The sequence below is a fragment of the Paraburkholderia sp. TE9906 genome (genome assembly GCF_056279605.1).
Window position 1 is genome coordinate 1 of the sequence record NZ_JBWCCT010000024.1, and the last position, 46,324, is coordinate 46,324.

The following is a 46,324-nucleotide window of genomic DNA, read 5'->3' on the forward strand; positions in this document are numbered from 1 at the left end:
GGCTTTCCCGCTTCTCTGTGCCCCGGTATCCGAAGCACGAAAGAGCGGAATTCTAGCGAGCCCCAAGGGGACTTGCAAGCGTTATTTTGACAAGCGTATTAACGATGCTTGAAAACCGGCTTGCGCTTCTCCACAAACGCGGCCATCCCCTCTTTCTGGTCTTCGGTGGCGAAGAGCGAATGGAACAGACGGCGCTCGAAATGCACGCCTTCCGCGAGCGTCGTTTCATATGCGCGGTTGACCGACTCCTTCACCATCATCACTGCCGGCAGCGGGAATTCCGCGATGGTCGCAGCCGCGGCTATCGACTCATCAAGCAGGGAGGCGGCCGGAATAACACGCGAAACCAACCCGGCGCGTTCAGCCTCAGCCGCATCCATGAAGCGGGCGGTCAGACAAAGATCCATCGCTTTCGCTTTCGACACGGCGCGTGGCAATCGCTGCGTGCCACCCGCCCCCGGCATGATGCCGAGCTTGATTTCCGGTTGACCAAACTTCGCGGTATCGGCGGCAAAAATGATGTCGCACATCATCGCCAGCTCACAGCCACCGCCAAGAGCAAAGCCTGCCACCGCGGCAATGATCGGCTTACGCACCGAGCGAACCGTTTCCCAGTTGCGGGTAATGTAGTCGCCCTTGTAGACATCCATATAGGTGTAGGTCGACATCATGCCGATGTCGGCGCCGGCGGCAAACGCCTTCTCGCTCCCAGTCAACACAATCGCGCCGATCGCGTCATCGGCGTCGAACTCGCGCAGCACGGCCCCCAACTCGTCCATCAATGCGTCATTCAAAGCGTTCAACGCCTTCGGACGATTCAACGTGATCAGCCCAACCCGCCCCCGCGTCTCAACCAGAATGTTCTCGTAAACCATGCCGCCTCCTAATGGTTAATCACACGCGAAAACGCTTCGCGCGGCTCTCTTAATAATGCTACCATTCACCAACCAACCGGTCGGTCAATTATTAGACAGGCTTTTCCCCAACGCACAGCCAAGCCCCTCTGCCATGACACATCCGCTATTCACCAAGCACGAAGACACGCTGCAAAAGGCTCTCACCGCGATTGAAACGCGCGGCTACTGGAGCCCGTTCGTCGAAATGCCCAGTCCGAAAGTGTACGGGGAAACAGCCAACGCGGACGGCGAAGCCGCTTTCAAAGCGCTGCTCAACACGACGTTCGAACTGGATCAACCGTCGACGGGAGAAACGGTCGGCGCCGAAGTTTCTCCGTTCGGCTTCCCGCTCGGCGTGCGCTATCCGAAAGCGGACCCTGCCGCACTGATCACGGCAGCCGCCGCCGCGCAACGTGACTGGCGCGCGGCCGGCCCGCAAGCGTGGATCGGCGTGAGCCTCGAAATCCTGGCGCGGGTGAATCGCGCCAGCTTCGAAATTGGCTACAGCGTGATGCACACGACCGGCCAGGCGTTCATGATGGCTTTTCAGGCCGGCGGCCCGCATGCACAGGACCGCGCCCTCGAGGCAGTGGTGTACGCATGGGACCAGTTGCGCCGCATCCCCGTCGACGCGCACTGGGAAAAACCGCAAGGCAAGAACCCGCCGCTCGCGATGCACAAGCGCTATACCGTCGTGCCGCGCGGCACCGGCCTTGTACTTGGCTGCTGCACATTTCCGACATGGAACGGCTATCCAGGCCTCTTCGCCGATCTGGCCACCGGTAACACGGTCATCGTCAAGCCGCATCCGGGCGCGATTCTGCCGCTCGCGCTGACCGTGCGAATCGCGCGCGACGTTTTGCGCGAAGCAGGCTTCGATCCGAACGTCGTCACATTGCTGGCCACCGAGCCGAACGACGGCGCACTCGTCCAGGACTTGGCCCTGCGCCCGGAAATCAAGCTCATCGACTTCACGGGAAGCACCCAGAACGGCACGTGGCTCGAGCGCCACGCACATCAGGCACAGGTCTACACCGAGAAAGCGGGCGTCAACCAGATCGTGATCGACTCCGTCGACGACATCAAGGCAGCCGCCCGCAACATCGCATTCTCCCTGGCGCTGTACTCGGGCCAGATGTGCACGGCGCCGCAGAACATCTACGTGCCGCGCAGCGGCATCCGCACCGCCGACGGCTCGCTCAGTTTCGACGACGTCGCTCAAGCCATTGCCGGCGCGGTGCAAAAGCTCGTCGCCGACCCGGCCCGTGCAGTCGAACTGCTCGGCGCGATTCAGAACGAAGGCGTGATTCAGCGCATCGGTGAAGCCTCAAAACTCGGTCGCGTCCTGGTCGAGAGCCTGGCGCTCGAACATCCGGCGTTTGCGGGCGCTCGCGTGCGCACGCCGCTCGTGCTCCAACTGGACGCCGCCAACGACCACGCCCAGTTCACCAAGGAGTGGTTCGGCCCGATCTCGTTCGTTATCGCGACAGACTCGACCGCGCAGTCGCTCGATCTCGCCGGCGCGATCGCCGCCGAGCATGGCGCGCTGACACTGTCGGTTTACAGCACCGACCCGGCCGTGCTCGACGACGCCCATGAGGCCTCGATTCGCGGCGGCGTAGCCCTGTCGATCAATCTGACGGGCGGGGTGTTCGTCAACCAGTCCGCCGCCTTCTCCGACTTCCACGGCACGGGGGCGAACCCCGCAGCCAATGCCGCGCTGGCCGATGCAGCCTTTGTCGCCAATCGCTTCCGCGTCGTTCAAAGCCGGGTTCATGTTGAACCGAAAGCGGCACCGGCGGTAGCTGGCTGAATGGCATAAGAGACAGAGACAGCGGCATAAGAAAAAGCACGGCCTCGTTCCTATGCCGTTTGGCCGAATGGACCGGGTCGTGCGCCCCAACTAACATGAGACATCGGATCGGCATTGCGCGCCGCTCCGTCCAGCGGAAACTCCAATGAACGACGCCTTCATCTGCGATGCGATTCGCACACCCATCGGCCGCTACGGCGGCGCCCTGAAAGACGTCCGTGCCGACGACCTCGGCGCCGTGCCGATCAGGGCATTGATCGAGCGCAATCCCGGCGTCGACTGGCGAGCCCTCGACGACGTGATTTACGGCTGCGCCAATCAGGCCGGTGAAGACAATCGCAACGTCGCTCGCATGTCGGCGTTGCTGGCCGGTCTGCCTACGGACGCGCCGGGCGCCACCATCAACCGCCTGTGCGGCTCCGGCATGGATGCGCTCGGCACCGCCGCGCGCGCGATCAAGGCAGGCGAAGCGCGCCTGATGATTGCCGGCGGCGTCGAAAGCATGACGCGCGCGCCGTTCGTGATGGGCAAAGCAACGAGCGCGTTCTCGCGCCAAGCCGACATTCACGACACGACCATCGGCTGGCGTTTCGTCAATCCGCTGATGAAGCGCCAGTACGGCGTCGACTCGATGCCCGAGACCGCGGAAAACGTCGCCGTCCAATTCGGCGTGAGCCGTGCGGACCAGGACGCGTTCGCGCTCGCGAGCCAGCAAAAAGCAGCCCGCGCGCAACGTGACGGCACGCTGGCCGAGGAAATCGTCGGCGTCGATGTCGCGCAGAAGAAGGGTGACCCCGTGCGTGTCATGCTCGACGAGCATCCGCGGGAAACGTCGCTCGAAAGTCTGGGCAAGCTCAAGGGCGTGGTTCGTCCGGACGGCAGTGTGACGGCCGGCAACGCTTCCGGCGTGAACGACGGCGCCTGCGCACTGTTGCTCGCGAATCAGCAGGCAGCCGATCAGTACGGCCTGCGCCGCCGCGCACGCGTGGCAGGCATGGCAACCGCGGGCGTCGAGCCGCGCATCATGGGTATCGGGCCGGCGCCGGCGACGCAAAAGCTGCTCAGGCAACTCGGCATGACGCTCGAACAATTCGACGTGATCGAGTTGAACGAAGCATTCGCGTCTCAAGGGTTGGCCGTGCTGCGCACGCTCGGTCTGCGCGACGACGATCCGCCCGTCAATCCGAATGGCGGCGCCATTGCACTCGGCCATCCGCTGGGCGCCTCGGGTGCGCGTCTGATCACGACCGCGCTGTATCAACTGGAACGGATCAACGGCCGCTTTGCACTGTGCACGATGTGCATCGGCGTGGGCCAAGGCATTGCGCTGGTCATCGAACGGCTTTAGGAGCAACGCCGCGGTGACCATCGGCTAAAGAGACTTTGAGGAGACACCCAATGTCATATGAAGCGATTCGCCTGGATCTCGACACGTCGAGCCATGTCGCAACCATCACGCTGAACCGCCCTGACAAGCTCAACAGCTTCACGCGCGCCATGCATCGGGAATTGAGCGATGCACTCGATCATGTTGAAAAATCGGGCGCGCGCGCACTCGTGCTCACAGGGGCGGGGCGCGGCTTCTGCGCCGGCCAGGATCTCGCCGACCTCGACTTCACGCCCGGCGCAATGACGGATCTGGGCAATCTGATCGACGAGCATTTCAACCCGCTGATCCGCCGTCTGCAAGCGCTGCCGTTGCCGGTCATCGCCGCGGTCAACGGCACGGCTGCCGGCGCCGGCGCGAATCTCGCGCTGGCCTGCGACCTCGTGCTCGCGGCGCGCTCCGCGAGCTTCATTCAGGCTTTCGTAAAGATCGGCCTCGTGCCGGACTCGGGCGGCACGTGGTTGCTGCCGCAGCGCGTCGGCATGGCGCGCGCGCTGGGGCTTGCGATCACCGGCGACAAACTCAGCGCGGAAAAAGCCGAAAGCTGGGGCATGATCTGGCAGACGCACGACGACGCGGAACTCGCCGCCGCTGCGGCCAAACTCGCGGCTCAGCTCGCGCAGCAACCCACGCGCGCCATCGCCGCAATCAAGCAGGCGATGCGCGCGGGCGCGACGCAAACCCTCGACCAGCAACTCGATCTCGAGCGCGATCTGCAACGTGAGCTCGGTGCATCCCATGATTACGCAGAAGGTGTGCAAGCCTTCGTGGAAAAACGCGCACCACGCTTCGAGGGCCGCTGATATGTCCACCCAAACCACTCACGCCAAGCAGATGACGCCGGATGAACTCGCCCGTGCAACCGCAGCTGCGATGTACGAGAACGATGCTTGCAGCCGTGCGCTCGGGCTCGAAATCCTGGAAGTGCGTCCAGGCTATGCACGCCTGCGCATGGCTGTACGCGACGACTTTCTGAACGGCCACCAGATTTGCCACGGCGGCCTGATCTTCACCCTCGCCGATTCGACGTTCGCGTTCGCCTGCAACACGTACAACATCAACACGGTCGCGGCCGGTTGTTCGATCGAGTTCCTGAAAGCGGTACGCGGCGGCGACGTGCTGACAGCGGAAGCGGTCGAGCAGACACTGAGCGGCCGCACCGGCATCTACGATATTCGCGTCACCAATCGTGCCGACGAAACCGTCGCCATGTTTCGCGGCAAATCGGCACAAATCAAGGGCAACCTGATTCCCACGGGCGATTGAAGGGCCAGCGCGCGGCGAACCCACGGTAAAGCAGCGGCCAACGCCGCAGTGGTGCCGCGGCAAACGTGCGACGCAGCGTCGGTTCATCGACGCTATCCAAAATAGCAGCCAGTCCCCGGTTTTTAGCGCACAAGCGCACCATAGACTCAAGCATTGAGGCAGCAAGGAGACATTCAATGACGACCGCCCTTCCGCTCGATCCGATCGAGACCGCCAGCCGCGACGAACTTGCCGCGCTTCAACTTGAACGGCTCAAATGGTCGCTGAACCATGCGTATGAGAATTCGCCGGTCTATCGCCGCAAATTCGACGAAGCCGGCGTGCACCCGAACGAAGTCAAGACACTCGCGGACCTGGCGCGCTTTCCGTTCACCACCAAGAAAGACCTGCGCGACAGCTACCCGTTCGGGATGTTCGCCGTCCCGCAGGAGCAGATTTCACGCATTCACGCGTCGTCCGGCACGACCGGCAAGCCGACCGTCGTGGGCTACACCGCGCGCGACATCGACACGTGGGCGAATCTCGTCGCGCGTTCGATTCGCGCCGCCGGCGCGAAGCGCGGCGACAAGGTTCACGTGAGCTACGGCTACGGTCTGTTCACCGGCGGCCTCGGCGCGCACTACGGCGCCGAGCGCGCGGGCCTCACCGTGATTCCATTCGGCGGCGGCCAGACCGAGAAGCAGGTGCAACTGATCCAGGACTTCCGCCCGGACATCATCATGGTGACGCCGAGCTACATGCTCTCGATCGCCGACGAACTCGAACGTCAAGGCATCGACCCGGCCACTTGCTCGCTGCGCCTCGGCATCTTCGGCGCGGAGCCGTGGACCAACGACATGCGTCAGGCAATCGAAAAGCGGATGGGCATCGATGCCGTCGACATCTACGGGTTATCCGAGGTGATGGGCCCAGGCGTCGCATCGGAGTGCGTGGAAACGAAGGACGGCCCGACCATCTGGGAAGATCATTTCTATCCCGAGATCATCGATCCCGAAACCGGCGAGGTGTTGCCGGACGGCGAACTCGGCGAACTGGTGTTCACCTCGCTGACCAAGGAAGCGTTGCCGATCATCCGTTACCGCACGCGCGACCTCACGCGTCTGCTGCCAGGCAGCGCTCGCACGATGCGCCGGATGGAAAAGATCACCGGCCGCTCGGACGACATGATGATCGTGCGCGGTGTGAACGTATTCCCGACGCAAATCGAAGAACTGCTGCTCAAGCAGCACGCGCTCGCGCCGCATTATCAGATCGTGCTGACCAAGGAAGGCCCGCTCGACGTGCTGACGTTGAACGTCGAACCCTGCCCGGAAACCGCGCCGGATACGGCAGCGCTGAACACAGCCAAACAGGCGCTCGCCTACGACATCAAGGCGCTGATCGGCGTGAGCGCGGTGGTGAACGTGCTGGCGGTCAACGGCATCGAGCGTTCGGTTGGCAAGGCACGGCGCGTGGTGGACAAACGCAAGCAAGGGCTCTAAGCCGCCCCTACAAAAAAGGCGTCACGTCCGGAATCCCAACCGGGTGTGACGCCTTTTTCAATAATGCAGCGTAGCTCTCCCCCAAGCGGGAATCATGTTGAATGCTCGTACTGCGGCACACGGTGTGCAAAGCGAAAGCACGCGTCAGCGGTTCCGTTATCAGAAAGCCGCAGCTACACCGATCACCCAACACTCACGAATTCGGCAGCAACAACCACATCCGGCCGCCCTGCTTCATCTTGCCGGCCAGATCGCCGGCGTCGTCGCCGAGTCCCCAGAAGTAGTCGGCGCGCACGCCACCCTTGATCGCGGAGCCGGTGTCCTGCGCGAACACGAGGCGGTTCATCGGCGAGTTCGTCAACGGACGCGTGGTCTGCAAGAACACAGGCGTACCCAGTGGAATCGACGTCGGATCGACCGCGATCGACCGCTCCGGCGTCAACGGCACACCGAGCGCGCCAACTGGACCGTCCGCGCCGCCGCTCGGTGCGCTTTCACCGGATGGCATCTCACGGAAGAATACAAAGCGCGGATTCGTGTCGAGTAGCCCATCGACGCGCGTCGGGTTCGCGCGCGCCCATGCCTTGATGCCCTGCATGGTCGCCTGTGCCGGCGTGAGTTCGCCGCGATCCAGCAGCCACCGCCCAATCGACTTGTACGGCTGATTGTTGGTGCCGCCAAAGCCGACGCGCATGACGCTGCCGTCTTCCATCACGATTCGCCCAGACCCTTGTACCTGCAGGAAGAACGCTTCGATCGGATCGTCGACCCAGACGAGTTCATTGCCGTTGAGCACGCCCGAGCGCTCGAGCTGCGCACGCGCCGGCAGCGCCGTGCCCGCACGATACGTGGCGGGCCAGCGATACAGCGCCGTCTGATACACGCCGTGCCGCGTACGCGAGCCACGCAGCAAGGGCTCGTAGTAACCGGTGACGAGCCCGTCGAGCGTGCCGTCGTTATTGGCTAGCTGGAACGGCGTGAAATAAGCCTCGAAAAAAGACCGCGCGCTGGTGACGTCGAGATCGTCGATTTGCGAAGCCGCGGCACAGGCACGCGACCAGTTCGGTTGACGCGCGAGCCTGGCGCAGTTCTGCCGCAACGCGGCCGTCGCACCGATCAGCGAATCGTCCTGCCAGCCCGGCACCTGCCGCCAGGCGACTGCCGTGAGGCGCGTCGCAGCAATCTGTCCGGGTATGATCGCGGCACCCGTGGGCGGCGCAACCGACGGCCGGACCGCCCCGCCGCCGCCGCAGGACGCCAGCAGCACCGCAACCGAAAGCGCGCCGAGCCATGCTCCGGCCGTGCGGACAAAACGCATACAATGTTCGTTCTTGATGGAAACCGCCATGTCTGATCTGTTCGACGAATACCCGATGCTCATCTTCGCGCTGGAAGCGCTCCTCGCGCTTTTCCTGCTCGTCTTCATCGTTGTATGGACATCATCCGGCAGGAAGAAAGCCACGCGCGCCGCCCGAAGCGAACAACCGAAGCAGCAAAAACCTCAGTAACGCTATGCGATAAACCGCGCGCCGAAGCTGAATCAGGGGCTCACCTGCTCGTTCAATCGCGCAGTTGAATGCGCATTTGAATGTTTAATGACCGCGGGCCCGCCCTCCGGTTCAATGCAACGTGCGCGGCATGCGCAGAATAAACTCCGGCACCGGTGCGTCGAAACGCTCACCGTCCTCCGCCACGCAGAAGTAATCGCCACGCATGGTGCCAACCGGCGTCGCGATGACCGCCCAGCTCGTGTATTCGAAATGCTCGCCCGGCTTGAGCAGCGGCTGATGGCCGACCACACCCAGGCCCTTCACTTCCTGCACCGTATTTTCGCTATCGGTGATCACCCAATGACGCGCAATCAACTGCGCGGGGACCTGGCCGGTATTGCGGATAGTCAGCGTGTATGCGAATGCATACTGGCGGCGCTCCGGGTCCGACTCTTCAGGCAGATATTGCACCTGCGCCGAGACGCTGAATTCGTACTGGCTCATCCTGATTCCGGTCTGATGAAACGGGCTGTGAAAAATCTCGGGAAACCCCGAACGCCAATGGTTTGCCGTACATCGGCGAAGCGATATGCATGGATTGGCATTCTGCTTGATGCGCGGCATGCCCGCAACCGGACATATCTTTCGGCCAAGGGCCGCTACGGAGCGTTGTCACTGTCACCGCGGCCGCGGTGAGCCCGCAATCGACCACAAACCGCCCGCGCGCCGCTTCGGGGCCGCTACAAAACGGTAAAATGGCGCTTTCCCGCTTGCACCCGCTCCCGCCATGACGCAATTTCGCATCGCCCCCAGCATTCTGTCCGCCGATTTCGCCCGCCTCGGCGAGGAAGTCCGCAACGTCGTCGCCGCCGGCGCCGACTGGATTCACTTCGACGTGATGGATAACCACTACGTGCCGAACCTGACCATCGGCCCGCTCGTGTGCGAAGCGATCCGCCCGCACGTCGACGTGCCGATCGACGTGCATCTGATGGTGCGCCCGGTCGACCGCATCGTGCCGGACTTCGCGAAGGCCGGCGCGAACCTGATCAGCTTCCATCCGGAAGGCTCGGACCATATCGACCGCACGCTGTCGCTGATCCGCGACCACGGCTGCAAGGCCGGCCTCGTGTTCAACCCGGCCACCTCGCTGAGCTATCTGGACCATGTGATGGACAAGCTCGACCTCGTGCTGATCATGTCGGTGAATCCGGGCTTCGGCGGCCAGTCGTTCATTCCCGAAGCGCTCAATAAGCTGCGCGAAGCCCGCAAGCGTATCGACGCGTACAAGGAACGGACCGGCCGCGAGATCCATCTGGAAGTGGACGGCGGCGTGAAGGTCGACAACATCGCGGAAATCGCGGCGGCCGGCGCGGACACGTTCGTGGCCGGTTCGGCGATCTTCGGCCAGCCCGATCACAAGGTCGTGATCGACAAGATGCGCGCCGCCCTCGCGAATATTCAGCACTAAGGTTCAGCACTCAAGCCCGCACGCCCTATGACCGCTCCGTTCCCCGCCCCGACCTTCAGCAGCCCGCGCCTGCAAGCCGCGATCATCGACCTCGACGGCACGATGATAGACACCGCCGACGACTTCACCGCCGGCCTGAACGGCATGCTCGCGCAACTCGACGCGCTGGAAACCTCACGCGAGGAAGTGGTCGGCTATGTCGGCAAGGGTTCGGAGCATCTGATCCGCAGCGTGCTCGCGCCGCGCTTCGAAGCGGACCATGCGCAGGATCGCTTCGACGAAGCGCTCGCGATCTATCAGGCGGAATACGCGAAGATCAACGGCTTGCACACGCGGCTTTATCCCGATGTCGAAGCCGGGCTGATCGCGATGCGCGATGCCGGCGTGAAGCTGGCGTGCGTCACCAACAAGCCGCACCGGTTCGCCGTCGAGCTGCTGCAACAGTACGGGCTCGCGCAATATTTCAGCGTCGTGCTCGGCGGCGACAGCCTCGCGAAAAAGAAGCCGGACCCGCTGCCGATGCTCACCGCCGCGGCACAACTGGGTGTCGAACCGCAAGCCACGGTGGCCATCGGCGATTCCGAAAACGACGCGCTGGCGGGCCGCGCGGCCGGCATGGCGACGCTCACCGTGCCGTACGGCTACAACCACGGCCAAGCTATACAAACAATAAAATCCGATGGTATAGTTGCCTCGCTGCTCGACGCCGCCAAGGCGATCGCAGCGCACCATTCCACGACTTGAAAAGTCCTTCATCCTCATGTTTCTGAATAAAAAACGGAGTCTGATTAGCATCGACCGGGGAGCCTGGCCCTGGCGTCGCTGGTCGCGCTAACCTCGCCTGAGGTACGCTGAAGCTCGTCTTCGGCAACCGTTTTTTACTTCGCTGCGCTCACGCGTTTTTTCCATCGTCTAGTTTCGCTGCATTGGTTGATTCGGCCTGCGTGTACCCGCAAAGTACAGCTGTGCGCTGAAACCCCTTGCACGCGTCGATGGGAAACTCGCGCCGGTCGGTATCATCGCGTCGCAACGTCGACGCACGCTCCGTCCGGTCGCGCAACGCCCCGCTTTGTCCGACGCACGCTGCCGCCGGACCACCGTACAGGATCGGAACATGACCGAACTCGAATTCCAGTCCCTCGCCAATGAGGGCTTCAACCGCATTCCGCTGATCGCCGAAGCGCTCGCCGACCTCGAAACGCCGCTCTCGCTCTACCTGAAGCTAGCGCAGACCGAGCGCAACGGCGCCAACTCGTTCCTGCTGGAATCGGTGGTGGGCGGCGAGCGTTTCGGCCGCTATTCGTTCATCGGACTGCCGGCGCGCACGCTGCTGCGCACCCGCAACGGCGTATCGGAAGTGGTGCGCGACGGCAAGGTCGTCGAAACGCACGAGGGCGATCCGCTCGAGTTCATCCAGCAATTCCAGGGGCGCTTCAAAGTGGCGCAACGCCCCGGCTTGCCGCGTTTCGCGGGCGGCCTCGCCGGTTATTTCGGCTATGACGCGGTGCGCTACATCGAGAAAAAGCTCGCGCACAGCGCGCCGAAAGACGATCTGAATCTGCCCGATATCCAGCTGCTGCTCACCGAAGAAGTCGCCGTGATCGACAACCTCGCGGGCAAGCTCTATTTGGTGGTGTACGCCGATTCGACGCAGCCGGAGGCCTACACGAAGGCGAAACACCGTCTGCGCGAACTGCGTCAGCGTTTGCGTACGACCGTGCAGCCACCGGTCACCTCGGCCAGCGTGCGCACCGAGACCTACCGCGAATTCGCGAAGGACGACTATCTGGCCGCCGTGCGCAAGGCGAAGGAATACATTGCCGCCGGCGAACTGATGCAGGTGCAGGTCGGCCAGCGTCTGACCAAGCCGTACCGCGACAATCCGCTGTCGCTGTATCGCGCGCTGCGCTCGCTGAATCCGTCGCCGTACATGTACTACTACAACTTCGGCGAGTTTCATGTGGTCGGCGCGTCGCCCGAAATTCTGGTGCGCCAGGAAAAGCGCGGCGAGGACCGCATCGTGACGATTCGCCCGCTCGCCGGCACGCGTCCGCGCGGCAACACGCCGGAACGCGACGCGGAACTCGCGACCGAACTGCTGAACGACCCGAAGGAAATCGCCGAACACGTAATGCTGATCGACCTCGCGCGCAACGACGTGGGCCGCATCGCGCAGATCGGTTCGGTGGTCGTGACCGACAAGATGGTGATCGAAAAGTACTCGCACGTGCAGCACATCGTGAGTTCGGTCGAGGGCAAGCTGAAGCCCGGCACCACCAATTTCGACGTGCTGCGCGCCACCTTCCCGGCCGGCACGCTGTCGGGCGCGCCGAAGGTCCGCGCGATGGAACTGATCGACGAACTGGAGCCCGTGAAGCGCGGCCTGTATGGCGGTGCGGTCGGCTATCTGTCGTTCACCGGTGAGATGGATCTCGCCATCACGATCCGCACCGGCGTGATCGCGAACGGCAATCTGTATGTGCAGGCGGCCGCGGGCGTGGTCGCGGATTCGGTGCCGGAATCCGAATGGCAAGAGACCGAGAACAAGGCGCGCGCCGTGCTGCGTGCTGCCGAACAGGTTCAAGACGGCCTCGATAGCGACTTCTGACCGGAGACACACCATGCTGCTCATGATCGACAACTACGACTCGTTCACCTACAACCTGGTGCAGTACTTCGGCGAACTCGGCGAAGACGTGCGCACCTACCGCAACGACGAAATCACGCTGGACGACATCGCGAAGCTCAACCCCGAGCGCATCTGTCTGTCGCCCGGTCCCAGCAATCCGCAACATGCCGGCATCACTCTCGACGTGCTGCGCAAATTCGCCGGCAAGACGCCGATTCTCGGCGTCTGCCTCGGCCATCAGGCAATCGGCGAGGCGTTCGGCGGCCGCGTGGTGCGCGCGCAGACCATCATGCACGGCAAGGTCAGCACGATCGAAACCGACTGCAAAGGCGTGTTCGCCGATCTGCCGAAGCATTTCGTCGTGACCCGCTACCATTCGCTCGCGATCGAACGCGAATCGCTGCCGGACTGCCTCGAAGTATCGGCATGGACCGAAGACGGCGAGATCATGGGTGTGCGGCACAAGGAACTGGCCGTCGAAGGCGTGCAGTTCCATCCGGAATCGATCCTGTCCGAACACGGCCACGCGCTGCTCGAAAATTTCGTGAAGCAGTCGAAAACCGCCCACCGCACCGCTTGATGAAGAGAGACGAGATCATGTCGATTACGCCCCAGGAAGCGCTGCAACGGACCATCGAGCACCGCGAGATTTTCCACGACGAGATGCTGCATCTGATGCGCCTCATCATGCGTGGCGAACTCTCGCCCGTGATGGCGGCCGCGATCATCACCGGCTTGCGCGTCAAGAAAGAGACCATCGGCGAAATCACCGCCGCCGCCACGGTGATGCGTGAATTCGCCCGCCACGTCGACGTGCAGGACAACTCGAATTTCGTCGATATCGTCGGCACCGGCGGCGACGGCGCGCACACCTTCAACATTTCCACCGCCACCATGTTCGTGTCGGCCGCGGCCGGCGCGAAGGTCGCGAAGCACGGCAATCGCGGCGTGTCGAGCAAGTCAGGCAGCGCGGACGTGCTCGAAGCGCTCGGCGTGAATATCGATCTGCAACCGGATCAGGTGGCGGCGTCGATTGTGGAAACCGGCATGGGCTTCATGTTCGCGCCGAACCATCACCCGGCGATGAAGAACATCGCCGCCGTGCGCCGCGAACTCGGCGTGCGGACCATCTTCAACATTCTCGGCCCGCTGACCAATCCCGCCGGCGCGCCGAACCAGTTGATGGGCGTGTTCCATGCGGACCTCGTCGGCATTCAGGTGCGCGTGATGCAGCGTCTCGGCGCGAAGCACGTGCTGGTCGTGTACGGGATGGACGGCATGGACGAAGTGTCGCTCGGCGCGGCCACGCAAGTCGGCGAGTTGCGCGACGGCGAAGTCCGCGAGTACGAGATTCATCCGGAAGACTTCGGCATGCAGATGGTGTCGAACCGCACGCTGAAAGTGGCCGACGCGAGCGAATCCAAAGCGATGCTGCTCGAGGCGCTCGACAACAAGCCGGGCGTCGCGCGCGAAATCGTCACGCTGAACGCGGGCACGGCGCTGTATTCGGCGAACGTGGCGGCGTCGATCGCGGACGGCATTCAACTGGCGCGCGAAGCGATCGCGAGCGGCAAGGCCCGCGCGAAGGTCGACGAGCTGATTCGCTTCACCCAGCAATTCAAGTAATCACGTAGCGAGATACTTATGAGCGACATCCTCGACCGCATCATCGCGGTCAAACGCGAAGAAGTCCGCGCGGCCGAACAGAGCGCGCCGCTGGAAGAGTTGCGCCTCGAAGCGTCGTCGCGCGATATCCGCGATTTCGTCGGCGCGCTGCGCGCCAAGCACGCGGCGGGTCTGGCCGCGGTCATTTCCGAAGTGAAGAAGGCGAGTCCGTCCAAAGGCGTACTGCGCGAGCACTTCGACCCGGCCGAAATCGCGCGTTCGTATGAGAAGCACGGCGCGGCCTGTCTGTCCGTCCTCACCGACGTGCAGTTCTTCCAGGGCAGCGTCGCGTATCTGCAGCAGGCGCGCGCCGCGTGCCAGTTGCCGGTGCTGCGCAAGGACTTCATCGTCGATCCGTACCAGATCGTCGAAGCGCGCGCGATGGGCGCCGACGCGATCCTGCTGATCGCAGCCGCGCTCGACACCGCGCAGATGCAGGACCTCGAAGCGCTCGCGCATTCGCTGGGCCTCGCGGTACTGGTCGAAGTGCACGACAGCAACGAGCTTAAGGAAGCGTTGACGCTGAAGACACCGCTGATCGGCATCAACAACCGCAACTTGCGCACTTTCGAAACGTCGATCGAGACGACCATCGGCATGCTCGACGCGATTCCGGATGACCGCATCGTGGTCACCGAATCGGGCATTCTGTCGCGCGCCGATGTCGAGCGCCTGCGCGCGATGGACGTGCACACGTTCCTCGTCGGCGAAGCGTTCATGCGCGCGGACGAGCCGGGCGTGGAACTTGCGCGGATGTTTTTCTAGACGCCGCGTCGGTACACGCAAGGAAACGCATCATGGGCATGGAACGCGAAATCAAGCTGGCGCTGCCGGCCGGGCAGGTGCAGGCGGCGCAACAGTGGTTCGTCTCGCGCACCGGTAAAGAGGGCAGCCCGGTCAAACTGGTGAACATTTACTTCGATACGCCGCAGCTTGGGTTGGCGAGTTCGAAGAGCGCGCTGCGTCTGCGTCAAACACCGGATGGCTGGCTGCAAACCTTCAAGACGGTGGGCAACGCGAAGGATGGTTTGCACAGCCGGCACGAATGGGAAATGCCGGTGGCGGGCCCGAAGCTGGAGATCGACGCGCTGCTGCGCGCTTGCGATGAGCCGGCTGCAGCAGATGCGTTACGCCAGGCGGCGTCCACGTTGATCGAACTGTTCCGCACGAATTTCACGCGCACGCTGTGGCACGTCGAACTGGGCGGTGCGGAAATCGAAGCCGCGATCGATCAGGGCGACGTGCTCGCGGAAGTCGACGGCGAGAACCGCCGTGCGCCCATCTCGGAAGTCGAGCTTGAACTGAAGTCCGGCGCAGAAGCTGCGCTGCACGCGCTCGCGGCGGAACTCGGCAAACAGATAAGCGGACTCGCGCCGGACAACGTCAGCAAGGCGCAGCGCGGGTATCAGTTGCGGGCGGGTTGAACTGAGGCGTTGAACGCGCCCCGCGTGGCGCCGCCGCACCTTGAGCCGAAGCCCGTTTGCTGCGACACTCCCCCGCCATGACCTCCGCTTCCCGAACCCGCTCCAATCCGTCGCAGGCTTCCCTGTTCGGCGACGCCGCATCCACATCGGCCAGTGAGATGACCACACCATCGCCGACCGACTTCGCCACACCGACGCTCGAAGCCCAATTCGCCGCCCTGCCCCCGGCATGGCGCATGCATCTGAAGCCCTTCATCGACAGCGACGCATACGCGCCGCTGTGCCGTTTCGTCGACGGTGAGCGCGCGGCCGGCAAAACCGTCTATCCCGCCGACGTGTTCCGCGCGCTGCGCCTGACGAGCCCCGACGAAGTCAAAGTGGTGATCCTCGGCCAGGACCCGTATCACGGCGAGGACCGCGGCACGCCGCAAGCGCACGGGCTCGCGTTTTCCGTCGCGCCGAACGTGCGCACGCCGCCGTCGCTGCGCAATATCTTCAAGGAAATCGCCACGAGTCTCGGCCACGAAACGCCGCGTCACGGCTGCCTCGACACGTGGGCCAAACAAGGCGTGTTGCTGCTGAACACGGTGCTGACCGTCGAACGCGACAGCGCGGCGAGTCACGCGAAACGCGGCTGGGAAAAATGCACCGACACGCTGATCCACGAACTGGCGATGCGCCACGACGGCCTCGTGTTCATGCTGTGGGGCGCGCATGCGCAAGCGAAGCGCGCGCTGCTCGGCGGCAAGTCGCATTACGTGCTGGAGGCGCCGCATCCGTCGCCGCTGTCGGCGCATCGCGGCTTTCTCGGCTGCGGCCACTTCGTGAAGGCCAACGAGTATCTCGTGAAGCATGGCCGCGCACCGATCGACTGGCGTCTGCCCGGCGAAGCGCAAATGCTGGCGTGAGAACCGCGAGCCGCGCCGCAATAAGAAAACGCCACGGACTCACATCCGTGGCGTTTTTCATTTCACCGCTATCCGCAGCTATCCACCGTTATTGACTGCTTCGAAGCAACGGCGTCGAAGCAGCAACAATCTTACGCAGCAGCAATCGCTTCACGCGCGGCAGCCAGCGCGGCGGTGGCCGCGTCAGGGCCCATGTTCAGGCCTTCGGCGTAGATGAAGTTCACGTCGGTCATGCCGAGGAAGCCCAGGAAGCTCGTCAGATACGGCGTCTGGCTGTCGTTCGGCGTGCCCAGGTACTTGCCGCCGCGTGCCGAGACGACATAAACCCTCTTGCCCTTCACGAGACCTTCCGGACCGTTCGCCGTGTACTGGAACGTGATGCCAGCGCGGGCGATGAAGTCGAAGTACGTCTTGAGCTGCGACGAGATGCCGAAGTTGTACATCGGCGCGCCGATCACGATGATGTCGGCGGCTTGCAGTTCGGCGATCAGCGCTTCGCTGCGGGCGGCAATGGCGACTTGCTCGGCCGTGCGCTGTTCAGCCGGCGTGAAGAACGCGCCAAGGACGGCGTCGTCCAGGTGCGGCAGCGGTTCGGCTTGCAGGTTGCGGACGACGACTTGCGCGCCCGGATTCGATTGTTGCAGCTTTGCGGTCAGCTCGTTGACGAGCAGCGTCGAGTTCGCGCCTTGCGAGCGGGCTGCCGAGTTGATTTGCAGGATCGTGGTCATGGTTGACTCCAGTAGGGGCGCGCAATGTTGCGCGAGTGGAGGCATTGTGTTTTTTTACCGACCTGGGAAAAAGCCATCCGGCAGCGAAGGATTGTTGCGCTGGTAGGACAATCCCCCCGCCCTCGCCCGCCAATGAATGCCGCAAAGGCTGACGATCAGCTTGCCAGCCAGCGTTCGCGCGCCTTGCGTGCGGCGGCCCGCTTGTCGGTGACGGCGAGCTTGTAGCGCGCCACCTCCGGGCCGTCCAGCTTGACTTGCGTGGTGCGCAGCTCGTCGCGACGGAACGCATGGATTTCGACCTTCGCACCCGGCTGGTAACGCGCGAGCAACCCGTCAAGATTCGCGCCAGTGACGCGCAGGCCGTCGAGCGCGATCAATACGTCGCCGGCCGAGAGTCCCGCTTTTTGCGCCGCGCTGCCTTCGTGGACCGCCGCCAGCGTGCAATCCGCGCCGCCGCGCAGGCGCACGCCGAGCGAAGGCTTACCGTTATTGTCCAGTTCAGGCGCGAGCGCGACGCCGAATGGCGCGAGCAACGGCCCGAGCGGCAGATCACGCGTGCCGTGCACGGCTTGCGCGAACATTTCGCCCAGGTCCGCCCCAGTCGCTTCCGCGAATATCGCTTCGATCTCGCTTTCGGCGACGCCGACCGGTTTGCCGCGATAGAAGTCGCGGCCAAAGCGCTGCCACAACAGACGCATGACGTCGTCGAGCGATTTGCGGTCACCGGTCTGCGCGCGAATCGTCAGATCGAACGCGAGCGCGACGAGCGAGCCCTTGGTGTAATAGCTGACGATCGCGTTCGGCGCGTTCTCGTCCTGCCGGTAGTACTTGACCCACGCGTCGAACGAGCTTTCGGCAACAGTCTGCTTGAGCCGTCCGCTGCCGCGCTGCACGCCGCCGATTACCTTCCCGAGCATGCCGAAATAGTCGTTCTGCGAAATCAGGCCGCTGCGCACGAGGATCAGGTCGTCGTAGTAAGACGTGAAGCCCTCGAACAGCCACAGCAGCGACGTATAGTTTTCGACGCTCAGGTCATACGGTGCGAACACGGCCGGCTTGATGCGCTTGACGTTCCACGTGTGGAAATATTCGTGGCTGCACAGGCCGAGGTAGGTTCGGTAGCCTTCGCTCATCGCTTCGCGGCCTTCCACGGGCAGATCGCCGCGATTGCAGATCAGCGCCGTGGACGCGCGGTGTTCGAGGCCGCCGTAGCCGTCGGTAACGGCTTGCGTCATGAACACATAGCGGTCGACCGGCGCTTTCTTCGTCTTCGGTTCGAACAATGCGATCTGCGCTTCGCAGATGCGCTTCAGGTCGGCGCTCAGGCGCGCCATATCCAGCCCAACCACGCGACCCGCGATCACGACGTCATGCGGCACGCCATGCGCGTCGAAGGTCGCCAGAGCGAATTCGCCGAGCGTGACCGGATGATCGATCAGCTCGTCATAGTTCTGCGCGCGATACTCGCCAAAACCGTAACGCTTCGTGCCGCGCGCTTCCGGCAGCGCGGTCGCGACCCGCCAGTTGCGGTACGCCGCGCCTTGCGGCTTCTGAATGTCGACCACGCACTGCGCTTCCTCGTGACCGAGCGGCGACAAGAACACGCTCGTGCCGTTGAAAAAGCCCGTCGTGTCGTCGAGATGCGCGGCGCGCACCGACAGGTCCCACGCGTACACCTCGTAGCGCAGCGTCAGCGCGCCTTTGACCGGCGCGGTCTGCCACGTGTGCTTGTCGGTCTTTTCCACCCGCACCTTGCGGCCCGCGTCGTTGGTGGCGCGCAGCGTGACGATGTTGCGCGCGAACTCGCGCACCATGTAGCTGCCCGGAATCCACACCGGCAGCATGAAACGCTGGCCGGCCGGATCGGGATCGGCGACGGTCACGGTGACTTCGAACAGATGGGCGGCGGGTTGCTTCGGAACGATGGTGTAGCGGATCGGCTTCATCGGCGGCGATTAGGAGATGGGGGACGAAAAGTTGATCAACGCGTCGAATGCGTCGATCAAGGCGTCGGATCTAGGCATGAGAATCGACGCGTCGGCATGGCTGCGGCGGGCCGGACGCGAAAGGAGGCGCCCTGCGCGCCTCCGTGCTCCTGCATGTGCCGCGTGGTTCAGTGCACGGCGGACATTTCGCGGTCTAGCCGGTCGGCCGGCACGGCGCCCGGCAGGCGGCGGCCGTCGGCGAGGAACACCGTGGGCGTGCCCTCGACGTTCATCGCGTGGCCGAGCGTCAGGTTCTTGTCGATCGCGGCGGTGTCGCAAGTGCCGGCGGCGGTGGGCGCCTGGTGGTCCTGCATCCAGGCTTCCCACGCTTTCGCGCGATCCGTCGAGCACCAGATCGACTTCGACTTGGCGGTCGAATCCGGCGACAGAACCGGGTACAGGAACGTGTAGATCGTCACGTTGTCGAGCGACTTCAGCGACGTTTCGAGCTGCTTGCAATACGGGCAGTTCGGATCGGAGAACACGGCGATCTTGCGTGCGCCGTTGCCGCGCACGACCTTCACCGCGTTCGCGAACGGCAGGCTCGCGAAATCGATCCGGTTGGTCTCGGACAGACGCGCTTCCGTCAGATTCTTGCGGGTCTTCGCGTCGACCATGTCGCCGAGCATCAGGTAATCGCCGTTCGCGTCGCTATAGACGATCTGGCTGCCGAGGTTCACTTCGTACAACCCGGCGATCGGCGACTTCGTGATGCTCTTGATCGTCACGTCGGCCAGACGCGTTTGCAGCGTGGCTTTGAGCTTGTCGGTCGTCTGGTCGGCCTGCGCCGAGCATCCGATCGTGAAAGCGGCAATCGCGAGCGCGCCCGCCACCATGCGGAAGGTTTTTTTCATGCTGAATTCCTGGGTTTCGATCGCGCGTCGCGCGCGTTGTGTCACGTGCCGGGTCGGACCGGCACGCCGTCAATCCGTTCATGATACCTGTGTTGCCGGCCGTGGCCGCCGGCCCCACGTTTACCCCAGCGCGGCCGACACCAGCCAGCGCTTGATGAACGGCTGCGCGCCGACGAAAGCCATACCGCTATTACGCAGTGCCTTCGCGAACGGACCGGGCACGGAGAAAAGCTTTTGCAAGCCGTCCGTGGCGATCATCAGCGCGCGGATATCTTCGCGGCGGGCGCGCTCGTAGCGGCGCAGCAGCACCATGTCGCCGAGATCGCGGAACGATTCCTTGCCCCCGACCGTCTCGGCGAGCGCCGCTACGTCGCGCAAGCCGAGGTTCATGCCTTGCCCCGCCAGCGGATGAATCAGATGCGCGGCATCGCCGACCAGCGCGACGCGCGGCGCCACCAGCCGGTCCACCGTTTGCAACGCGAGCGGGAAGCCCTGCGCGGGCGTCACGCATTCGAGCGCGCCGAACTGGCCGCCGCTCACGCGTTCCACTTCGGCGGCGAGCTGCGCCGGATCGAGCGCGAGCAGTTGCCCGGCGTGTTCGGTGCGCGCCGACCAGACCAGCGACACATGGCCGTCCGGCATCGGCAGCAGCGCGATGATCTCGCCGTCGCGGAACCACTGGTAGGCGGTTTCGCCGTGCGGCTTCTCGGCCTTGAAATTGGCGACCACGCCGGTTTGCCGGTAGTCGCGCCGGTTCATCTTCGAGCCGATCTGCGCGCGCACCCACGAATGCGCGCCGTCCGCGCCGACCACCAGATCGGCCTCGACGACGTTGCCGTTCGCGAGACCGACGCTCGCGCTTTCGGCAGTGAAGCCCAGCGCCTGAGCGCGCGAGTCGATCCAGGTGAAATTCGGCTGGAAGCGCAGCGCCGCATCCAGCGCGCGTTCGATCACCGACGACTCGACGATCCACGCCAGTTGCTGCACCGACGCCTGAAATGCGGAGAAATGCAGCTCGGCATGAGCGTCGCCGTAGACCCGCATGTCGTAGACGGGCCCGAGCCGCGACAGATCGAGCGCCTGCCAGACCCGCAAGCGCTCGAGCAGCGCCTGCGAACTCGACGACAACGCGTAGACCCGCGAATCGAAAGCGGCACCGGCGGGCAATGCCGCGCAAGCTTGCGCGAGCAGAGCCACGCGCAGGCCGCCTTGCGTGAGCGCGAGCGCCGCGGTCTTGCCGACGAGCCCGCCGCCGATCACTGCGGCATCAAAGGTCTGGTGGTGTGCGTTCATCCGCGCATTATAGCCGCGGGGGTTGCGGGGGACGGATCGGCGGGTGCGGCAATTGCGCCCGAAAAATCCGGCCTGGCGCCCGCCTGAGGGCTAGTGCGGTGAACCCGACGCCATCGCCGCATTCGCTTCGCGCAGACGCATGAAGCGCGGGTCGGACTGGAGAATGCGCCATGCGCTCGCTTCGAGCTGGGCTTTGCGCTCGCGCTGGTCGCCGCGTACGGCGCAATCGGGGAAAACCTGGTCGTACACGCGCCAGAGTGATTCGAAGTCGTTTTTATCAGCGAACTGCGCGATGCGCGCCCGGTCGTCCTGCGTCAGGTGGTTCGTGAGGCACTCGACCGTCTGCCGGTCCGTGTTGGCCTGTGCTTCGTCGAAATTCTGCGACAACCACGTCGCGACCGCACCGCCGACCAGCACCACCGCCACGCCGGTTCCCAGCCATCTCACTGCTCGCACAGCTATCCCCCGAAAAAGAGCTCTGACGGCCCTAAGCCGTCGATTCTACAGTGGCCGCCCAAAAACAGACCCTAGATCGCGTCCGCCGCACGTTCGCTCGGCGCGCCCGGCTTTCCCGCCGGCGCACCGGTACGCCCATCCGAACGGGTTACAATTGCGTTTTCCGTGAAAACTCGCACCCAATCGTCGAGCCAACGCCCCGATTCGGTGACCTGTCCCGCTCCGCTGTGTTTGCCCCCACGCCACACGCGAAGGCTTTCCGAAGCCGCACTCAGCGTCGAGCGCATCACGCAACTTACTGATTCACTGAAGGATTTCCATGAGCCTCAAATGCGGCATCGTCGGCCTGCCTAACGTCGGCAAGTCCACCCTGTTCAATGCGCTGACCAAGGCGGGCATCGCCGCCGAAAACTATCCGTTCTGCACGATCGAGCCGAACGTCGGCGTGGTCGAGGTGCCGGACGCGCGTCTGAAGGCGCTCGCCGAGATCGTCAAGCCGGAGCGTATCCTGCCGGCGGTGGTGGAGTTCGTCGACATCGCCGGTCTGGTGGCGGGCGCCAGCAAGGGCGAAGGGCTCGGCAACCAGTTCCTCGCGAACATCCGCGAAACCGACGCGATCACGCACGTGGTGCGCTGCTTCGAAGACGACAACGTGATTCACGTCGCGAACAAGGTCGATCCGCTGTCGGACATCGAAGTGATCAACACCGAACTGGCGCTGGCCGACCTCGCCACGGTCGAAAAGGCGCTCACGCGCTATTCGAAGGCCGCCAAGTCGGGTAACGACAAGGAAGCCGCGAAGAACGCCGCCGTGCTGGAAAAGGTGCGCGCGCAGCTCGACCAGGCCAAGCCGGTCCGCGCGCTCGATCTGTCGGACGACGAAAAGGCGACGCTCAAGCCGTTCTGCCTGATCACCGCGAAGCCGACCATGTACGTGGCCAACGTGAAGGACGACGGTTTCGAAAATAATCCGCACCTCGACGCCGTGGCGAAATTCGCGGCCGCCGAGAACGCGCCGGTCGTCGCCGTGTGCGCGGCGATCGAAGCGGAAATCGCCGACCTCGACGAAGCCGACATGGCAGTGTTCCTCGCCGACATGGGCATGGAAGAGCCGGGCCTGAACCGCGTGATCCGCGCGGGCTTCAAGCTGCTCGGCCTGCAAACCTACTTCACCGCCGGCGTGAAGGAAGTGCGCGCATGGACGATCCATATCGGCGACACCGCGCCGCAGGCGGCGGGTGCGATTCACACGGACTTCGAGCGCGGCTTCATTCGCGCGCAGACCATCGCGTTCAACGACTTCATCACCTACAAGGGTGAACAAGGCGCGAAGGAAGCCGGCAAGATGCGCGCGGAAGGCAAGGAATACGTCGTGCATGACGGCGACGTGATGAACTTCCTGTTCACCCCGAAGTAGGCGCGCATTGACATTCACACCAGATTTCCTACCCTACTGACATGGCCAAGGGGTAGTGACGCTTGTCTTGCTTAAAACAAGCTGAGGGCCCGTCGGGCCCGCCCCAGTGCACTGGAAGGCAACATGTCCTACCTGGTCGACGGTGTTAAATTGGGGCAACGACGAAAGCTCGCCACCCTTTATTCCCCCTTCTTTATTTGCTTCGGAGAATCGAAGCGCGCAATAACTGGCGTCACCCTTCCCTCTCTCACCCAGCCATCGCGTCCACTGCTTTGCCGAAAGCAACATTTCGCTTCCAGCCCAAATGGTGAATGCAATGGCGAGGCTTGAATATATCCATTACGAATTCTTCGATGCTTCGTATTGCGAACAGCAAGTTTTATGGGCAAAAAACCCGTCGAAATCGCTAGATCGCTTACCGCAGATTTTTTGGAGCGATGGGTGCGGATGGAATGAGGCGAATCTCTGGGCTCTAGACAGAGCGACATCGTCGCACTTGAATCCCGAGACGACGAAGCGCACGATGAAGCACTTGAAGCGATACGCTGATTTTCTTGAGGATCGGAATGTCGATTGGAAACATTTTCCTGTACGAAAAGAAGAACAAGTTCTCAGGAAATTTAGGAAACAACTCATTGACGAAGTCCACGAAGGCCTCATAGCAGGCGCGACTGCGTCAAACTGCATGAGCGCAGTGGTTCAATTCTATAGATTCGCCAGTTCACACGGTCTAGTCTCTGCCGATAATCCGATGTGGGTCGATCGGCTTACGGTGATTCCTTTCCACGACACGGCGGGCTTCAAGCGAAGCTTGGTGCGCCTAAGTAACGACCTCAAAATCCCGAATCGAAGCCGCGTCGGAACTTCGCTGGAGGGAGGTCTTTTGCCTTTACGCTCGGACCATATGAGCGAGCTTCTGACATATACGGCCGAGCACGCGATCAAAGAGCTGCATCTGATGCTCGCGACGGGTTTTTTGACCGGCGCGCGGATCGGCACCGTCACCAGCTTGACTGTGACCAGCCTCCTCGCAGCGAGAGAGGATCCACTTGCACCCGGGATATATCTACTTCCAGTAGGACCCGGGACTGGAATTGCAACTAAGTTCTCAGTATCCGGTGAAATATTGATACCGGCGGCGCTCTTGGTAGACTTGAACGCCTACGCATCCTCGACCGCTCGCCTGTTGCGAGAATCAAAGGCAAATCACACAAATAAGAATCTTTTGTTTCTGACTCGAGCGGGGCAGCCCTACACCGTCGAGACGGTGAACCGATTAGTGTATGAAATGAGACACCGAGCTGTAGCAGCAGGGATGACGTTCATGCAGCGCTTTCACTTTCATCAGACTCGCGCCACTTTTGGAACCTGGTTGATGGAACTCTTATTAAATTATGGTGCAAAAACGGAAGCGATCCGAGTTGTGAGAGACGCGATGCTGCATAAGAACGAACAAACGACGTTGAAATACATTACATTTCTTGAGAACACCCGGGCGAAGCAACGAGCGGCGGCAGCTTTTAACGAGGCATTCACTGGTCTTCAAGGTCGTTCGTGGGACAGTGCAGATGCATAAAGATATTCGACTTCCTGATTTGAGATTCCCGGACGTTGAATTCGGTCGAACTGAAACGCCTTGGAATCTCAACATCTTGCTCTTCAAGGGAGGAGCAGCCGTCAACGTCAGGTATGCTGGATCTCAAATCTACTACGGAAAGCTCGGGCATCCGCAATCCGATCGCGTGCCTCTTGTCGTGAAACTTCACGAAGAAATTTCTGCGGGTCTCGGCAGTGGCAGTTCTCGGCATACAGCGGAAGGACAGATTCGTTGTTTGCGGAATTTCTTTAAGTTTGCTGACCGCAATGAGCTTCCGCTGACACTCAACACTGTCGTTGAAACTTATTGTGCCTGGGCCGATTGGTTATTCCATCGAACCCGAATCAAGACTGTTGCTGCGGCAAGCGAACAGAGGTTGTCGATCGGCGTCTCGTACACCTATGGAGCGACCGTCGGCACATTGCTAGATCGCGTCCTTAACAGGCACACACGCATCGTAGAATTGACCCGACTCGAACCGCAAAGGCAGCGCAAAAGCGCGACCGGCAGTCAGGCAGAAAAGCAAAACCTCAAAAATACCTTTGCGTTTGGACATTTTTTGCAAGATATCTGCGATCAGATCACTGTCGCAAGCATATCTGCAGCGACAAATCCATTCGAAATTAGACTAAGGGGCGGTAGAACGCTGACTCGCCGAGGCCACGTCGGCGGCCCAATGAGTTCACGTCAACCAAATAGGATGGGTCATCGAGAATCCGCGCTTGCTAATCTGCGCATTGAGGCCGAACTTTTTGTTTTCATCGCACAGACAGGCATGAATTTGGCACAAGCTAGAAATTTGAGCCTTCGGCAATTTTTTTATGTTGGCTACCTTGATGGATATCAAGTCAAAGACTACAAAAATCGACGAGGTGGCGCAGTTTTATTTGAAATCTTCAAGGACTATAAAGGGCATTTCGAACGCTATCTTGAATGGCGGAGAACTTTCTTCTCGGACTCAGTTCATCTTTTTCCCTTCATTGGCATTAGAGGCAGCAGGCACGAGAAGAGAAGCAATGGAGCTCGAATAAAAGCAGCCTGCAGAAAGTTAGAAATTCCTTACGTCTCGCCTCAATCGCTCCGGAACACGAGGGTGAACTGGCTGCTCAGAATGACGTCCGATCCAGACCTCACCGCTGAGATGGCGCAGCACACGAAACAAACGTTGCTTAATGTCTATGAGCGACCTAGCCTTCAAACAGCGATCGTAGAAGTGACCCGGTTTTGGTCCAAATTTGACCCTCATTCCAAGCTGACGCAGTCCGTAGCACCTGGCAGTTGCACCGGAGCGCCTCATCAGTTTGACGATACTCCGAAAGCTGCCCCAAGGCCTAACTGCACAAGAGCGTCTGGTTGCTTGTGGTGCGAGAACCATCGCGACGTGGATTCGCTCGACTATGTATGGGCGATGGCAACCTTCTGCCACTTAAAAGTTATCGAATTAAGTAGAGCTCATCCACGTCGAAGCGACCCGGATGTACCACCTTCGAAGCTAGTCATCGATCGGCTCGGCGACAAGCTGAAGTGGTTTGAACAGTCCAACTCAATCCGACGCGAGTGGGTAAAAGAATCTCACGCGCGGGTAGCCGAAGGAGATTTTCATCCGGACTTTCGAGATGAAATTTTAGCGTTAGAGGGCGAGTTGTGAGCAAACTTACCGCAGAACTCGGGCTGAAAATTATCAACTCTCCGATCGGTCATGGACATTCCTGCTACCGACCGCCTCGTTGGCCCCCTCCGTCCGACTGGGTGATAAGTGAAGATGAAGACGGTAATCCCATTTCGTCATGGGGTTCACCTGTATGGGATTTTTCGGCGTGGGCCGGCACGCTCTTGAAGCTTGACATAGCCGGTGGTCTACATGGACGTAGTGCCGCTCCACTACGCGATGAAAATCAATATTCGCTTAGGCTTCTTGCGACGTGGTTAATTTGGGGCTATCGCGGCGTTAGAAGCTGGCTTTCTCTCAAACTGTGCTTCGGTTACGTAAGACGTATTGTGGTCCTCTGCGAGCGAGAAGGGGTTCGTGCAAGCGACCTGACTCGTTTCCCGCACGTACTCGAACACATTCCTGCGTTATACGGACATCCCATCGAACGAAAGCGCCTGCTCGTAATTCTTGACCGTCTGCTTCGCGCAAAAGATTATATCGGCTTCGCTCTGGTCGATGAAAGCGGACTTAGTCATTTGGCTAGAGTGTTCAGAGAAGCAGAAGATCTAGAGACTGAACAGACAGCTTATATTCCTCCGCGAATTTGGACCTATCAAATTGCGAGGCTTCGCGCATGCTTGGATGACTTCTTGCTCCACAAGTCGCAGATCGAGAAATGTTTCGAGTTTTGCGTGGATGCCTATGGCTTGAACTTTGGATCGTTGGAATCCGCATTTGATCGCCGGATCCACTCAGGTCCCCTCCTTCCGTTCTCCGCGCAGCGCAAGAGCGCAGGCCTCCGGACAGGACGTAAGTATTACGGGGGATTTGAACTCACGGCGCAAAAATTCGGAATCGAAAAACTTCTGCGAACATGGCTTTGTCGTATCGACGCTGAAGGGCTCGATATTAAGGCCCTCAGTTCTTACCTAACCCTCATCCAGCTGACTGGCCTTGCTTACATAATTAACTTAACGCTGCAAAGGAAGGAAGAGGCTGGATCTTCAAGATCGGATTGCCTTATCTGGGATGAAGATCCGATATTGGGCTCTCTGCCTATCATTTGCGGTGAGACTACAAAGACAGATCCGGATAGCGATGCTCGATGGCCTACCAGTCCCAGCGTACAAGTAGCCGTTGACTCGATGGTCGCAATTGCAAGATTGCGAATGCGTTGCGCAGCGGCAAATCGCAAAGTGGGCTGTACAGAATACGATAAGTCAAATCCTTATTTACACCAGACGTCGTATGAGCCATGGTCCAGCATTCGCTGGAAACCGTACTCAATGCGTACGGTTGTTCCGAGTTACCAAAATTGGAGCATAAGGTATCCCAATCTTTTCGACCCAGATAGGTTGCGGATAACGGAGGAAGACCTAATTTCAGCCCGAATGTTCACTCCGAATTTGGATAAGAACGGAAAATTCTCGATCGGGAAAATCTGGCCCTTGGCATTTCACCAACTTCGGCGAACCGGTGCTATCAACATGTTTGCGAGCGGCCTGCTGAGTGATACGTCCATCCAAGTCTTGATGAAACATATCGGGCCTCAGCAAACGAGATATTACGGACAAAATTACAGTCGAGTTCGTTTTAGTGAGGACTTTGAAGCGATCACGGCTGCCGCGCGATACGAGGTTATGGCTAAACAAATTCAATCGCTTGTGGAAGATCGCTATGTCTCACCGTTAGGCGCACAACGCAAGCAGGAGATCATTATTAATCTCATGTCTACTGGCGACTTCGTCAAACTTTTGGATGCAAGCCGTAACGGAGAAGTCGCATTCCGAGAAACCCGACTCGGGGGATGTGTGAAGAGAGGACATTGCGAGTATGGTGGCATCGAATCCGTTGCCCGGTGTACCGGCGGCGATGGCGAACATCCGTGTCGCGAAGCAATCTATGATAAGTCAAGGCGCGCGTCGGTAGAGCGCCAGCTTGAAAGCATGGTACGGCGCATTGACCTCACGGACTCAAGCAGCCCAAGGGCAAACGCTCTGCGTGCTGAAGCGCGCGGACTAAGGAGCTTCCTTGATAGCACACGCGACTGAATCAGCAGAGCAGCGATTTCGCGCAGCGTTCGAACGCCTTAAGATCGGCAGACCCCGCATCTTGCCGCAAGGCGCCACTGTGAGTCAAAACAACGTTGCCAAGGAGGCTGGCACCGATCCCAGCGCTCTTAGAAAAGCGCGCTATCCTGCGCTGATCCGCGAAATACAGGCATGGGTGGAAATCGATACTCACCAACAGACGCTTCGGCGTGAACGCAGCAAGCAGCACAGACGTGCTCGTGCCAATCTCAATGAACGAACAAAGATTCTGGAGCGGCAGCGCGACAGCGCACAATCACAGTTAATGAGCGCACACCGCCGTGTACTTGAACTCATGCATGAGAATGCGATGTTGAAGTCCAGACTTGATGAGCTACTTCCTCCAACCATACCATTACGGAGCAAGCATTCGACAGCGCTATGAGCAAGCGATAGTTGTCGCTGACCGGCCGCATTGACTCATCAGAATTGCAACTCGCGCTGACCTGTTGCCTCACGTAGTTTGCTACCCGTCGGATTGTCCGGCGGAAGCGGCACGAGGAGACGAAGCAAATCAGCATGACGACACGCAAGGAGCTGGTAGCAGCATTGCAATTGCGGTAGCGTCGACATTGCGTTAATCGAGGCGCCTGAAGGAAAGGCGGCTATACGTCGCACCCAGCTTCTCGTGACGTGCCGACGCGGAGCCGTTCGATCCAGGAAGCATCAGGCAGCGTTCGGCCACAAGCCGCCGTTCACATGCGTCGTCGGTCGGACATTCAGGCGTCGGCTAGGCTCAGCAATCGACCGTTCAATTTGCAAAGCTGAGCGGTTTTTTTCGGTTTTTCGGGAAAATCCGACCGCCCGCGACGGTTACTTTTTGTTCCAGAACAGTGGACTATTGAGGAGCCATTCCCGCCTCCTGGCCTGCCGCGACTCCCGTCCAATTTTGTCAGAAGTCTCGGCCTCCCGTTGAAGGCGTCTTTCAGTCTCGGCCGCCGGCTCACTGAGTGTTGTCTCAATATGCCCACTGGATACCCGTTCCGCTCTGATAGATTGCCGTTGTTCTGCCTCAGGGGGCGCTTTCCGGTGTCCGAATGCGGTACTAGGCTTCCACGTCCCCTCCTTGTTGGGCCCCCCGGCGGGGGTCTTCCCGGTCCAGACCGCTGCCCGTTCCTTCTTGATACGCATCCCCGCCATGGTTTTTCCTCTTATACAGTTGACTTTCCTGTTGTCTCGGATTGTAGACACGAAGCTGGGAAAACCGCTTGCGCAATCAATTCTGTTGCTACCGTTTGTGCCTCAGCATTTCGAGCAAAGTCTTACCCAGACAGGCTCGAGCGTTCACTCCTACGACAACTGAGTTTATTGCTTCTGGACGGGAAGGCGGCAACTGATCTAAGACGAACTGGGCGCTCTCAAAAAAAATTTGCCTCCCAATGCCATCCCCAGTGTCGATACCTAGCAGCTAGAACGGCCGCCTCGCGGCGCGGCTCGCGTCAGCATCGGGCTCAACCCGGGCATCTGCGGCCAGCGGGCGCGGTTGCGGTGGCGCCGTTCGAGCGTCGCCAGTCCCTTGGTAACGGATGTTCGAGCTCAATACATCTATTGCGAGGCCAAAGAAGTCGCTCGTAGTTCGTCCTATCTTGCAACTGCGAGTGACCACTATGACGGCTTTTGCGATGTGAAATGCTGTCTATACCGATCCAGCACTGTTCCGAACGCGTCCCGAAGCCACATTTCCTTGCCGTCAACAACTAAAATCAGAAACTCAGTGCCAAGTGAATCCCCCGCTCTAGTCACGCCAGCGAACGCACCTTGTCGTCGCTTCTTTGTGTATGCGGGCCGATTCTTATTGTTCAGCGCGTGATGCTTTGCATTATTTGCGGCACTGATTACGGCTTGGAGCTCCTCCAATCCGCAAATCTTAAGCACTAGATTCTCCTCAACCGACCGGTTCTTCGCCTCTTTCGATTCGATCGCTTTTTTCCCTCAGTCGGCACTGCCATTTTTCGCAAGCCAATCCAGGAGATGAAACAACGTGACCGACACCAAGTATGCACTTATCGGCGATTGCGCATGATAAAACTGCTCGTATTGTTGGCAGGCCAGTCGGAATAGGTCCAGCGCAGTCAGATCAAAGAACCCCTCTGCCGGGTATGCTTGCTCCATGGTTCGCGCCTCTGTGGGAACAGCCCGTTCTAAAATGGTAAGTGAGTCAGAGTGGCTTTTTAAGAAGCGTTTCATCTTCGCCGGCCATATCGGACATTAACACAATGAACTTCTAACTCACGACACTAGGTTTGCCTTTCGATAGCGCCGATGGATCGGGTTGCGGACTCAATTTCACGCGCAGCACGCTGAATTTCGTTGCTAGTGACCACGTGTGCGTTAGCGAACACAGCGATCATAAAGGCGTCCTCATTGGCGACGAACAGTGCTAACTTAAAAGCTTGCTTCGTAAACTACCGCCGCTTGTCCGGGTTCCTGCTCGGCTAATTAGCTAAAGAGGACCGCGATGCCATTTGCTTTTTTTCACGGGATCGCCCAGGAAGGAAGAAGTTCCGATGCCCTTCGCAAACTCTGGATCGACAGTCTTGATGTTGGCTTGGATCAGGCACGTAGCCTTGTATCGCTGCACAATGCATTTGTGACGGTGCCCTTTTACGGGGATCTGCTTGCGGGCGGCTCGAAGCGCGAGATCGAGGCAACACAACGTGTCGATCAAGACAGGACATACCGAAGTGGCGAAGCTCTGTGGCCTATATCTGCCGCAAATCAGATCGAAAAAGAGTTCTTATCTGAAATCAGTAGAACGCGAAGTCGACGAATAGATAAAGACAAGATCGATCGCAGCTTTGGCAGCGGGATGTTGCGAGCGCTGTCATCGGTACTGCCAGACGCCGCGCAAGCACGGCTTGTTGACTTTGCGATTGAGCAGGTAGCAGTCTATCTGACATCGCCTGATATCCGAAAGCACATTAGCGGACTCGCTGACGCCGCGTTGATCGAAATTGAACAAGCAGGGCCGAAATCCGACGACCGTCTAGTGGTCGTCGGGCACTCGCTAGGTTCGATTGTCGCGATTGAAGCACTATGGAGGTGGACGGGTAAGCCAATCGACCTGCTTGTAACGATTGGCAGCCCTTTAAGTGTCGGTTGCATCAATTCACGTCTCACGTTGCAATCGCCACGGTGGCCACAGAAATTGCGCAATTGGGTCAACGTGGCTGACCGGGAAGATGTCGTCGCTCTGCACGGCGCAATTGATAGAACTAACTTCTTCTCAAGTTGCACAGCTGCAGATAAAACGGAGCGAGCGGACGTCTTAAATATATTGGACGTTCCAAATCACATTGATAACCATCACGGTATAGCAGGATATCTTGACGATCCGGTAGTAGCGCGAATCGTTGCATTGTTTCCAGAATAAAAGCGAGGGCGCGAAAAATGAAAGTCTTCTATATAGCATCAAATCCGGACGGGGCGTCGGAGTTGACTCTTGAAAGAGAGATTACAGATTTAGAAAGGCAAGCCACATACGCGAGTGGCGAACCAATCCAGTTTAAGTTCCTGCCGTCATTGTCGATCGAGAAACTGCCAATCGAACTATTGTCGCATCAGCCGGACGTCGTCCATTTTTCAGCCCACGCGGAGAGTGGCGAGCTTATATTCTCGAACGAGAAAGGCGACCCTGTTAGAATGACGGGACCTATGCTTCGAACGTTCCTCAACTACGAACGGCCGCCGAAACTGGTTTATTTCAACGCATGCGAATCCAATACGCTCGCGAAATCCGTGGTGGGAGTCGTCCCTGCTGCGATTGGCACAACGGCTTTAGTTACTAACGCAGCGGCACGATCGTCCGCTGTCGCCTTTTACCACCGGATTCTTCATGGGGCAACCGTTTATGATGCTTTCGAAGTTGGACGAAGCATCATCGAGGCGCTACAAGATGGAAACGCATCTTCCGTTCTAGAGGTCTCGAATGGCTATAATCCGACAGAGCATCGGTTACATAACGTGCCAAGAATAGTCGCCCGAGGAGCATCTGCGCAATTGAGGTTCACGAGAAGCGGGATACTGACTATTGAGATTCTACTTATAGGGTGCCCATCCAACACTTCTCAAGTGGTGTTTTTTACCGACGACGAAGGTTTCGTACTCGATGATGCTGGCAAGGAGGAGATTGAATCGGAGTTTCTAGCCCGTAGTCTCTGCCAAGTCGTTCGCAGCACTCCACGCCGGGGCCGCATTGAATCAGACATAATGTGGTCGACAGGCGAGGATTTTCGCATTTATGCCTGCGGGACGACCGCTGCAGGAGAAACTTTTACCGTCGCCTCGACCGCGTGCCGCGCGCTTGAAGATTATGCGCGCTATGTTCGTTGCGTTGCACTCGGAAGCTCCGAAATGAAAGATGTGCATGAGGCGGTAGCGCGTCTTACCAATCCGGATCAGCTTAACATTCGGCCGGAGTCGGTGGGACGCGGCGAAGTCACTCGCGCGGCTCCGAACAATCGCAACCTAGCCCAGCCGGTCTCCAAGGTAGATCCAAAGGCAACGAGCCGACGCCCGCCGAGGCGACCCCCGTGACAGCCTCGGCGGGTAGAAACCGGGGGCACTAATTTACTCAAATGTATTCTTTTGTCTCGGCGCTCAGTATTTTATCTTCCGGTGAACTGGCCTTCGTTTTCCCGGAGCAACCGATTTTGGCCGAGATGGACTCGCCGGATCCTTCGACCAGAGAAGCCCATAACTCAGCCCGGGAAGTGGACGTTCTATAGAAAGCATGACAATGCCGGCATCTCTCATATACATGAGTTTGTTGGACGCATATCTCTTCTCTGCCTGATCAAGACGGCCTTGACCGTCCATAACCGAGACCCAAGGTTGTGACGAAGGAAGCCAGCCGCTCGGAAATACCACCGCAATTTGGAGATTCTCTGGAAACACCGAGCGACAACTCATATACACATGTTCCGTTTTGTCTTTAGCTTTGGTCGCTTGAAATTCAAATGCCCTTGCGACACGATATGAAACGCAAAAGTCGGCTGTTTCAGATGCGCGAAGAGGTGGCTCAAACGTGACAAAGACCTCTTGTTTATCGTCTCCAATCGACGTAGGAAACTTCAACACGGGTTTCGAAGTTAGTGGTGTCGCTCCCGAATGTGTAGGCAGCACTAGCTTGCATGTCCTTCTGTTGAACGCGGTCTTGCTGTTGAAGGAGGCGAGTCTGATACGAGTTAGTGACTCCCCCACCGCGCGGAGATTGGTCAAGTGAATGGAAACATGTGCATCACCGTTCTTTGTTATTTTTACTACTCTTGTAACAATCCCGACGTAAGCCCGCCCATCGCCTGGTCCATTTTCGATTTCGCTTCCAACGTTCGATACAGAATTGCGAAGGTTTCGTAGAATGTTGCGGCGCCGGCTTTCAAATCGTTGAATTCGAAGACGATACTCCCCCATCGAAATCCGTCTACTCTCTACCGAGTGCATAAAATTTTCGGAATCAATCGCTCGATGTTCGACCTCGATGTTCCCCGTGTTATGTAGTCGAATAATGTTGTACCGGAATTTTGAGTTGACCGCGTGAGCCAGACTTCCCGCGCCAACGACTAGCATTCTATTGCAGTTGTCTGAGTGCTCGTGTTCAAGCACCTTGAAAAATGGGCGATGTTGATGCCCGTGTAGGATTAAATTGACACCATGTAAGAGTGCGAATGAAGTGAACATTCCCGCGTTTACAAAGGTGTCGGCGAAGTTATCTCTGTTATTTTCTCTTTCGACTGCGGTAGAGTTCGGCGAGCCGCTCTTCTGGGGCGCGGTCGAAATCTCGTCTAAATTTGTTGCATCTAAATCGTGTCTGTATGACATGCGGACTGAAGAAAGCGCGCTCTCTGGGATAGGCAAAGGATGATGGTGAATCAAGCAGATGGTAAAGTCTTCGCCGCTTTCTTCTGCAAGTCTTTTTGAGTCAGCTAGACTTTTTTTAAATTCAATAATGTGGTCACGAGAAACGCCGCCGCGCACGAAGTTTACAGTAGGGCTGACATCATTAGAACTGATACAAAAAAGTCGGATTCCAATGTCAACCCCGTGAGCGTGCCCGAAAACTAACTCACTATCACAGTACTGAGGTCCGAAATATTCGTTAAAGGAGTCTAGAGCTGTACTGTCGTAGTTAAAACTATCAATGTTCCCTCCATTGTCATTAGAAACAGCCTCCAAATCGTGGTTTCCCGGAACTACAAATACGGCTTGGCTATATTCGATTTTCCATTCGTCACACCATTGCTTAATCTGCTCTCTCGCAGCCAGGAACGATTCGCTAATCCTGCTTCTTCTGTCTTTCACCTTCGCTGTTGACATTGACGATGGGGCCGTGCAAGTCGCCGTGTTTGCCCAACTGCCGATTGAATTGCCAACGATATCTCCACTGACACAGAGCAAGTCGATATTTTCCTCTCGTAACTCGCGGCCGAACGCTTCCATAAGCGTTGTCGTCAGATCTCCTCCTTCGTTAGCGGGCGACTGGAAGTGCGTATCCGACACATGAACTATGGTCACGCAATCCGTACTCTTTCGTTGAATAGCATGCCGGCGCGCTCGCAACGCGCTTACGGAGGCTGATGTCGGTGCGTCCATGAGGTCTCCGTGACACCTGCGGATGTTTTGCGAGAGCTGGCGCTCCAACGACATATTCGCCAATCATCAAGTAGAGCGTAGTCATTGCTTGCAACACGCGCAAGGATGGCTTTCATCTAATTGAATGAACAACTTTCCGCGCATTCACCTCGATTCATGTTTTAGGCCGGCTTAAAGGCCGCAGGTGCATTGCCTTAAGGTTTCTTCATACACTAGCAGCCGCCGATATTGCTCTAAAAATATATTGATAAGCAGCACGCGCAACGCGTCCGTATGGCGACCGGGAAGGTCCACTATCGGGGCCGTTGGGGGCTGTACAGGGTTGGAAGCCGAAGTTTGCGAGGCGGGTCGAGGCTACCGACATCGATGTGGCTCTCCGGGTTCGGCCAATATCAGCCACTCGCGCAGCGGCGTAGATCGCTAACAATAGCTAGTCTCTTCCACAGAAACTTTTAAGAAGGGGATCAAATATGAAATTTGACTGGCACCGAGACCCGATTAATCGATCATGGATCTACCGCTCAGCTTGCAAATGCAGTTCGATTTCCGGGTCGCCGTTGCCGAAGGCGGCATCGTTTCGATCGAGACGGGACCCGACTGCGATCAGACGTGGCTCGAGGCGGAACTGACGAAGCTTGGGATCGCTCGAGCCGCCTCCCAATAGGCGGCTCTATCCGCCTGCACCGGAACTAGTATTCGGCGAAATTCGGCCATCAGCGGCCGCTCGAGGTCGTCGTCCAGTTTGGCTAGCAGAGGGCTCGTCCGCCCTCGCTCAATGGCCGGTTTCCGGCGAGGAGGTTGCGGATGGGACCGCCTCTACCCGGCCATCAAGCGTCATTCGCGCCTCCCGTCGGATGGACGTTCAGACGTCCGCTCGGGATTTGCAAACGGTCCCTGGCCTTGAGAACGCAAGCGCTGCTATCTGCCATCCCCATCTGCTGTCCGAAGCTCATGAACCGACACACTAAACACAGTCACGTCCTTGAGCACGTTGACCTCGGATCTACCCGCGCCATCAGCGCCGCCACACGATAAACCGTCGCAACGGTCCGATCCGAAGGCGGAAAACGCAGAGGTATTGGCATGCATCGGCGACTTGGATGTCTATTCTTCAGACGCTGCGACCAACGCGCTTCCGGTCGGCTCTGCGGGTCGCTGGCAGCCATTCTGCGCCCGCGCGGAAAAGGGGACGTATGACACGTCCAGAACTACGTCGGCCCGCGCGACGCGGACCGCATCCTCGGCAGCCAAACGAAGTCCTCTGGCTCGCCATCGGGCTTTCGGTTGCTGGGCTCTGCTTCACGCATGCGACGCTCGCAGCGGGCCCTCTGCCACAAGGCGGCACGTACGTGGCCGGCGCCGGCACGATCGCAAGCCAGGGAAACGGCATCGTGATCACACAACCGGGGTCGACGCGCGGCGTGATCGACTGGAGCAGCTTTTCAATCGGCGGGAACAACAGCGTGACGTTCGACAATGGCTCCGGCGCGACGCTGAACCGGGTGACGGGTGGTTCACCCTCTGCCATCCTCGGCAGGCTCAGTGCGACGGGCAGCCTCTATGTGATCAATCCGCAGGGCATCGTCGTCGGGCCATCGGGAGCTATTACAACCGGCGGACGTTTCGTCGCGTCGACGCTCGACATCTGCAACGACGCGTTCATGCAGGGCAGCGGCTCGCTCGCACTGTCGGGCAGCTCGAACGCAGCCGTGATCAATCTCGGCAAGATCAGTTCGAGCGGCGGCGATGTGTTCCTGATTGCGCGAAACGACGTCATCAACGCCGGGACCTTGGCGGCGCCCAATGGCACAGCGGAACTGGCCGCCGGCGAGCAGGTGCTGTTGCAGGACGCAGCCGGCAGCAGGCAGGTGTTCGTGCAGGCGGGCAGTCAGGGTACGGTCGTCAACCGGGGGCGGATAACCGCCGCGCAGATCAGTCTGCAGGCCGCCGACGGCAACGTGTATGCGTTGGCGGGCTGGGGCACGCGCATCCGCGCGACGGGCACCGCGAGCCGCGACGGCCATGTGTGGCTCGTCGCCGACAGCGGCCGTGTCGAGCAACTCGGCAACATCGCCGCAAGCAACGCGGACGGCAGCGGCGGAACCGTCGATACACAAGCGGCACAACTAGCGTTCGGCAAGCACGCAGTGGTTCACGCGGAACAATGGAATCTGTCGACGCCCGAGTTCACGATCGACGATTCGGCCGCGCACGCGTTGCAGGGCAGCCTGAACGCGGGCACCTCGGTCGATGTCACCATGACGGGCGCCAACGGCGCAATGGGCGACCTGGAGGTCGCTTCGAGCCTGCGCTGGCACGGTCCGGCCTCGCTCTCGCTGGCCGCCTATCACAGCGTCTCGCTGACGACGGCCACGACCGTCGCGAACAACGGAGCGGGCAATCTGACCTTGCGCGGCGACGCGTCCGGTATCGACAACGGCGGCAGCGTCATCAACAACGGCACCGTCGACTGGTCGAAGAGTACGGGCATCGTCAGCGCACTTTACGATATGAACGGCAGATACAATCCCGGCACGATCGTGGCGAACAGCGCGTGGACAGCAGCTCCGTATAGCGGTCTCATCGCCCAGGTGACCGGCTACAAGCTGGTCAATTCGGTCGGCGATTTACAGAACATCGCGCTTGATCTCGGCGGCGCGTATGCGCTCGGCAAAAACCTTGACGCCAGTTCGACCGATACGTCTTTCGCTTTCTCTTCGCTCGGCAATGCGACCACGCCTTTTTCCGGTCAGTTCGACGGGATGGGCCACGTGATCGACAGGTTCACCGAGTTTGATCAGAGCTCGACCGAGCAGCCGGCGACGGGATTGTTCGGCGCGATCGGGCCGACCGGTGTCGTGCGGAATGTCGGGATGACCAACGCGCGGGTCGTGACGAATATCTATTTCCCGGGCGGGATCCCGCTTGGCATTCTGGCCGGCGAGAATCAGGGCTTGATCACCTACGCCTACACTACCGGCAGCCGCGGCTCCGGCGCGTTCGAAGGTGCGTTGCTCGGCGGCCTGGTGGGACGCAACGACGGCCTGATCGAGCGCTCGTGGAGCAGCGCGTTCGTCGGGTCGGCCGGTGTACTCGGCGGACTGGTCGGCCTCAATGAAGGGACCATTCTGCAATCCTATGCAACCGGCGATGCGAGTGCGGGCTATCACGGCGTGGCCGGAGCGCTGGCCGGCTTCAACGCCGGTACAATTTCGCAATCGTATGCAACGGGCACCTCGTATGGCGATCTGAGCACCGGCGGCCTCGTCTATTCGAACTCCGGCACAATCGAGCAGTCGTTCGCGGCCGGGCTGGTACAAGGTTATTGCTGCGCGCCGCCGGATACGGTCACCAGCTTCGGCGGCATCGCGGCGTATAACGAGCCGGACCCCAACGCGGGGATTGCCACCAACGTCTACTGGGACAAACAGACGACGACGCGCAGCGTCAGCGCCGGGACCGGCCCGCAACTGCCGGCATCCAACGGTCTCCCTACCGCGCAAATGAGCGATCCGGCCAGCTTCGTCGGCTGGGACTTCGGACCGACCGGCGCGTGGGTCATGCCGGCCGGCGCGAGTCACCCGGTCCTGCGCTGGCAACAGAGCCATTAACTGACCATTGACCGCTAGCTGCTGCTAGTGATCGCCCGCCCGGTCGCGGGACAAGCCAGCGATTGCCTCCATGCACGGAGCTGGCCGGCCAGCAAGCGAGTCCTGCGTGTGTTTTCGCCCAGCATCCGCTCTCCGATGTGAGCAATCGAATGGCCGTTGGGCCTCGGACACTGCCGTCAAGGTTGTGCAGGTTCTACGTCCGCAGTGGGTCGGGAATGCGCGTTGACGACTGGCTGCTTTCAGGCAGCGGAAGACCAATGGCCGCTTTCCGGCGATGATTTCGGGGAGCAGAGTGCCGCATCTCGACCCGTTACGGTCACACGAACATCTCGATAGCGGACAGTCAGTCGAACCATGGGTTATCGAACTGGAGCAACTCAAGGCAGCCGTTGGCAAGCTCACACAACCGGCCAGTTTCAGTCGCTCGCATGACATTTTCGAACGTCGGCTTCCTGTTCAGAATGAGACGAAGCACAATAGCGACGGACGGCAAGGCGTCGAGTGAAACACTTTCGCCAAAACGATCTCCAGTTGCATTGTTACGCGCGGCGAGCGGCAAAGTTTGAATTTGTATCTGCGGTCGATTTGAAGGTCCTCCTGCGTCTTGCGATGGTGTACCGGGTCAGTAGTTCGTTCTGCCGCGTGTCGGCTGCGTTTTCGGTGAGGAACTGCCAGAGTTCGAATTCTTCATCGCCCGGAAGCCACAGCGCAAGCAGGTCGTACACCCCGAAAAACGCCTCGTCGGCGACGTGCTGCCGCTGCCGCTCTCCGTGCTCGCGCATGAACGCCGGCAGTAGGCAGAACTCCATGAACCGGTCATGGCGGAACCACCATCGTGTGACATCCTTCGTCGCGTCGGCGCTGCGAACCGGTACCGTACGCGCGACCATCAGTTTGTGCTCGACCAGCATCGCCACTTCGGCATCAAAGCCGGTTGGGTCTAAGTAGGGCGCACCGGATGCCCGCCACGCGTAGACTTGTTCGGCGAAGCGCGGGTAAGGAAAAGGCCGGTTCTCCCGCGCGCGAAACTCCTCCTCCATCGCGGCGAAGCGCTGCTCCACCAGCCGGAGCAGGTCGGGACGTTCACCGCGCGAGAGCAATTCGGCCACGATATTGGCCTCCATCGGATTGCTGAGTATCCTAAGTGCGCTCGTGCCGTCGTCTATTTTCACGACGAGTTCAGCAACATAGGCCCTTACTGCCTTGCCGTAGGCGTCTTCGTCAAGCGCGGCGCTGCGGGCGAGCGCCGGCCATTGCCTAACTAGAAAATCCTCGATCTGGTCCGTTCGCAGCGGCTGCAGTGTCAGCACCCGGGCAGTGCGCGGCGGTTTCCAGTCCATCGGCTGGGTGGTGATGACGAAGTTGCCGCGAAAAGACTCCTCAATGAACTGCACGATGCGCGACCGCGTATCGGGCGTGGCCTCGTTGAGGCCGTCGATCAGCACGTCGATTGCCCCCAAATGGACCAGCGTCCTCAGGTAGGACTCGTCGCTGGCCTGGCCCTTGAGTCTTGCTTGGATGGCCGTCACAACGCCCTCCCTGCACTCGGTCGCCGTCAGCAGAACAGCGATGTGCCCGGATGTTGAGGCTAGGCGTTGTAGCGCAGTCGTCTTGCCGAGCCCGGATTCTCCTTCAAGCACGACCTGGCCCTCGAACTTTTGCAATATTGCCGACAGCGGCAAGCGGGCACTTCCTCCATCCCGAGCGCCGCGCTCGATGACCTCGCTATCTGGAAAGTACGATCGCTCGTCGAAGCCGGCGAGGGCGCCGCGTTGCACTAGCGACGCCCTGAACGGAATGAACATGCGTCGTCGTAACCACGGAACCACGGCAATCAACAATCCCACATATCCCAGTCCGACGAACCAGCGTCCCCACCGGTTCCAGAAAAAGAAAGCTTGGACGGGTCGCCAGCGCGGATAAGCCCACAACAGAAGAATCCACAACGCGCCGTGTCCCGCTACTGCGAGGGCCACCTTTATGCCTACGATTTCCGTCTTGTGAACGCCTTCTATCCGGTTGCGGACCTCCCGCAAACCGGCCGCTTCTGCATTGAAGTTGTCGTTAGTCAGTTTCCGATCCCAATCGTCGATCAATTGCACATCTGCAACAGTAAATCGCGCTGCCTGATCATTCACGATCTGCGCGACCTTGGCTGCCACCCGCTGCCGCAATGTCGGATTCAGTGTTGCCTTCCTTTCTGCGTCTATCGCGTCAATATAAGGCCATTGGGACTGCAGTGCCGTAAGCACCGCTATTGCCCCGTCCCTGTTGAGCGTTTTCGGGTCGACGAATGCTCCGGTTTCGCCGTTGTTCGCCCAACTCATCATCGCGAGCTGTTCTTTGGTGAGGGGGCGCAGCAAGTAGCACGTGAGGCGGAACCATGCAGCCTGGTCCCGATTCAGCAGGGCACCGTCGAGGCAGCTGGCGAAGAGAACGGGCGTGCCAATCGGTCCGATATCATCCGCCAACGTTTGGAGAGCGAGGGCAGCAGTCTCGCGCACTGGCGGACTGCGATCCTTCAGCAGCGCTACAATGTGCTGCGGGTAGCTCGCAGCCGCCGAACCCATCTCCCCCAGTGCCTGCGCTGCGATCTTGCGCACGATCGGGTCGTTGTTCTTCAGCAGCTCAGCCATCTGCGTAGCGACCGATGCGTGGGCCGCGCCCATCGTCCGCAACGCCTCCATTGCGGCTGGAAGCATGTATGGGTCTAAGTCGTTAGAGAGCGTCACCACTATTTGCGACGCGTAGCTCGCTCCGGCCGCGCCCATCGTCCCGAGCGCCAACGCCGCAGCACGGCGCACGGATCTGCTCGAATAATCACCGAGAAGAGTTACCACCTCCGACGCGTGACTCGCGCCGGCCGCGCCCATCGTCCCCAGGGCTCGCGCTGCGGCCCCGCGCACGTTTTCATCCGAATCCTTCAGCAGCCTCGCCACCTGCGACGCGTAGGTCGCGCCGGCCGCACCCGTTGTCCCCAGCGCCTGCACTGCGGCAGCGCGCACGGACGGATCGCCGTCCTTCAGAAGCTCTGCCATCTGCGCGTAATCTGCGCCTGCGGGGCCGATCGCCCCCAGCGCCTGCACTGCCTGAGATCGTACGAGCGGATCGCGGTCCTTCAGAAGCGCTGCGATCTGCGGCGCGTACTTTGCACCAGGGGGGCCCATCGCCCCCAGCGCCTCCACCGCGTCGGAGCGAACTGATGAATCGCCGTCCTCCAGCAGCGCTGCGACCTGCGGCGCGACCGATGCGTTGGCCGCTGCCATTTTCGCTAGCGCCAGCGGTGCGGTGGCATAGCGGATGGCAGTATCTGAATCCTTGAGCAGCGTTAACACCTGCGACGCGTAGCTGGCGCCGTCCGCGCCCATCCCCGCCAGCGCCTGCGCTGCGGTGTAGCGCACGTCCGTATCCGAATCCTTGAGCAGCGTCGCCACCTCCGACGCGTAGCTCGCGCCGGCCGCACCCATTGTCCCCAGCGCCCGCACTGCCGCAGCGCGCACGGAGGGATTGTGGTCCTTCATCAGCGCTGCAAACTGCGGCGCGGAGCTAACATCAGCCAATGCCATCGCCTTCAGCGCCTCCTTCGCGGCTAGGCGCACGGACTGAACGTCGTCTTTCAGCAGCGCCGCCACATCAGGCGCGTACCTGGCGCCAGCCGAGCCGATCGCCCCCAGTGCGTAAGCTGCGGCCTCACGCACTTGGTGGAGGCTCGAATCCTTGAGCAGCGCCGCCAACTCCGGCGCGTAGTTTGCGCTAGCGGGGCCCATTGCTCCCAGCGCCTGCACTGCCGCATAGCGCAGCAGCAGATCGTCGCCCTTTAGCAGCCTTACCACCTGCGGCGCGAATTTGGCACCAGCCGCACCTAAGGAAGCCATCGCTTCCAACGTGATGTCGGCCCTCGGCCGGGACAGCCTGGCGCCAAGCTCATCTAACAAGGCCGGGGGAACATGATCTGCCCGATCAGGGCGTCCGTTCTCCCTGAGCCAAATGAGTGCGGAAGTTTGGGTCTCGTCGACTGGATCCCGCAGCGCCTGAAACAGTGCCTGGTATTGCCAATCTTTGAGTGGAGGCTTTGATTTTTCGGCAGGTGTCCACCATTCAGCGTTGGCGGCAAGCGACACGCTGGCTAACACTGTGGCGAGCAGAATCCGGCCGTACCACTTGGTGCTCTTCCTGCAAACTGCGTCGACGTTACGGTATGGATGCGGCCACATAGATCCCCCTCAGACGAGGTTGGGCATTGTCTAATCGTAGGCACCGCGAGCTGTAACCGCACGAGTTCAATGGAAAATTCCTTCCCAGGCTGGGGAACCGACTTTTGAGCTATTCGAGCGCGAATACAGATCGGCCGCTCCAGGTGCATCCGATCGGCCGCAACGGCTGCTATGGAACTCTGTAGCGACATTTGAAGAAACTAACCGACAGGCGGAGACGGGTCGGCATGCGGCAATCGGCTCTGCGAACGCATCGCCGGAAAGCGGCCATTCGTTTTTCACCGCCCGACAACGGCCAGTCGCCAACCCGCACTTTCGACCCGTTGCCGCCATCCCACAAAGAGAGGGGCCGACGGCCGGTCTCGGATCAGTATCGGGCGGACCTTACTGACCCGGGACCCTGTGGCAGTTCCTGTATTTCTTCCCGCTCCCGCACGGACAGGGCGCATTGCGGTGCACCTTGGGGAAGACGACCGGCGCAGCCGCGGTGATCTGGAGCTGGCCGATCATGACACCGGGGCCGTTCGATCGTCCGTCCACGATGTCCAGCAGTGGCAACTCGTTTTCGACGATGTCGCTCTCATAGCCGGTGATTGCGGCCAGCGGCGACTGGAAATCAAGCCTTCCAGTGTTGAGGCGTTTACCCACCGTGCCGCCGGAACGGTGCCGGCTTGAGATATCCGCGACGATTGCGGCGGCCTTCGCGCGGATCGCGGCATGAGAAGCTCGTCTTTCAAGCAGCGCGCGCAGCTCCCGTTCGTCCGCCTCCGTCATTGCGCTGAATGCACCGATCGCCTGAATCATCGTCGGATTTCTGGGTGCCGGGTCTCTGCTGCGTTCGCAATGAACTGTGAATTTTGCTTGCGCGACGGGATGGTTGATGAAGTTGATGAAGTCTTGGAAGTTCGAGATCAAAGCGTTGGTGATGGAACCGTCCGCAGTGTATCCGCTGATCATCACCGTCAGCTTTCGATTGCGAACATCTATCGAGAGCACGTCCGGATCTGACCTGAATTTCTCCGTCGCGATCTCGGCGAAGTGTTCGATGGCCTCGCGGAATCGCGAGTCTTTCCTCGATGCGGCTTGCAGGGCCTCCATTAGCCAGGTCGACGTCTTGAATTCATTGATGAATGCTAGGCCGGTGTAACAGTAAAGGGCAGAGGCATCGTCACAAAGAAGATGTCCCGCCTTGCCCGATGCTTCTGTCACGATGCCGCCGGTCCAGCCTGTAAGGCGCCGATCGCTGACTTGAATGATTTGATCCGCGTTGGCGGCTACGAGAGCAAAGGTCATGGTGGCGTGCAGCTGTTCTGTAGGAAAAAGTGATTTATCGCGGAAATGCCAATCGGACAAGGCTCTGGCGGCAAACAATGTGACAAAATCCGACAGCCGGATGTTGCGCTTGTATTGCCGGCTGGAGCCGGTTAATGATAGGCGCCGGGTAACAACCAAGGAACGGGATCTCGTGGAATCTTCCGCGCACGACAATCTGGAGCTTTCCCTTGACCGGTGGCAGGAATGCCACTGGCATCTGCACCAAATGGAAGGCAATTACCATCAGCCGGACGGGTTTCGCTATTCCCTGAATTCGTTCGTTCGTGCCGTTAAGGAAGTACCCCTGAAACTGCACAACGATTTGCAGCGCCATCCTGAAGTGAGGGCCAAAATCAAGCCGCTCCAAGAGGCGGTTTCCGAGAACGATCTGTTCCAGAAGCTCGGGAAACAGCGCGATTTTATCGTTCACCACGGAGCGCTTAACCCGCACAGCCGCGGCCAGATTGGCACGACCGAGGGCGCGAAGATCAAATTCACTTTTCCCTTCGCCGTGCATCCGTGGGAATCGTCCGATGAAGCATATGAGCGGTACAAGGCACTGTGCAAGACAAATACCGTGATGCGCGGTCTTGGGCCGGATTGCGATTCCGCCCCGGCGCTCTGGCGCACCTGGATGATCCCGGAGTTTCCTGACAGAGATTTGCTCGACGTCGCGTTTGAGGCCTGGACGCTTCTCGGAGAATTGCTCTCCGGCGCCGTTGAAGCTTTCGGCGGAGAAAAGCTCGATCTCACGATGCCGTGCCGACACGATCCTAACCTCGTACGGATCAAGCGATACAGCCAGCGACAATTCTTCCTCGATGTCGACGGGATCGACCTGCAAGAGGAAGAACGTAAATGGCGCGAGCATAAGGCTCAGTGACAGAAGGAGAAGCTATGGACCGAGAGACCCTTCTTGATCACCTGACCGGAGCGCTTCGCGCCATCACTAGGCCGCGGTTCTACCAAAACGAGCACGGATTTCAGGGTGAGTTGCTGGTCGAGCTGAAACAGGCCATCCCGGCAGATTTCCTGTCGGACGGAGCCATTATCGAACAGGAACACCAGAAAAAGCTAAAAGTGCATGGTCTAAGAATCCGGCCAGACATCATTATTCACGAGCCGTACGACGAGCACCGTCATGGCTCACGCAGGGACGGAAATCACGCCGTCATCGAGATCAAGCGGGCGGCGTCTCCAAAAGACGCGATCGACGATTTCGCGAGCCTGATCAACATGATCGAGATTCTGGACTATCCACTTGCGATCTTCATCAACATCGCGTCCGATAATACGCGGGCCGATCTCGTTCCGGCGGAATGGCGAGACCGGATCGTATGTTTCGCCGTCAATCTGCGAAACGGCGAGACCCATGTGATCCGGTCAGACGTAGGCTAATTTTTTTGTTTTGTTATCTAGCCGTTTACTTCCCCGTATAAAGGAACGGTCGAAGCGACTGCAGATTCATCGGTTGGTATGACGATACGCTCTGACGTTATTCGCAGGCGGCGCACTGCTCGTCCTAGCTGGACGATTAAGCACGGGGAAGACACCTCGTTAGTCGGGGCCCCAACCGAACGGCCGCGTTCTGGCATTGAAGCGACGCCTTAGCGTCGCGTCTCGTTCGAACCGAATGTCCCAAACTGGCCGATCAGCGCCTTATGCGATGGGCATTTCTCGACCCGTAAGGGACGTTCCCGTGGAACCCTACGGTCGGCAGATTGCGCGTCCGCAGCGGACGTAAGCGGCTCGGCCCGACCGTTTCGCCATGCTGACTTTTCCGAAGCATGATGAGCGCGTTCAGATCAACGGAGCCAGTTAGCCATGTCGAACGCAGGAGGCGGAGCCCATCCGCGTCGCACGTACGCGCGAGAATTCAAGCAGCAGGTGATCAGAGAAACGTTGGAGCCCGGCATGTCGGTATCGATTGTTGCGCGCCGGCACGACATCAACGCCAATGTGGTGTTCGGATGGCGCAAGCAATATCGTGAAGGCAAGCTGGTCGTCCCTGCACTCGACGCTGCGCCGAGCATGCCATGCACGGAGCTGCTGAGCGTCGACGTAATCGACTCGGCATTAGTACTTCGCGCGCC

General features: G+C 60.0%; 38 protein-coding genes. 26 read left to right on the plus strand and 12 right to left on the minus strand.

The features are described 5' to 3' along the window. Window positions 1-98: 98 nt before the first annotated feature. Entirely contained in the window at window positions 99-875 is a 777-nt protein-coding gene (locus tag ACZ9H4_RS35470; protein ID WP_408155211.1) for an enoyl-CoA hydratase, read from the minus strand. A 133-nt stretch (window positions 876-1,008) separates the two neighbouring features. On the opposite strand from ACZ9H4_RS35470, the gene paaN reads away from it, so the two are divergent. The 5 genes from paaN (at window position 1,009) to paaK (ending at window position 6,843) form a co-directional block, all read left to right on the plus strand. Further along, window positions 1,009-2,709: a phenylacetic acid degradation protein PaaN gene (gene paaN / locus ACZ9H4_RS35475; RefSeq protein ID WP_476122809.1), complete on the plus strand. Its 1,701-nt coding sequence runs from the start codon at window positions 1,009-1,011 to the stop codon at window positions 2,707-2,709. Between the two features lie 145 nt (window positions 2,710-2,854). Next, on the plus strand, window positions 2,855-4,057 hold the full coding sequence (gene pcaF, locus ACZ9H4_RS35480) for a 3-oxoadipyl-CoA thiolase (protein WP_476122811.1): 1,203 nt from the start codon (window positions 2,855-2,857) through the stop codon (window positions 4,055-4,057). A 50-nt stretch (window positions 4,058-4,107) separates the two neighbouring features. Further along, window positions 4,108-4,899, plus strand: a complete 792-nt coding sequence (paaG, locus tag ACZ9H4_RS35485) for a 2-(1,2-epoxy-1,2-dihydrophenyl)acetyl-CoA isomerase PaaG (protein WP_476122813.1) — start codon at window positions 4,108-4,110, stop codon at window positions 4,897-4,899. A gap of 1 nt (window position 4,900) precedes the next feature. Further along, a complete protein-coding gene (gene paaI, locus ACZ9H4_RS35490) occupies window positions 4,901-5,362 on the plus strand; it encodes a hydroxyphenylacetyl-CoA thioesterase PaaI (protein ID WP_408146583.1) in 462 nt (153 codons plus the stop codon). Window positions 5,363-5,538: 176 nt separating this feature from the next. Then, window positions 5,539-6,843, plus strand: a complete 1,305-nt coding sequence (paaK, locus tag ACZ9H4_RS35495) for a phenylacetate--CoA ligase PaaK (RefSeq protein ID WP_408146581.1) — start codon at window positions 5,539-5,541, stop codon at window positions 6,841-6,843. 193 nt (window positions 6,844-7,036) lie between these two features. On the opposite strand, the gene mltA is transcribed toward paaK, so the two are convergent. Further along, window positions 7,037-8,161, minus strand: a complete 1,125-nt coding sequence (gene mltA, locus ACZ9H4_RS35500) for a murein transglycosylase A (RefSeq protein ID WP_476122815.1) — start codon at window positions 8,159-8,161, stop codon at window positions 7,037-7,039. Between the two features lie 28 nt (window positions 8,162-8,189). On the opposite strand from mltA, the gene ACZ9H4_RS35505 reads away from it, so the two are divergent. Beyond that, the gene (locus ACZ9H4_RS35505; RefSeq protein WP_408146577.1) at window positions 8,190-8,351 is read left to right on the plus strand and encodes a hypothetical protein; all 162 of its coding nucleotides are present in this window, start codon (window positions 8,190-8,192) and stop codon (window positions 8,349-8,351) included. Between the two features lie 111 nt (window positions 8,352-8,462). Here the strand turns inward: ACZ9H4_RS35505 and apaG are convergent, their stop codons facing one another. Next, on the minus strand, window positions 8,463-8,837 hold the full coding sequence (gene apaG, locus ACZ9H4_RS35510) for a Co2+/Mg2+ efflux protein ApaG (protein WP_121315792.1): 375 nt from the start codon (window positions 8,835-8,837) through the stop codon (window positions 8,463-8,465). 283 nt (window positions 8,838-9,120) lie between these two features. Here apaG and rpe point away from each other — a divergent pair, with 283 nt between their 5' ends. The 8 genes from rpe to ACZ9H4_RS35550 all read left to right on the plus strand — a co-directional run bounded on the left by rpe (window position 9,121) and on the right by ACZ9H4_RS35550 (window position 16,430). Then, complete coding sequence (gene rpe / locus ACZ9H4_RS35515; RefSeq protein ID WP_408146573.1) at window positions 9,121-9,804, plus strand: ribulose-phosphate 3-epimerase; 684 nt, start codon at window positions 9,121-9,123, stop codon at window positions 9,802-9,804. A 27-nt stretch (window positions 9,805-9,831) separates the two neighbouring features. Further along, a complete protein-coding gene (locus tag ACZ9H4_RS35520; protein WP_408155221.1) occupies window positions 9,832-10,548 on the plus strand; it encodes a phosphoglycolate phosphatase in 717 nt (238 codons plus the stop codon). Between the two features lie 370 nt (window positions 10,549-10,918). Next, complete coding sequence (trpE, locus tag ACZ9H4_RS35525; protein ID WP_042329064.1) at window positions 10,919-12,412, plus strand: anthranilate synthase component I; 1,494 nt, start codon at window positions 10,919-10,921, stop codon at window positions 12,410-12,412. 13 nt (window positions 12,413-12,425) lie between these two features. After that, window positions 12,426-13,013, plus strand: a complete 588-nt coding sequence (locus tag ACZ9H4_RS35530) for an aminodeoxychorismate/anthranilate synthase component II (protein WP_476122819.1) — start codon at window positions 12,426-12,428, stop codon at window positions 13,011-13,013. A 17-nt stretch (window positions 13,014-13,030) separates the two neighbouring features. Next, a complete protein-coding gene (gene trpD, locus ACZ9H4_RS35535; RefSeq protein WP_476122821.1) occupies window positions 13,031-14,059 on the plus strand; it encodes an anthranilate phosphoribosyltransferase in 1,029 nt (342 codons plus the stop codon). Window positions 14,060-14,077: 18 nt separating this feature from the next. After that, complete coding sequence (gene trpC, locus ACZ9H4_RS35540) at window positions 14,078-14,863, plus strand: indole-3-glycerol phosphate synthase TrpC (RefSeq protein ID WP_408146563.1); 786 nt, start codon at window positions 14,078-14,080, stop codon at window positions 14,861-14,863. Between the two features lie 32 nt (window positions 14,864-14,895). Next, window positions 14,896-15,522, plus strand: coding sequence for a CYTH domain-containing protein (locus tag ACZ9H4_RS35545; RefSeq protein ID WP_476122823.1), 627 nt, complete (start codon window positions 14,896-14,898; stop codon window positions 15,520-15,522). A 77-nt stretch (window positions 15,523-15,599) separates the two neighbouring features. Then, window positions 15,600-16,430: a uracil-DNA glycosylase gene (locus ACZ9H4_RS35550; RefSeq protein WP_408146559.1), complete on the plus strand. Its 831-nt coding sequence runs from the start codon at window positions 15,600-15,602 to the stop codon at window positions 16,428-16,430. 131 nt (window positions 16,431-16,561) lie between these two features. On the opposite strand, the gene ACZ9H4_RS35555 is transcribed toward ACZ9H4_RS35550, so the two are convergent. The 5 genes from ACZ9H4_RS35555 to ACZ9H4_RS35575 form a co-directional block, all read right to left on the minus strand. After that, complete coding sequence (locus tag ACZ9H4_RS35555; protein ID WP_476122826.1) at window positions 16,562-17,158, minus strand: FMN-dependent NADH-azoreductase; 597 nt, start codon at window positions 17,156-17,158, stop codon at window positions 16,562-16,564. Between the two features lie 155 nt (window positions 17,159-17,313). After that, window positions 17,314-19,104 (minus strand): M61 family metallopeptidase, encoded by a 1,791-nt coding sequence (locus ACZ9H4_RS35560; RefSeq protein ID WP_476122828.1) that lies wholly within the window; start codon window positions 19,102-19,104, stop codon window positions 17,314-17,316. A gap of 167 nt (window positions 19,105-19,271) precedes the next feature. Continuing rightward, window positions 19,272-19,997, minus strand: coding sequence for a DsbC family protein (locus ACZ9H4_RS35565; protein ID WP_408146554.1), 726 nt, complete (start codon window positions 19,995-19,997; stop codon window positions 19,272-19,274). Between the two features lie 120 nt (window positions 19,998-20,117). Continuing rightward, window positions 20,118-21,290 (minus strand): UbiH/UbiF family hydroxylase, encoded by a 1,173-nt coding sequence (locus ACZ9H4_RS35570; protein WP_476122830.1) that lies wholly within the window; start codon window positions 21,288-21,290, stop codon window positions 20,118-20,120. A gap of 90 nt (window positions 21,291-21,380) precedes the next feature. After that, window positions 21,381-21,737, minus strand: coding sequence for a hypothetical protein (locus ACZ9H4_RS35575; RefSeq protein ID WP_476122832.1), 357 nt, complete (start codon window positions 21,735-21,737; stop codon window positions 21,381-21,383). 328 nt (window positions 21,738-22,065) lie between these two features. Here ACZ9H4_RS35575 and ychF point away from each other — a divergent pair, with 328 nt between their 5' ends. The 5 genes from ychF (at window position 22,066) to ACZ9H4_RS35600 (ending at window position 28,886) form a co-directional block, all read left to right on the plus strand. After that, entirely contained in the window at window positions 22,066-23,163 is a 1,098-nt protein-coding gene (ychF, locus tag ACZ9H4_RS35580) for a redox-regulated ATPase YchF (RefSeq protein ID WP_476122834.1), read from the plus strand. Between the two features lie 316 nt (window positions 23,164-23,479). Continuing rightward, window positions 23,480-24,739, plus strand: a complete 1,260-nt coding sequence (locus ACZ9H4_RS35585; protein WP_476122836.1) for a tyrosine-type recombinase/integrase — start codon at window positions 23,480-23,482, stop codon at window positions 24,737-24,739. Further along, window positions 24,732-26,408, plus strand: coding sequence for a site-specific integrase (locus tag ACZ9H4_RS35590; RefSeq protein ID WP_476122838.1), 1,677 nt, complete (start codon window positions 24,732-24,734; stop codon window positions 26,406-26,408). Before ACZ9H4_RS35585 ends, ACZ9H4_RS35590 begins: the two co-directional genes overlap by 8 nt. Continuing rightward, a complete protein-coding gene (locus ACZ9H4_RS35595) occupies window positions 26,405-28,462 on the plus strand; it encodes a hypothetical protein (RefSeq protein WP_476122840.1) in 2,058 nt (685 codons plus the stop codon). Before ACZ9H4_RS35590 ends, ACZ9H4_RS35595 begins: the two co-directional genes overlap by 4 nt. A 79-nt stretch (window positions 28,463-28,541) precedes the next feature. Further along, entirely contained in the window at window positions 28,542-28,886 is a 345-nt protein-coding gene (locus ACZ9H4_RS35600; protein WP_476122842.1) for a hypothetical protein, read from the plus strand. A gap of 1,547 nt (window positions 28,887-30,433) precedes the next feature. Here the strand turns inward: ACZ9H4_RS35600 and ACZ9H4_RS35605 are convergent. Continuing rightward, the gene (locus ACZ9H4_RS35605; RefSeq protein ID WP_476122843.1) at window positions 30,434-30,688 is read right to left on the minus strand and encodes a hypothetical protein; all 255 of its coding nucleotides are present in this window, start codon (window positions 30,686-30,688) and stop codon (window positions 30,434-30,436) included. A gap of 271 nt (window positions 30,689-30,959) precedes the next feature. Between ACZ9H4_RS35605 and ACZ9H4_RS35610 the strand changes: the two genes are divergently transcribed. Both ACZ9H4_RS35610 and ACZ9H4_RS35615 read left to right on the plus strand, forming a co-directional pair. Continuing rightward, window positions 30,960-31,874 (plus strand): hypothetical protein, encoded by a 915-nt coding sequence (locus ACZ9H4_RS35610; RefSeq protein ID WP_476122845.1) that lies wholly within the window; start codon window positions 30,960-30,962, stop codon window positions 31,872-31,874. A 17-nt stretch (window positions 31,875-31,891) separates the two neighbouring features. Further along, a complete protein-coding gene (locus tag ACZ9H4_RS35615; protein ID WP_476122847.1) occupies window positions 31,892-33,037 on the plus strand; it encodes a CHAT domain-containing protein in 1,146 nt (381 codons plus the stop codon). A gap of 63 nt (window positions 33,038-33,100) precedes the next feature. On the opposite strand, the gene ACZ9H4_RS35620 is transcribed toward ACZ9H4_RS35615, so the two are convergent. Beyond that, window positions 33,101-35,092, minus strand: coding sequence for a metallophosphoesterase family protein (locus tag ACZ9H4_RS35620; RefSeq protein ID WP_476122849.1), 1,992 nt, complete (start codon window positions 35,090-35,092; stop codon window positions 33,101-33,103). Window positions 35,093-35,600: 508 nt separating this feature from the next. Here ACZ9H4_RS35620 and ACZ9H4_RS35625 point away from each other — a divergent pair. Next, on the plus strand, window positions 35,601-35,756 hold the full coding sequence (locus tag ACZ9H4_RS35625) for a hypothetical protein (protein ID WP_476122851.1): 156 nt from the start codon (window positions 35,601-35,603) through the stop codon (window positions 35,754-35,756). Window positions 35,757-36,285: 529 nt separating this feature from the next. Beyond that, on the plus strand, window positions 36,286-38,703 hold the full coding sequence (locus tag ACZ9H4_RS35630) for a two-partner secretion domain-containing protein (protein WP_476122853.1): 2,418 nt from the start codon (window positions 36,286-36,288) through the stop codon (window positions 38,701-38,703). Window positions 38,704-39,242: 539 nt separating this feature from the next. Here ACZ9H4_RS35630 and ACZ9H4_RS35635 read toward each other — a convergent pair. Together ACZ9H4_RS35635 and ACZ9H4_RS35640 are read right to left on the minus strand one after the other, a co-directional pair. Further along, on the minus strand, window positions 39,243-42,917 hold the full coding sequence (locus tag ACZ9H4_RS35635) for a HEAT repeat domain-containing protein (protein ID WP_476122855.1): 3,675 nt from the start codon (window positions 42,915-42,917) through the stop codon (window positions 39,243-39,245). Window positions 42,918-43,301: 384 nt separating this feature from the next. Continuing rightward, the gene (locus tag ACZ9H4_RS35640) at window positions 43,302-44,369 is read right to left on the minus strand and encodes a YecA family protein (protein WP_476122857.1); all 1,068 of its coding nucleotides are present in this window, start codon (window positions 44,367-44,369) and stop codon (window positions 43,302-43,304) included. 13 nt (window positions 44,370-44,382) lie between these two features. On the opposite strand from ACZ9H4_RS35640, the gene ACZ9H4_RS35645 reads away from it, so the two are divergent. The 3 genes from ACZ9H4_RS35645 to ACZ9H4_RS35655 all read left to right on the plus strand — a co-directional run. Then, window positions 44,383-45,114: a hypothetical protein gene (locus ACZ9H4_RS35645; protein WP_476122859.1), complete on the plus strand. Its 732-nt coding sequence runs from the start codon at window positions 44,383-44,385 to the stop codon at window positions 45,112-45,114. 14 nt (window positions 45,115-45,128) lie between these two features. Further along, on the plus strand, window positions 45,129-45,629 hold the full coding sequence (locus ACZ9H4_RS35650; protein WP_476122861.1) for a hypothetical protein: 501 nt from the start codon (window positions 45,129-45,131) through the stop codon (window positions 45,627-45,629). 426 nt (window positions 45,630-46,055) lie between these two features. Then, window positions 46,056-46,324 (plus strand): transposase (locus ACZ9H4_RS35655; protein ID WP_476122863.1); only part of this gene is annotated, 269 nt, incomplete at its 3' end.

Bases quoted from the DNA above. Each gene is read 5' to 3' on its own strand.
- ACZ9H4_RS35470 (WP_408155211.1), bottom strand. From the start codon at position 875: ATGGTTTACGAGAACATTCTGGTTGAGACGCGGGGGCGGGTTGGGCTG.
- paaN (WP_476122809.1), top strand. From the start codon at position 1,009: ATGACACATCCGCTATTCACCAAGCACGAAGACACGCTGCAAAAGGCT.
- pcaF (WP_476122811.1), top strand. From the start codon at position 2,855: ATGAACGACGCCTTCATCTGCGATGCGATTCGCACACCCATCGGCCGC.
- paaG (WP_476122813.1), top strand. From the start codon at position 4,108: ATGTCATATGAAGCGATTCGCCTGGATCTCGACACGTCGAGCCATGTC.
- paaI (WP_408146583.1), top strand. From the start codon at position 4,901: ATGTCCACCCAAACCACTCACGCCAAGCAGATGACGCCGGATGAACTC.
- paaK (WP_408146581.1), top strand. From the start codon at position 5,539: ATGACGACCGCCCTTCCGCTCGATCCGATCGAGACCGCCAGCCGCGAC.
- mltA (WP_476122815.1), bottom strand. From the start codon at position 8,161: ATGCGTTTTGTCCGCACGGCCGGAGCATGGCTCGGCGCGCTTTCGGTT.
- ACZ9H4_RS35505 (WP_408146577.1), top strand. From the start codon at position 8,190: ATGTCTGATCTGTTCGACGAATACCCGATGCTCATCTTCGCGCTGGAA.
- apaG (WP_121315792.1), bottom strand. From the start codon at position 8,837: ATGAGCCAGTACGAATTCAGCGTCTCGGCGCAGGTGCAATATCTGCCT.
- rpe (WP_408146573.1), top strand. From the start codon at position 9,121: ATGACGCAATTTCGCATCGCCCCCAGCATTCTGTCCGCCGATTTCGCC.
- ACZ9H4_RS35520 (WP_408155221.1), top strand. From the start codon at position 9,832: ATGACCGCTCCGTTCCCCGCCCCGACCTTCAGCAGCCCGCGCCTGCAA.
- trpE (WP_042329064.1), top strand. From the start codon at position 10,919: ATGACCGAACTCGAATTCCAGTCCCTCGCCAATGAGGGCTTCAACCGC.
- ACZ9H4_RS35530 (WP_476122819.1), top strand. From the start codon at position 12,426: ATGCTGCTCATGATCGACAACTACGACTCGTTCACCTACAACCTGGTG.
- trpD (WP_476122821.1), top strand. From the start codon at position 13,031: ATGTCGATTACGCCCCAGGAAGCGCTGCAACGGACCATCGAGCACCGC.
- trpC (WP_408146563.1), top strand. From the start codon at position 14,078: ATGAGCGACATCCTCGACCGCATCATCGCGGTCAAACGCGAAGAAGTC.
- ACZ9H4_RS35545 (WP_476122823.1), top strand. From the start codon at position 14,896: ATGGGCATGGAACGCGAAATCAAGCTGGCGCTGCCGGCCGGGCAGGTG.
- ACZ9H4_RS35550 (WP_408146559.1), top strand. From the start codon at position 15,600: ATGACCTCCGCTTCCCGAACCCGCTCCAATCCGTCGCAGGCTTCCCTG.
- ACZ9H4_RS35555 (WP_476122826.1), bottom strand. From the start codon at position 17,158: ATGACCACGATCCTGCAAATCAACTCGGCAGCCCGCTCGCAAGGCGCG.
- ACZ9H4_RS35560 (WP_476122828.1), bottom strand. From the start codon at position 19,104: ATGAAGCCGATCCGCTACACCATCGTTCCGAAGCAACCCGCCGCCCAT.
- ACZ9H4_RS35565 (WP_408146554.1), bottom strand. From the start codon at position 19,997: ATGAAAAAAACCTTCCGCATGGTGGCGGGCGCGCTCGCGATTGCCGCT.
- ACZ9H4_RS35570 (WP_476122830.1), bottom strand. From the start codon at position 21,290: ATGAACGCACACCACCAGACCTTTGATGCCGCAGTGATCGGCGGCGGG.
- ychF (WP_476122834.1), top strand. From the start codon at position 22,066: ATGAGCCTCAAATGCGGCATCGTCGGCCTGCCTAACGTCGGCAAGTCC.
- ACZ9H4_RS35585 (WP_476122836.1), top strand. From the start codon at position 23,480: ATGGCGAGGCTTGAATATATCCATTACGAATTCTTCGATGCTTCGTAT.
- ACZ9H4_RS35590 (WP_476122838.1), top strand. From the start codon at position 24,732: ATGCATAAAGATATTCGACTTCCTGATTTGAGATTCCCGGACGTTGAA.
- ACZ9H4_RS35605 (WP_476122843.1), bottom strand. From the start codon at position 30,688: ATGAAACGCTTCTTAAAAAGCCACTCTGACTCACTTACCATTTTAGAA.
- ACZ9H4_RS35610 (WP_476122845.1), top strand. From the start codon at position 30,960: ATGCCATTTGCTTTTTTTCACGGGATCGCCCAGGAAGGAAGAAGTTCC.
- ACZ9H4_RS35615 (WP_476122847.1), top strand. From the start codon at position 31,892: ATGAAAGTCTTCTATATAGCATCAAATCCGGACGGGGCGTCGGAGTTG.
- ACZ9H4_RS35620 (WP_476122849.1), bottom strand. From the start codon at position 35,092: ATGGACGCACCGACATCAGCCTCCGTAAGCGCGTTGCGAGCGCGCCGG.
- ACZ9H4_RS35625 (WP_476122851.1), top strand. From the start codon at position 35,601: ATGGATCTACCGCTCAGCTTGCAAATGCAGTTCGATTTCCGGGTCGCC.
- ACZ9H4_RS35630 (WP_476122853.1), top strand. From the start codon at position 36,286: ATGACACGTCCAGAACTACGTCGGCCCGCGCGACGCGGACCGCATCCT.
- ACZ9H4_RS35635 (WP_476122855.1), bottom strand. From the start codon at position 42,917: ATGTGGCCGCATCCATACCGTAACGTCGACGCAGTTTGCAGGAAGAGC.
- ACZ9H4_RS35650 (WP_476122861.1), top strand. From the start codon at position 45,129: ATGGACCGAGAGACCCTTCTTGATCACCTGACCGGAGCGCTTCGCGCC.